Source organism: Hyphomicrobium sp. (assembly GCF_041659645.1).
Lineage (GTDB): Bacteria > Pseudomonadota > Alphaproteobacteria > Rhizobiales > Hyphomicrobiaceae > Hyphomicrobium_B.
On record NZ_JBAZXX010000003.1, the window covers coordinates 626,868 to 681,716 of the forward strand.

Below are 54,849 nucleotides of genomic sequence, written 5' to 3' on the forward strand. Positions count from 1 at the left end.
AAGTCCGAAAGCGAATAGGCCAGACTGCGATTAGATCAGCCGCAATGCCTTCAGGCTGGCGTGGCCGTTGCGGCCGACGATGACGTGATCGTGGACGGTGACGCCGAGCGGACGCGCCGCATCGATAATTTGCTTGGTCATGTCGATGTCTGCGCGCGACGGTGTCGGATCGCCGGAGGGATGATTGTGCACGAGGATGATGGCGGTTGCTGAGAGTTCGAGCGCGCGCTTCACGACTTCGCGCACGTAGACCGGTGTGTGATCGACAGTGCCCCTGCCCTGCACTTCGTCTGCGATGAGCTGGTTCTTCTTGTCGAGAAACAAGATGCGGAACTGCTCGCGCGTTTCGAAGCCTTGCGCTAAGCGGAGATAATCAAGAACGCCGCTCCAGGAGGTAAGAGCCGAGCGAGCCTTGATCTCGCCTTTCGTCAGGCGCTCGGCAGCGGCCTTGATCAATTTCAATTCTTCGACGGCGCGATCGCCGATGCCTTCGACTTCTTTCAAGCGTTCGGCGGGGGCGGAGACGACGTCTGCGAATGAGCCGAACTTTGCGAGCAGGCGCTTCGCGATCGGCTTCGTATCGATCCGCGGGAAGGCACGGAACAGGATCATCTCAAGGAGTTCGTAATCGGGCACCGCGTCGGCGCCGCCGTTTTGGAAGCGTTCACGCAGGCGGCCGCGGTGGCCGGCCTTATCGTCGGGCGCGCTTTTCGGTTTCTCGGGCGCAGCGGTAAAAAGCGTCGACTGCTCTTCGGCGCTTGTCTTGTCGCGAGACCCCCCGGAACGCGACATCGACTTCACTCCATCACGCCGCGGCGCGAACGTCATACGGTGGGAAATGATAGCCTGCGGGCGATTCCGTGAAGATCTCGTACCCGGTTTCGGTAACGCCGATCGTGTGCTCGAACTGCGCGGAAAGCTCACGGTCGCGGGTGACCGCCGTCCAGCCGTCGGCCAGGATCTTCACATGCGGCTTGCCGAGATTGATCATCGGCTCGATCGTGAAGAGCATGCCCGGTTCCAGCACCGTGCCGTCGCCCGGATCGCCGTAATGGAGAATGTTGGGGCGGTCGTGGAACACGCGGCCGAGGCCGTGACCGCAGAAATCGCGGACGACGCTGCAGCGTTCGCCTTCGGCGTAGGTCTGGATGGCCGCGCCGATGTCGCCGGTCGTGTTGCCGGGCTTGACGACGGCGATGCCGCGCATCAGCGATTCATACGTCACTTGCATCAGCCGGTCGGCGCGGCGCGAAACCTCGCCTACAGGGTACATGCGGCTGGTGTCGCCATGCCAGCCGTCGACGATCAACGTGACGTCGATGTTGACGATATCGCCTGGGCGCAGCGGCTTGTCGTTCGGCATGCCGTGGCAGACGACGTGGTTGATCGAGGTGCACGTCGAATAGCGGTAGCCGCGATAGTTCAAGGTCGCGGGGATGGCACCGTGGTCGAGGGCGAACGCGAGCACGCGCTCATCGATTTCGGCCGTGGTGACGCCGGGCTGCACGATGGGCACGAGCATATCGAGCGCCTCGGCCGCCAAACGGCCTGCCTTGCGCATCGCAGCGAAAGCCTCCGGGCCGTGCAGCGGGATCTTGCCGTCGCGGCTGGCCGTTTTGATGACTTCGATGTTGGACATGGGACTCCGGGGAAGGGCGATACCTTGCCAGTATATTTAGTGTGAAACCGCCTCCAACAAAATATTCTGCGGCGTCGCGGACTTTTTAAAAGAAAAAGCGCCGGGTAATCCCGGCGCTTTGCATTTTCGGAGGCTACCTCATAGCGGAGGCGGCGATTACTTGGCTTCTTCTTCGGCCGGAACTTCCGAGGCCGTCATTTCGGCAAGAAGACGTTGGGCCTGGCCGACCCAATCCTGCTTCTCGATGGCGCCCTTGAGGTTCAGCGTCTCGTCGATGTTCGCGATATCCTCATCCGAGAGGTTCGCAATCTGCTCGATCTTGTAGCAGTTGAGCTGCTTCAGGCGGTTCTGCAGATCGATATCGATGCCCTTGATCTGCATCAGATCTTCGGCCTCACCCTTCGGCTTCTTGAAGCCCTTCCAGGCGGCGTTCAGGCGGCGGGCGCGAGCGTCCGTGCGCTCGAAGATGCGAGCGGCCTTACCGCGACGGCCGCGGAGATAGTAAAGCTTGGCGCGGCGGACCTTACCGCGACGCAGAACTTCAATCTCGGCGATGTAGGGCGAGTAGATCGGGAAAACGCGCTCGACGCCCTCACCGTAGGAAATCTTGCGAACGGTGAAGCTCTCGTTAAGGCCGGCGCCCGAACGCGCGATGACCACGCCTTCATAGGCCTGAAGGCGCGTTACCGAGGCATCGACCTTGGACTTTGCCTTCTTTTTGTCTTTCGGATCTTTGTCGGTCGCTTCGACAACGCGGACCATCACTTTGACGGTGTCGCCAGGAGCGAATTCGGGGATGCCGCGCTTCGCGAGAATGGCGTCCATCTGCTCGCGATCGAGCTGCTGAATAATGTTCATCTTGTTGATTCCATTTCGTTTTTTGATGACGCAGAGGATCGACTTGGCGTCTCAAGGACCCGAGCCGGTCGTACTTGCCCTAAGGGCCACCCGTTTGAGGGGAATTGTTGTTGGGCCGGGTGATAGCCGAACAGACGGGTTTTGTCGAGTGGGGCGGCGAACGGTGTCGCGGGGTGTACTCGCGGGAACTGCGACGCGCCCCGTGGCGCTGAGAGATGAGGCGGTTCAACCTCTGAGTGGAGATACCGCTATGCCCCCCGCAGATACTGTCATCCCCTGCATCGCTTTTACACTGGTCGCAGAACTTATCTTCCTTTCGTACAGGCGTTTCAGGGAACCCGGCAACCTAGCCTCGGCGTCCGAACGGGACGAGCGAGGACTCGCCGACGCCACCGCCTACTTCCGAGTCATGTTCGTCGTCGGGTCGGTTGTGAAGCTGTCGTCTCACTTCGCCGGGGTGCCGGTAGACGTCCAAAAGTTATTCTTCCCAATGTTGGGCATACCGCTTCTCGTTTCGGCTCTGCATTATCTCAGAGCGCTTTGGCTCGTGAAACGCGCGACGAAGGCAGAAGCCAGTTAGAATTCGACGCCGGGTTTGGCGGCCACACCCGCACAGGCGCGATCTCATGCAGGCGGAACAAGGCGATTCCATCTGCTACAATCCTCCTCGAATCATTGTGGAGGCGCGGAATGGCTGATTGCCCGCTCGTCATCATTCGCTGGCTCGACAGCCGGCAGCCTTGCGGGCAGTGGCGCTTCCTATCGGCTTTACCGGAAACGCGCGCTGTCGAAGTCGCGACTGTGGGCTGGCTTCTGAAAGACACGGCCGACATCAAGGTCGTGTGCCAAAATGTTGGCGATCTCGATCACCCCGAAAAAGCACAAGCGAGCGGGATCATGACGATACCCACTCGCTGCGTCCTGTCGGTCGAAAGACTGACAGAGGAGGATCACGGTACTAACGCTTTTGCTGACCTTGACTCTGTTGGTTCGGTTGATTTTGCTGGTTCTGCGCATTTTGCTGCGATCTCTGATGATCTGGAGATTGCGATAGGACTGACGCAGCAAGCTCTTTGATCTCATCAGAATTTACGGACTGAGGGTTCGAGAGCGCTTTAGCGGCGATCGAACTTACGCGCGCAGATGTTTTCTCATTCTGAGCCATGACGATTACTCACTTTCTCAAATTGAGGAACTAACTTACTTGCGCAAGCAACTGATCACGTTGCGGTGCGGGAGTCCCCGCTTCACGCAAAGTTATCCACCGGTTAGTTCGTATACGCCGCAACGTTCGCGGACGCCTGTCATCGCCACCGCACGTCGGTGATGTGTGCTCGATTTACTTTGCAACTTCAATACTCAAGGCCGAGCGCATTGCCGATGATGTTACCGATCGTGGCGTTTTTCTGACTCGGGTATTGGTCATCTTCGCTGTCGAGGTCGCGGGTCCGCGCACGCGCCGCCAGCGCTCCGGGATTGAAGTCAGGTTCGACGGGCGCGAGGTGATCGCGGCCCTTGTTGATCTTGTTCCACTGGCCGTCGAGCGCTTGGGTGATGCGCTTTTCGTGGCCGTAGACATCGGGGAACGTCTTGAGCTTGCCGTCGTCCGTTACCCAGGCCGTGAAGTAGACGATGTGGATCGGGATCTCTTTGGTGATCGGGACTTCGTTGTTGAGCGGACCGGTGCGATCGAGTTCCTGAACTTTGGCTGCGTCCCAGCCCTTGTCTTCGTTCAAGACCATTTCGGCCAACTGCATCGGTTTCCAGACGCGAATGCAACCATGGCTCAAGGCGCGGCGCACCGGCTTGAACATCCATTTGTCCGGGGTGTCGTGCATGAAGATCGTGTGCTGGCTCGGAAACGAAAATTTGACGTGGCCGAGCACGCTCTTACTACCCGGCGGCTGCATGACGTCGAACTTGCGGATGTCGGTCGAAGCCCAATCGATCTGGCGGTAGTCGACGTTGCGCCCATCCTTGGTTTGGATTTGCAGGCCGTACTTGGTCATCATGCCGCCGCCGCTGATCAGGTTCGGCCAGAGTTCGTTGACCATGATGCTTTCGGGCACGCGCCATGCCGGCCGCAAGACGACGTATTTCAGCGGCCGGGAAAAGATCGTCGTTTGCTTGTCGACGAGGCCGGCAACGATTTTCTCGGAGCGGACGATCTTTCCGTCCTTGTAGACGTACTGCATGAATTCGGGGACGTTATTCAGAACGTAGAAGTTGCCCATGTCGGGCCACATCCAGCGCCATTCCTCCATGTTGGCACGAACGCGCTTGGCGGCGGCGCTGAGCTGTCCCTTGCCGTCCTTCGGCAGCATCGTGAGATAGACTTGGCGCAGCTTCTCGAATTGCGCCTGCTGCGGATGGAGGCCGCGCAGGTAAGCGTCCGGTTCGTGTGAAGCGGCGAGCGCTGCGATCACGATCTTCGGGTCGATCCACTGCGGACGGCGATCGAGGTTCGTCGTCAACTGTTCCGCCGGATCGGGAATGCGGCCGCCGCGCGCGTCGCGAGCATAAAGCAGCGCGGCTTTCGAATAGTCGATCTCGGCGCTGGCGAGGGAATCCGTATCGTTCACGGTGAGGGCGCCGCCGACAAGCGCGGGGACTTTGAAGCGGGAAACGTCGAGCGCGTAATTGCCGGCATTGGCGATTTCGGCGGCGAGCGCCTTGGCTTCGGGTTTCAGACCCGATGCCGTCACCCACAGCCCGTCGCCGTGGCGGGCGGTATAGAATTCAACCAGCGCTTTTTGGTCGTTGAGATCGTGTTCGTCGGTGGCGGCGGGCTCGGACGAAAGCTTGGCGCGAACCTCCATCAGAACCGGATCGTCCTGGACTTGCGGAGAAGCGGCGGGAGGCGCACCCGTGGAGGTTTCAGTGGATGGTCCAGGCGATGTCGCGGCCAGGGCGGCATCGACGGGAGGCGTCGCGGTTTGAGCCGGTGCTGACTCCGGAGCGGGTGGTGCCGGGTCGGCCATCGCGGCCGAGGCGAGCAGCAACGCCGCCGATACGCTCAGCCGCAGGAGGTTCTTGTAGTTTCCCATCGCCGTCTCTCGATTGATCACGCGCACGTGCCGAGAGCCCTGTTCGCGGTGGCCCATGTAAGACCAGCGAATCTTGCCCCGCGGTATTTGCCCAGGAAATCCTGGCCATGCAAAGGCGAAGCGCCTGGACGCGCTACTTTGGAGGGCGGGTGGGATCAATAAGATCCGGACGCCGGGCCGCCGTCAGTTCTTCTGATTGGCGACGCCGCCATGCCGCGATTTTCTTATGATCGCCCGAGAGCAGAATATCGGGGATGGCTCGCCCCTCCCACTCTCGCGGCTTGGTGTATTGCGGATATTCGAGAAGGCCGGCCTCGAAGCTCTCGCTGGCGAGGCTATCGGCGGCGCCGAGAACGCCGGGGATCAGCCGGACGCAGGCTTCGATCAGGACCATGGCCGCCAGTTCGCCGCCCGCGAGCACGTAATCGCCGATCGAAATTTCGCGCAGGCCTTTTTCGTCGATCACGCGCTGATCGACACCTTCGAAACGGCCGGCGAGAAGTGTCACGCCTGGGCCTTCGGAGAGATCGCGGGCGAGCTTCTGGGTGAGCGGGGTTCCACGCGGCGACAGATAGATGAGCGGAGCGTCGGGAGATTTTTCGCGCGCATGATCGAGGACGGAGCCGAGCACGTCGGCGCGCAGCACCATGCCCGCGCCGCCGCCCGTCGGCGTATCATCGACCTGACGGTGACGGCCGATGCCAAAGTCGCGGATCTGAAGCGTGTCGAGCGACCAGATGCCCGCCTCGCGAGCCTGACCAAGCAGTGAGACATCGAGCGGTCCCGGAAACATTTCCGGGAAGAGCGTCAAGACGAGCGCCCGCCACGGGGGCCGTCCATCACTCGTGGGAAAGTGGGCCATGACGCTCGTTTCTTACAGCTGTCATTCTCGACTTTATGCCGAGGATGACATTGGTTGGTGTTCGATCATACGCCTTCGACGATGGTCATGTGCATCGTGCCTGCGCCTTGGCGAAGCGCTTTGGCCTCAGCATATTCGGGGGAGGCGGCGTAGCCCTTTGCATGGTCGTAGCTCGGAAACTCGAGGATGACATTGCGCGCCGTGCCTTCGCCTTCGATGATCTCGCTCTTGCCGCCGCGCGCGATGGGCTTGCCCTCGAACTTGTCGAGCGCGGCCTTCGTCTTGGCAGCGTATTGGGCCCACTTCTCAGGGTCGGTGACGACGGAGCGGGCGATGACGTATCCCTTTGGCATTGGCTACTTTCTTTCCTTGAACGCAAAGCGTCGATTTTCGGACGAGAAGCCATAGCCGGACCGATGGCGCTTCCGCAACCCGGGGAACGTCAAAGCGGCCTATGCGGCGGCGCTATTTCACGATGGACTGAAGAGCGCCGAGAGACGCGTCGCTGCTCGTCGCTAATGACTGCCGCGGCGGCGTGGATTTGTTCTCATTCCCGTTTGCGGTGGGGGACGTCCCTAAAAGGAACGTTTCCCAGCTCGAAGTGCCGACTTCGACACCCTTAAGCTTCTGGCCCCTGGCTTCGAGATCGGGATCGGTCTTCACCAGCCGCTTTGCGACGCGCGGGGATACCGGCGCTATGCGCTTCCCGATCAAAGCCGGGCAGGCGGCGGTCGGGTCGTCGCCGACGGGGGTGAGCGGATTGACGACGTAACGCTTGCCGCACATGCCAATTTCGGGTGGCTCACGCGTGCGTGTGAAATCGTCGTAGGCTTCCTTCAACGGTCCCCACGTGCCGCGTGCCGGATTGTCGGCGTGACGCTTGATGTTCGCCGCCGTCATGCGGAACGGGAAAACGTGGATGGGAACGGAGGCTTCGCCAGCCGCGAGGGAATCGCGGACGAAGGCGTAGATTTCCTCAATGAGGCTGTCGGACATGGCGAAACAGCCGACGCTGCGGCAATCGCCGTGAACCATGATGAAGCTTCCCGTGCGGCCGAGGGCACGGTCCAGGGCGTTCGGATAGCCGATGTTGAACGCCAAGTGATATTTGCTGTCCGGCTTCAGTGCGCCCGGCGTTACGCGGTAGAAGCCCTCGGGGGACATGCTGTCGCCCATCGTGCGCTTCGGGCCGAGCGTGCCGCCCCAGTTGCAGACTGGGAACGTCTTGATCAGAGCGTAGCGGCCGTTCGGGCGCGCCTTCCAAACTTCAAGCTCGGATTCTTCCTTGAAGACGCGGATGTAAACCGGCGCTTCCGGTGCGATGTCCCTCAGGAGGAGCGCGGCCTCAACGGACGAAGGAAGGGGTTTTTCGGCGGCTTTTTCGTCGGCGAGCGCGACCGGCGCCAGCACTTGGATCGCGACCGCGATCATCGCCGCCAAGAGGCGCACCTGCGTGGTCAAGTGCCAAAGCCAACGCATACTGTCCGCAAACCCCGCCTACACATACCCCATAGACCGCCCAGCTAAACCTTGAGGACGGTTAAGACTGGGTAAACGCGGAGTGTGGACGGTGCGTGGTCAGAGATGGGCGATGATGTGGCAAGCCCATGATCGGGCGTGAGAATTGTCAGGCGTTCGCGATGTGCGCCAGGAACGTCTCGGCGGCCGCTTTCGGGTCTTTGGCGGCGTTGATCGGCCGCCCGACGACGATGTGGTTGGCGCCGAAGCGTATGGCTTCCTCAGGCGTCGTGACGCGGGTCTGATCGCCTGCCGCGGCGCCGGGCAGGCGGATTCCGGGGGTGACGATGAGGAAATCGGGGCCCGTTTCGGCACGCACGGCGGCCGCTTCCTGGCCCGAGGCGACGACGCCGTCGAAGCCCGCAATCTCGGCCATGCGGGCGCGTCCGATGACGAGGCCGGCGGGCGTTGCGGAGATGCCCTGCTCTTCGAGGTCGGACTGGTCGAGGCTCGTCAGGACGGTGACGGCGAGCAGTTTCATATTGGAATTGCCGCGACCGGCGACGGCCGCTTTCAAGGTCTTGGTGTCGTGGCCATGCACGGTCGTGAAATCGATGCCGAGTTCGGCGGCGGACGCCACGGCCCGCTGGACGGTGTTGCCGATGTCGAGAAACTTGAGATCGAGGAAGACTCGCTTACCTTCGAACTTCAGCTCGCGCGCGAGCGATAAGCCCTCGGAGAAGAGAAGCTCCAGTCCGATCTTGTAGAAGCTAACCGTATTGCCGAGGAGATCGACCAGAGCCCGCGCCTCATCGTAGGACGGCAGGTCGAGGGCGACGATGAGCTTGTCTCGGGTGACGGCGTCGATCATCGGGGAAACATCCCTTTAGCCGTGCAGCACGCGGGCGGCGCGCGCGAGCTTCTGAATGACAGTCTTGAACTGCTCCGTCTGGTCTTTGTTTTTCAGATGGCCGTGCTCGTCGAAGGCGTCGGCCGCGCGAGGCAGTAGAAATTGATCAGGTAGCACGATGGCGCCGGTGCCGAGTTCCAGGACGGCGCGGATATGCATCAAGCCGCGCAATCCGCCGGTTCCACCGTTCGAGGCCGCACCAAGCGCGAAAACGCGCGTGCGGTAGACTTCCAACGGCGCTTCGCCTTCATCGCGGATGTGGCTGATCCAGTCGATGGTGTTCTTCAGCAGAGGCGTGAAGGAGGCGTTGTATTCGGGGCTGGCGATGAAAATGCCGGTGTGGGCCGTCATCAGGTTCTTAAGCTTGTGCGCGTTCTCGGGTTGGCCGGACGATGCTTCGAGGTCGCCGTTATACATCGGCATCGGATAATCGGCGAGATCGACGAACGTCGACGGAATGCTGTTCGCTTCCGCGATCATGGCGCCGAGTTTCGCCACGCGCTTGTTGAACGATTTCTCGCGGGCGCTACCGGCGAAGAAAAGAAGGCGCGGGTCGGTGGTCGGTCCGTCTGCCATCAGCGTGAATGTCCGGGGCTCGAATGTAGGAGTGAGAAAAGTCAGAGAATTGCGCGCCGGAGCCTAACGGCTTTCAGGTCGTTGGCAAGGTTCGGCACGGCTTCGCGCGGAGTGCGCTTCAGCCGCTTTTGCCCTCGAAGAATTCTTTGACGCGCGAGAAGAAGCCGGCGCTTTCCGGGCTCGTCTCCTTGTGGCTTGCGCGCTCGAATTCTTCGAGCAGCTCACGTTGTTTACGCGTGAGGTTTTTCGGCGTCTCGACATCGACCTCGATGTACATGTCGCCCGCGACCTTGGCGCGCAAAACGGGCATGCCCTTGCCGCGCAGGCGGAACTGCTTGCGGCTTTCCGTGCCCTCGGGGATCTTCACCCGGGTCGTCGTGCCCTCAAGCGTCGGAACGTCGATCTGACCGCCGAGCGCGGCCGTCGTCATAGAGATCGGAACTTTGCAGAAGATATCTGCGCCGTCGCGCTGGAAGAACTCGTGCGCTTTGATCGAGAGGAAGATGTAAAGGTCGCCGGGCGTGCCGCCGCGAAGGCCGGCTTCGCCCTCGCCCGCGAGGCGGATGCGGGTGCCGTCCTCGACACCGGCTGGAATGTTGACGGACAGCGTGCGTTCTTTCTGGACGCGGCCGGAACCGGAGCAGTCAACGCAGGGGTCGTCGATCATCTCGCCGCGGCCCTGACAATGCGGGCAGGTGCGCTCGATCGTGAAGAAGCCCTGGCTGGCGCGGACTTTGCCGACGCCGCCGCAGGTGGTGCAGATTTTCGCCTTGGTGCCGGGCTTGGCACCGGTCCCCGAGCAGGTTTCGCATTTGACGCTGGCGGGCACCCGGATCTGTGCGGTCTTGCCGGTGTAGGCTTCCGTCAGCGTGATTTCGAGATTGTAGCGGAGGTCGGCGCCGGATTCGCGGCCGGTGCGTGAGCGACCGGCCTGGCCGCGCTTGCCGCCCATGAACTCGCCGAATAGGTCGTCGAAGATGTCCGACATCGAAGATGCGAAGTCGGGGCCGAAGCCGGGACCGCCGCGCCCCATGCCACCCTCGAAGGCGGCGTGGCCGAACTGGTCGTAGGCGGCGCGCTTCTGCGGATCTTTCAACGCCTCGTAAGCTTCGTTCACCTCTTTAAACCGGTGCTCGGCATCTTTATCGCCGGCATTGCGGTCGGGATGACATTCCTTGGCGAGGGTCCGGTACGCGGACTTGATCTCGATATCGGTTGCGACCCGCTTGATGCCCAAAACTTCGTAATAATCGCGCTTAGCCATGATGCGCTGTTCTATGACCCGTTAAATAAGATGTTGGTGGTCGGTGAAAGTCGCAACGGTTACAAGCGGTTGCATTCAATTTTTCGCCCTCGGGCCGGGCGTGGCATCCCGAAACCGGTGATATGCCACGACAGCCCGAGGGCGATTCTTAATTCGACTCTTAAGCCGATTTCTTCCGGTCGTCTTTGACTTCTTCGAAATCGGCATCGACGACATCGTCGCCGCTTGCGGATTTCTCAGGCGCGGCCTCAGCACCGCCATCCATGCCCTCGGCGCCGCCCTTGGCCGTGTAGACGGCTTCGCCGATCTTCATGGCGACCTGGGTCAACGCGGTCGAAGCGGAACGGATGGCCTCGGCGTTTTCGCCAGCGATTGCTTCCTTAGCGGCAGCGATCGCGGTTTCGACGTCGCCCTTGATGGCGGCGACGGCTGGGATCGAGCCGTTCTCGGCAAGCGATTTCTCGGTGCCGTGGATGAGGGCTTCCGTCTGGTTGCGGACCTCGACGAGCTCGCGGCGCTGCTTATCTTCGGCAGCGTGAGCCTCAGCATCCTTGACCATCTTGTCGATGTCGGCGTCGGACAGACCACCCGAGGCCTGGATGCGGATCGACTGTTCCTTGCCCGTCGCCTTGTCCTTCGCCGAGACGTGGACGATGCCGTTGGCGTCGATGTCGAACGTCACTTCGATCTGCGGCACGCCACGCGGAGCTGGCGGAATGCCGACGAGGTCGAACTGGCCGAGGACCTTGTTGTCGGCCGCCATTTCGCGTTCACCCTGGAACACGCGAATGGTGACGGCGTTCTGGCTGTCTTCGGCGGTCGAGAAGGTCTGGCCCTTCTTGGTCGGGATCGTCGTGTTGCGATCGATCAGGCGAGTAAAGACGCCGCCGAGTGTTTCGATGCCGAGCGACAGCGGCGTGACGTCGAGCAAGAGAACGTCCTTGACCTCGCCCTGCAAAACGCCGCCCTGGATCGCAGCGCCAATGGCCACGACTTCATCCGGGTTGACGCCCTTGTGTGGCTCCTTGCCGAAGAGCTGCTTCACGACTTCCTGGACCTTCGGCATACGCGTCATGCCGCCGACGAGAACGACTTCGTCGATCTCGGCAGCCTTCAGGCCGGCGTCCTTCAGAGCCTTTTCGCAAGGGGCTTTGGTGCGGTTGATCAGGCCATCGACGAGGCTTTCGAGCTTGGCGCGCGTCAGCTTCATCGTGAGATGCTTGGGACCGGTGGCGTCGGCCGTGATGAACGGCAGGTTGACCTCGGTCTGAGGAGCGCTCGACAGCTCGATCTTTGCCTTTTCGGCGGCTTCCTTCAGGCGCTGGAGCGCAAGCTTGTCGGAGCGGAGATCGATGCCCTGCTCTTTCTTGAACTCGTCGGCAAGATAGCTGACGAGGAGCATGTCGAAGTCTTCGCCGCCGAGATGGGTATCGCCGTTCGTCGACTTCACCTCGAAGACGCCGTCGCCGATTTCTAGAATCGAGACGTCGAAGGTGCCGCCGCCGAGGTCGTAGACAGCGATGGTCTTGGCTTCTTTTTTCTTATCGAGGCCGTAGGCGAGGGCTGCGGCTGTCGGCTCGTTGATGATGCGCAGAACCTCGAGCCCCGCGATCTTGCCCGCGTCCTTGGTCGCCTGGCGCTGCGCATCGTTGAAGTAAGCCGGAACGGTGATGACGGCCTGCGTCACCTTCTCGCCGAGCTTGGCTTCGGCGGTTTCTTTCATCTTCTGGAGAATGAAAGCGGAAATCTGCTGCGGAGAATATTGCTTGCCGTGGCTTTCGACCCAGGCGTCGCCGTTCGTGCCTTTCACGATCTTGAAGGGAACGAGCTTCAAGTCCTTCTGCACATCGGCGTCGTCGAAGCGGCGGCCGATCAGGCGCTTGATCGCGAAAAAGGTGTTGGTGGGGTTGGTAACAGCCTGGCGCTTGGCCGGCAGGCCGACGAGGCGTTCGTCGTCAGCCGTAAATGCAACGATAGAGGGGGTGGTGTTGGCGCCCTCGGAGTTTTCCAGAACTTTCGGCTTCCCGCCGTCCATGACGGAGACGCACGAGTTGGTCGTGCCGAGGTCGATACCGATTACTTTAGCCATTCGCGTCAATCCTTCATAAGTTGCGGCAGACCGGGTGGACCCTGTTTGGCATCCAACGTGCTCCCCAACGAGAGGTCAGAGGCACCGGTCCCCAGGATTTCAATTGTGTGACCGACGGTTATATAGGGGCCTGATTTGGGCGTGCAACGCTTCTTATCCCCTCCATAGATCAACTTTATCACCCTTCGATTGCGTGAAAGCCGGTCCACCCGCGTTGACTCAGCGCATCGATTTGCAAGTTTTTTTCAGCAGTTGAAGCGCTTCACTCTCGCGGGATCACGCTTTCAAGCCTTTCCTGTCCGCAAAGTCCTAACGCCCGGTAACGACGTCGCAGGGTCGCCTCGTTCTCCCCAATCAGGCTGAGGGAGGCGGCAACTCCTCGCCAATATCTTCGGGGCCCGTGTCATCGGCTGCTGCGGTTTTCGGACCGCCGCCGCGCGAAACGACGACCATCGCCGGGCGCAGATTGCGGTCGTCGATCATATAGCCGACCTGATAGACCTGAAGCACCGTCCCGGCAGGGACGCTGGGATTCTCCTGCTCCATGACCGCCTGATGATGGTGGGGATTGAATGGCTGGCCCGAGGGATCGATCGCATGGACGCCGTGGCGTTCGAGGGCGGTCTTGAAGTCGCGTTCGGCGAGGGTGACGCCTTCGAGCAGGGTTTTGAGCGCCGGATCGGTCTCGACGGCGTCCTTCGGAACGGCGGCTATGGCGCGCTGGAAATTGTCGCCGACCGATAGAATGTCCTTGGCGAACCGGGTGATCGCGTACTTCGCGGTCTCTTCCTTTTCCTTTTCGAGGCGGCGGCGGACATTTTCCGTCTCCGCGACGGCGCGCAGGAATTGGTCCTGCTTGGCGGCGACTTCGGCCGTTTTCTTCTCCAGGTCGCCTTGAAGCGCGGCGATCATGGCTTTTAGCTGGTCAGGGCTGACGTCGCCCGTTTCAGGGGGCGTTGCCGCGGACGGCTGAACGGTTTCGTCGATGGGCTTCTTGTCGTCGCTCATTTTTCTCTTCGCTGGAATAGCTATGCAAAAAATCCGGGTCCCGGGGTATCGGCTGCGAAGCCGTAAAAATCAAGGCGGTTCGGCTGCGGGGCGTCAGACGGTCCGTTGAGTATCCTGCGGCAAACTTTAGCCGATCAACCGGCTTATGAGCTTGGCGGTGTAATCCACCATCGGGATGATGCGGGCATAATTGAGCCGGGTCGGACCGATAACGCCAAGAACGCCGACGACATGGCGGGTCTGGTCCCGGAATGGGGCAACGATCAACGATGATCCCGACAGCGAGAACAGCTTGTTTTCCGAGCCGATGAAGATGCGGACACCTTCAGCGGAGTCGGACGCACCCAGCAATTCGACGATATCCTGCTTCGACTCAAAAGCTTCGAAGAGCTGACGGATGCGTTCAAGGTCGTCGGCAGCGGTTACGTCTTTCAGCAGATTGCTCTGGCCGCGCACGATCAGGCTCTTGCGATCGTCGGTGACGCCGGACCATTCGGCGAGACCCGCTGTGATCACCTTCTGCGTCAGTTGGTCAAGCTCGGCCTTGGCGGCGCCGAGCGACTTTTCGAGTTCGGCCTTGGCCTCGGCGAGCGTCATGCCGCGCAGATGGGTATTGAGATAGTTGGACGCCTCTTGCAGGGCAGACGGCGGCAGCCCATCCGGCAAGTTGATAATGCGGTTTTCGACGTTCTGGTCTTCGTCGACGAGGATCACGAGGCCGCGTCCGGGCTCCAGCGGCACGAACTCGATGTGCCGCAAGCGCGCGACCTGCTTCTCGGCCAGCACGACACCGGCGCAATGGGAAAGGCCCGACATCATCTCGCCGGCTTCGGTCAGGAGCTGATCGACCGACCTCTCGCGCCGGAAGGCGACCTGGGCTTCGATCTGGCGGCGTTCTTCGGGCGTAATGTCGCCGACTTCCAGAAGGCCGTCGACGAATAGCCTCAGTCCGAGCTGGGTCGGCAGGCGGCCCGCAGACGTGTGTGGTGCAACGATGAGGCCGAGTTGCTCCAGATCCGACATGACGTTGCGGATCGACGCGGGCGAAAGGGCAATCGGCAGGGCGCGCGACAGATTGCGCGATCCGACCGGTTCGCCCGTTGCCAGATAGCTCTCGACGATACGCCGGAGGATGGTCCGCGACCGCTCGTTAAGCTTTTGCAGCTGGGTTTTGCCGTCCAGGAGGGGCGCCACCACCATTTGCTCTTCTATGTTCACGGGGGGAATCTATGAATGACGGGACCCTACGTCAAACATTGTAGCGCCGCTCGGCCGGTCGCACCCCCCTTATTTCCGATAAAAAGGTTTCCGGTTGAAGGCCGGGGGGCCCTTCATTAGGGTCGCGGCCGCAATACCAACAATTCAGGGAACCCATGCGACCTTCCAAACGCAAGCCAGACGAGTTGCGCCGTGTCTCGATCGAGCGCGCCGTTTCCAAATATGCCGAGGGCTCTTGCCTCATCAAATTCGGCGATACCCATGTTCTTTGCACGGCGAGCTTGGAAGAGCGTCTCCCGCAGTGGCTCAAGGGACAGGGTCGGGGCTGGGTCACGGCCGAATATTCAATGCTGCCGCGGTCGACGCACGACCGCACCCGCCGTGAGGTGACGAGTGGTCATCCGTCGGGCCGGACGCAGGAAATTCAGCGCTTGGTGGGCCGAGCGCTTCGTGCCGTCGTCGATCTGACGAAGCTCGGCGAACGCCAGATTACCGTCGACTGCGACGTCATTCAGGCTGACGGCGGCACGCGCACGGCGTCCATCACCGGCGCGTGGGTGGCTCTGCACGATTGCATCCAATGGATGAAAATGCGCGATATGGTGAAGGACAATGTCCTCCGCGATCACGTGGCGGCCGTTTCGTGCGGGCTCTACAAAGGCGAAGCCGTGCTTGACCTCGATTATGCCGAGGACAGCAACGCGGACACGGATTCCAATTTCGTGATGACCGGGTCCGGCGGCATCGTCGAGATTCAGGGAACGGCAGAGACCACGCCGTTCACGGAAGAGAAGTTCGCCGAGCTGATGGGGCTTGCCAAGAAGGGGATCGGCGAACTCGTTCAGCTCCAGAAGCTGACGGTCGCCTAAGCCGGTTCAAAGGCCGCTTGAAGGATTCTGGCCATGTTCGGACCTTTCGCCCTTGCCGTCGCCGCGCTCTTCACGGGCGCGGCGATCTATATCAATTGGGCGGAACAACCGGCGCGGCTTTCTCTCGATGATCGTGCGATGCTCGCGGAATGGAAGCCAAGCTATTCGCGCGGGTTCACGATGCAGGCGTCGCTCGCGGTGATTGGTTTCATTCTCGGCACGCTCGAATGGCTGGTGACCGGCAAGGTGATCTGGCTCGCGGGCGGGGCCGCGCTGCTCGCGAATTGGCCGTTCACGATTTTTGCAATTCTGCCGGTGAACCGGATACTGGAAGAAACGCCTATCGAGCGCGCAAACGAAGAGACGCGGGCGCTCATCGAACGATGGGGTATGCTGCACGGCGTCCGGAGCGCGCTCGGAGCTTTCAGCCTGGGACTGTTCCTATGGGCGTCGATCTGAATTCGCCGCCAGCGCCGCTCGGTGTCCTTGAAACGGTTCTCTATGCCGACGACCTTGTGGCCATCGAAGATTTCTATGGCCGCGTGCTTGGGCTTAAACCTTTTGCCGCCGTCGCCGGACGGCACATCTTCTATCGCTATGGACCGCAGATGCTTTTGATTTTCAATCCGGCCGTTACTCGCCTTCCGCCCGTTGCTGGTGCGCTGCCGGTGCCGCCACACGGCGCGGACGGCGAAGGGCATATCTGCTTTCGCGCGACGGCCGACGATATCGCGGCTTGGCGGGTGCGGCTCTCAGCACTTGGTGTTCCGATAGAAGCCGATTTCGAATGGCCGGGCGGCGGCCGATCGATCTATTTCCGTGATCCGGCGGGCAATTGTCTCGAATTCGCGGAGCCGCGCATCTGGGGGATGGCGCGATGAAACTCGCGAAAGGCATGAAGCTCGTCGTCGCGAGCCACAACCCCGGCAAGGTGTGGGAGATCAATCAGCTCATCCAGCCTTACGGGCTCGACGCGGTTTCGGCGGGCGAGGTGGCGCTTGCCGAGCCTGAAGAGACCGAGACGACGTTTGCGGGGAACGCGCGGTTGAAGGCCGTCGCGGCGGCGGAGGGTTCAGGCTTGCAGGCGCTTGCGGATGATTCCGGTCTCGAAGTCGAATGCCTCGACGGGGCGCCTGGAATCTATTCGGCGCGCTGGGCGGGGCCGGGCAAGGATTTCGGTCTGGCGATGCACACGGTCGCCGGCGAGATCACCGCGCGCAACGGTTGGATCGCGGGCGGCCCGCGAGCGAATTTCATCTCGGTATTGTGCCTCGCATCGCCCGGCGGCGACGTGGAGATTTTCGAAGGCAAGGTGTTCGGCCATCTCGTCTGGCCGCCGCGCGGCGGTAACGGCTTTGGCTACGATCCGATGTTCGTGCCGGACGGCGAAACTCGAACCTACGGGGAAATGGAGCCAGCCGAGAAGTACGCGAACTCACATCGGACGCGCGCCTTCGCGGCGTTTAAGGTTGCGATGCTTGATGGCATCGCGCCAACGGCGGCACCGGCGAATGTTGGGAGAGATGTTGCGGCGCTTTCCGCTGCGGCGGCGAGTCTTTCGACGCGGGCGGAGGCTGCTGCGTTCGTCGATCGTCTCAAAGCGGATCTCGTCGCGCATCGCGAAGACTGGAAAGCCGAGACGCTCGATACTTTTCTTGAAGCGCTGGGTTGGCAGCTTGCCAATTTGCCAGCGAACGACGAGCCTGCGTGGCGGCTATTGGCCAAGGCGCTGCTGGCCGCGAGCGATCATGATTGACGGCAACACCACGTTCGGCGTTTACGTCCATTGGCCGTTCTGCGCGCAGAAGTGCCCTTATTGCGACTTCAACAGTCACGTGCGCCACAAGGGTTGGGACGAAGAGCGCTTCCTGTCTGCTTACAAGCGCGAGATCGATTGGGTGACGGACCGCATCGGATCGCGCGTCGCGACAAGCGTGTTTTTCGGCGGCGGTACACCGTCGTTGATGCAGCCTTCAACGGTCGGCGCGATTATCGAACATATCGCGAAGCGTTGGGGCATCGCACACGACGCCGAGATCACGCTCGAAGCCAATCCAGGAAGTGTCGAAGCTGCGCGCTTTCGTGGATTTCGCGATGCGGGCATCAATCGCGTTTCGATCGGTGTGCAGTCGTTGCGCGATGAGGAACTTCGCAAGCTCGGGCGCATCCATACCGTTCAAGAAGCGAAGGCGGCGCTTGGCGTTGCACGCGCGACATTCGATCGATTTTCGTTTGACCTCATCTATGCGCGGCCGGGGCAGACGGCGGACGGATGGCGGCGCGAGCTTGCCGAGGCGCTTGACCTCGCGGGCGATCATCTTTCGCTTTACCAGCTCACCATCGAGCCCGACACGCCCTACGCGGCGCTTCACGCCGCTGGGAAGCTCGTAATTCCGGACGATTACGATGCGAGCACGCTTTACGAGCTCACCGAAGAGATGACGGCGGCGCGCGGTCTCGCGGCGTACGAGGTTTCGAACTACGCGCGGCCCGGCTCCGAAAGCCGGCACAATCTGCTCTACTGGCGTTATGGCGAATATGCTGGGATCGGGCCGGGCGCGCATGGGCGCATCGTTGCCGATGGTTCGCGTGAAGCGACGGTCGCGGAGCGCAATCCGGAAGCCTGGGTGGGGCGGGTCGAAGCTGACGGCAACGGCTTCGTCGAATTGACCGGGCTTGCGCAAGCCGAGCAGGCGGACGAACTGCTGCTGATGGGACTGCGGCTCGCGGAAGGCGTGGACCTTGCCCGCCTAGCCGAGCTTGGTGGTGTTTGCCCAAGTGCCGCGGCGATTGAGGAGCTTACCGGTCTCGGGCTGCTGCAGGCCGCCGTTCCGGCTCCCCTGGCCTCAGGCGGAAACTGGCGGCAGAATGAACTCGATGAGATCGTGGCCTGCGCCGGACCGGGGTTGCCCCCGGACGCCCGGTCGCCGCCTCCATCTGGTTCCGCTCCTGGCCGCATCCGGGTTACGCCGCATGGTCGCCTGGTGCTGAACGCTGTTGTTGCAGAACTTTCAAACAGCTTTCAACCCGTGGGCCGCATAGACAAGCTCCGAGCCGCCGTTTAATCAGCGCGGATGCTGAGGGGACTTTACGATTGGACAATGCGAACGGCGGCCAGCAAGGAGGCGCCGTGGGCGCTTGCCGTGGTCTCGTTCGTCGAAAGCTCGTTCTTTCCGATCCCGCCCGACATCATGCTCATCCCGATGGTGCTCAGCAACCGGCAGAAAGCCTGGTGGTACGCAACCATCGCAACGGTGGCGTCGGTCCTTGGCGGCATCCTTGGTTACGCCATCGGCTACTTTCTTTATGACGCAGTCGGTCTGCCGATCCTGAAATTCTATGGGCGTGAGCACGCGCTCGACAGCTTCATTACGTTCGTACAGGAATACGGGGTGCCTGCCGTCATCATCAAAGGCATGACGCCGATCCCGTACAAGGTCGTGACGATTGCTGCTGGCGTCGGGAAGATGAACCTTCTGGCCTTCATCGGCGCCAGTATCATTGCCCGCGCGATGCGCTTCTATCTGGTGGCAGGTCTCCTATATTTCTTCGGCGAGCCGATCCGCGCTTTCATCGAGAAGCGGCTGGGGCTGGTGATGGCAATATTCCTCGTGCTGCTGATCGGCGGTTTTGTCCTTATCAAATACATCTTCTAGCGTGGGTCGTGGTCATGGCGTTTGCGGAACGGTCGGGGCGGGGATCGGATTACCAGTTCGGTGCGCTCGCGCTTTTTTTCGCGATGTTCACGATACTGACGGCGCTCGGCTTTCAATACATTGGCGGCTATGTGCCGTGCATGCTCTGCCTGCTTGAGCGGTACGCGTATTACGCGGGAATTCCGCTTCTTTTCATTGCGTTAGTCCTTACCGCGGGCGGCCATCGACGGTTCGCGTCGGTATTGTTTTTCATCGTTGCTCTGGCGTTCCTGGCAAACACTGGGCTCGGCGTCTATCACGCCGGGGCCGAGTGGAAATTCTGGCCCGGTCCGACAACGTGCGGAGGCGGAGAATCCCTGACGTCGTCGGCGGGGAACCTCCTGAATGACATTCAGCACATCAAGGTCATCAAGTGCGACGAGGCGTCGTTACGTTTCCTTGGCATCTCGTTCGCCGGCTGGAATGTCGTCGCGTCGGCGATGCTGATGGCGATGTCCTTCGCTGCGGCGTTCGCCGCCTGGGCCCGAAGCCGGACGGCTTAACGGCGAGTTTGCGGCTCCGCACCGCTTCGGCGCTTGTCCACAATTCTCTATGCGCGCGAAAACGTTGAATTTGTTGCGTCCTTGATACTGTCAAGGCGCGAGGTCGGCGAATATCACCGGTAAGCCAGAATCGCGCCTTCGCGTTGCCCGAATGTGACGGCTATTCTTGCTTCGTTCGCGGAACACACAAGCTAGTCGATGTGGATTGCGTGGATATCGCTCAAGCGTTGGGAGCCTTCTCGTGGTGTGTGCGTTGGGTTTTTCGAGTGCGATGCTTGGGACGAGTGACAGCAGTTCATTGTCGACGGGCCAGTCCGCCCCGTCTTTGAGTACGCGTGGCGTTGTTGCGTTTGGGTTGCGTAGCGTTGAGTCTGAGTGCGGACAGAGTCCGAAAGACGTTCTGTCCGGGGCGTTTGAAAAGCTTAGGCGAACTGCGTCGACAAACTCGTCAATGCGTATGTCTTTGCGGTTCGCCCGCACCTCTCAAGAGGATCGCAGTCGCGGTTCAACGGAGAATGCGGTTGCGGAGGATTCGGACTGGCGAACGGTTGGAGACGTGGCGAGCGATGTGGTGCGGAATGTCATCATCGCGGCGGCCCTCGCGAAGGCGCGGTAGGTCTCCGAGGTTTGCGTAACGGTCGTGTTCACGTGCGTGTCGGTTTTGTAGGGCGTTGGATAAAAAGGATTTCGGAGAGCATCGGCTTTCCAACGAGCTGGCAGACGCACGGAGCGTGATTCGAGTTAGCCCTCAATCGAGACATCATGTGACAAAGTCTCGCGTAGTGATGTCACAGCGCTCTGTGTGTCTGCCGCCAGCGTTGGAAACGCGGAAGCGTCGGAAATCGTTCCAGGATTATCGGTTTAGCGGAGTGCGATAAATGACCCCCTCGGTTCCAGATCACTTGAGCCCCGTTCAGTGGCATCAGGCCGTTGCGGTAAGCCGCGAACAGTGCGCGAGGATCTTTCGTGACGGCGGTTCGCCGGGCGATGCTCTCATCGCGTTCGGTTTGCAATCCGAATCGGAGGCGCATTGGGAACGCGTTGTCGATCTCGTTGCAGCCGAGCTTTGCGCGCACCCGATCAAACGGGCCGCCTGAGCCGTTGCCGACCTGCTACGGTTCGAGTTCGGTATCCCAATAGAGATAGTCGAGCCAGCTTTCGTGCAGGTAGTTCGGCGGGAAGAGCCGTCCGTTGCGATGCAGTTCGAAGACGGTCGGCCGATAGGGCTCGTGCGCCGGGAACATTCCGGCCGCACGCGGCATCAGTCCGCCCTTCTTCAGATTGCACGGGGCACAGGCCGTGACGACGTTATCCCATCGCGTCTGGCCGCCACGCGACCTCGGAATGAGATGATCGAATGTCAGGTCGCTCTTGTCCCCGCAGTACTGACAGGAGAAACGGTCGCGCAGGAAGACGTTGAACCGTGTGAAAGCCGGATAAAGCGCCGGCTTCACATATGTCTTCAGCGAAACGACGCTCGGCAGCTTCAGCTCGAACGACGGGCTTCGAACATATCGTTCGTATTCGGAAACGATATTCACGCGGTCGAGAAAGACCGCCTTCACCGTGTCCTGCCAGCTCCATAGAGACAGCGGATAGTAGCTGAGCGGCCGGAAGTCGGCGTTCAGTACGAGAGCCGGACAATTGTCCGGTATTGTCACGTGAGCATTCACAGTCGCGCAAACCTCGCGGGTTTTCGATCCGTCGAATCGCGTGTTGGCCCCACTTGGACGCCGGGATACTAGCCGCGCGTATCAGTTCTGTGAAGCATCCGGCCCGATCTGTCGCAGAACTGAGTTTGCCTATTTATTTCAGTGTCTTGCTGGATTTTGCGATAATCGGCTTTTTGGCTTTCCCCAGAAGAGCGCGGCGTGCGACGGCGTAATCGGCCCATAAGAGCTGTGCGGCGACGGCGCGAGCAGGCCGCCAGCGTTCGGCGATACGCACGAGTTCGTCGGCCGTCGGGCGGCGTTCGAGCCTGAAATGGTGTTGAGCCGCGAGTTGCAGCGCGAGGTCGCCCGGAGCGAACGCGTCGCGGCGGGCCAACGCGAACAAAAGATAGATGTCCGCCGTCCAGGGGCCGATGCCGTAGATCGCCGTCAACCGCTCGACGATAATGTGATCGTCGGCGGTGTTGAGCTGTTCAAAGTCGAGGCCGTCTTCAATGACGGCGCGGGACAGAGCGCGGAGCGTTCGGATCTTGCCGTTCGAAAGTCCGAGAAGCTTGAGATCGTTGTCGCTCGCATCTCGCATCGCTTCCGGTGTAAATGGAAAAAGTGCGCCTGCGACGCGCGCCCATATCGCGTTGGCGCTTTGAGTGGAGAGTTGTTGACCGACAACGATTTTTGCCAGCCCGGAGAAATCGGCGGGAAAATCTCTCAGTGACGGAAGGGCCGTGCGCTTCAATATGCGCGACATAATCTTGCATTGCCCGGCAAGCATTAAAGCTGCCGCCTTGAGTTGGCGTTCGGTCGTCACTGTCGCATGTTGCCGACGAGCCAAACTCGTTGCCCTCCGAGTGCCTTGTCTTGTTTATTTCGCGACGGATCTTATCGTTCAACCTCGCTCCTTCTAAAGGAGGGCATAGAAAATGACACGGATTGCTGGAATTTTATTGGTGGCGCTTTTGATCGCTCTCATGATTTCGGATGTTGCTGCTCTGCAATTTTGATAGCGCGTAGGTTCGTCGCGGCATTGTCGGTTGTCACGCTTTCGCCATCGCTTGATCTGACAAATTCGGGATCGGGGATTGTCGAAACCTTTTGATCTGCCGCCCGTCTCTTGGCGCGGCAAAAATATGCGCCGGTGAGCGCGTCGTAATGTCGTGCGGTCCTGCGATCGCCGCCGTGGATTTCGTCAACAGTTGGGTCATAGTCAAAGCCATGAGTTATCGGACCAGAGAGTGCGTTGCCTGTAATCGCGTCGTTGACGCAAGCCGCATGAGCCATAGCGAGTGATGTCGTCCGTCACTCGTTTCGCGCCTTCGCCCAATGGTCTTTTGCACGTTGGTCATGCGCTTTCCGCCATCATCGCCCACGATACGGCGCGCCGCAACGGCGGCCGCTTTCTGTTGCGCATCGAAGACATCGATCTCGAGCGCCGCCGTCCTGAATTCGTGACAGCCATCTTTGAAGATCTCAATTGGCTTGGACTGAATTGGGAAGAACCGGTGCTCGTGCAATCGGAGCATTTCTCGGATTATCTCGCGGCGGCCGATCGGCTCATCGCGATGGGCTTGCTTTATCCGTGCTTCGCGACACGAAAAGAAATCGCGGAGGCCGCCGATCCGGCGAAGATGGACCCCGACGGTGTCCCGCTCTATTCCGGTATTTGGCGCGGCGCTTCGGCGGAAGCTGTCGGCCAACGCATGGCGGCGGGAGAAAATCCGGCGCTCCGCCTCAATATGGACGGCGCGCTGCAAGCCTTGAAAACGAAGCGCGGCAGCAAGCCATTGACGTTCATCGAGGTCGATGATGACGGCGGACAAAAGACCGTCACGGCCGATCCGCAGCTTTGGGGCGATGCGGTGATCGTGCGCAAAGAGGTTCCGGCGAGCTATCATCTTTCCGTTGTCGTTGACGATGCGCGGCAAGGCGTGACGCATGTGACGCGCGGCCAGGACCTGTTGGCGGCGACCGATCTGCAACGGCTCCTGCAAGAGCTTTTGGATTTGCCCGAGCCCGTCTATTCGCACCATCGCGTCATCCGCTGGTCGAACGGGCGGAAGCTTTCGAAATCGAACCAGGACATGGGACTTCGCGCGCTTCGGGACGAAGGGGCGACGGCGGACGATATCCGGCGGGTGATATTCGATTAGAGATATTTGTCGGATTCGGCTCATGCCGCGTGAGCGATTTAAGACGGTGCCGTTTCATATTGATTCGGCGCCGTTACCTTTTTTGGCCAGCTCATTTTCTGATTTATTGATTCGCTCCGGTATTTTGCGGCGATATCTCGCCGATTTTATTCGAATTCAAAAAATAAATGAAAAGCGATTGGGGCTTTACTTGTAACTTTGGCCAAATCACTGCAATTTTAATCAATCTCTAATCTATCCACCGGATTCTTGCGTTTATGGCAGATACACCGAACATGCTCGTTGTCGGAGTTTCCGTCGCAATTGCGCGGGGGCTGGCAATTGCACGCCAATTCGTTCTGTGGGCTTTCGCGGACGAGCCGGCGCAAAGGGAATTGCCGAAGCGGAGCGAGCCCCGCCGTCTGTCGATCGCAGAGCAGTGGACGTATCTTTCCGATATCGTCATGGGGGCGGCTTCGCGCGCCGAAGAGGCGACTCGCTGCCATGCCTCTGCAACCCAGCAGCTTGATCTGGCGCAATATGCCCTGACGTCGTTGGTCGACGAATTGTCGGCCGTGATGGATATGGGTGGTCGCCGCCGTCGCGCGACCGTCCATACGCTCGGCGTCACCCCTTCGCCGTCGCTGATGCCGATCGGCGCCGCGATCGCGGCTTAGGCCGTCTCAACGCAGATCTCGTCGCGAAAGCTTTCGGCGGCCGTCCCGGGTTGATAAGGGTAGTGCTGCCTGCACCCCCGGGAATGAGACGATCCGCGTGTCCGACGACCACACATCCTTTTCAGCAGAAACGCCCCCATCGCAAGCGCCGGCTCTCGGTCCGGCATCGCGAGCGGAAGCCGCGATCGCGGCGCTGTTGTCCGCGCCGTTGGCTCCGGGGCTCTATCTGGTTGCAACGCCGATCGGCAATCTCGGTGATATTACGCTTCGGGCGCTTTCGGTGCTGGCGCGCGCCGACATCATATATTGCGAAGATACGCGGCATTCCGCACGGCTTCTCCAGCATTACGCCATCGCGACCAGGACGCGGCCGTTCCACGACCACAACGAGGACCGCGAAAGCGAGCGCGTCATTGTCGAACTCAAATCGGACAAGCGCATCGCAATCATATCGGATGCTGGAACGCCGCTTCTGTCCGACCCGGGATTCAAGCTCGTAAGGGCGGCGGCGGCCGAGGGAATTCCGGTTTTTGCCATTCCGGGCGCGTCGGCGCTTTTGTCGGCGCTGACGACCAGCGGTCTGCCGACCGACGCTTTCTTTTTCGCCGGCTTTTTGCCGCCCAAGCAAGCGGCGCGGCGTGCAAAGCTCGCGGAATTGTCGGCAATTCCGGGAAGTCTCGTATTCTACGAAGCGCCGCATCGTGTCGCGGAGACGATTTCGGACATGGCGAGTTTGCTTGGCAGCCGGCAGGCGGTCGTGGCGCGGGAATTGACGAAGCTCCACGAGGAGATCGTGCGTGGCAGCCTGGGAGAACTCGTCGAGGCAATACCGGAGGACGGCCTTAAAGGCGAGGTCGTCATTGTGGTCGGGCCGGAGCAGGCGCAAGCGGTTAGCGACGAGATGCTGACGGCGCGTCTGGCGGCTGCTCTGGAGGTTATGAGCCTCAAGGATGCCGCGAAGGCCCTTGCGGACGAATTCGGAGTTCCGAAGGCACGGGTTTACGGGCTTGGCCTGAAGGCGAAAGACGGGCAGCGATGAATTCAAACGTCAACGATGAATTGCGACAGCGCGTCGAGCGGCGGCGGCGGCAACGTAGCGGGCACACGGCCGAAACGATCGTCGCGGCCGTCTATATGGCGACGGGGCACCGAATTCTCGGGCGGCGCTTCAAGACGCCCGTCGGCGAAATCGATCTGATCGCGATCCGGAGGAACCGCGTGGCCTTCATCGAAGTGAAGAAGCGCCAGCGCACCGAAGACGCGGAAGACGCCATCACGCTGACGATGCGTCGGCGGGTGCGGCGTGCGGCCGATCTCTGGCTTGCGCGCAATCCGCAATATCAGGAGCATGAGATCGGGTTCGATCTGGTGTTCGTCCTGCCCTGGCGTTTCCCGATCATCATGCGGGACGCGCTCTGAATTAAGTGGGTCGAAAAAAAAATAGGCCCGCCGAAGCGGGCCTGGAGTTCTGGGACGTGAAGTGCAGGGACGGTAAACTTGCAAGTGGGCCTGGCGGCGCTCCGCATCTTGATTGCTGTTTAGCAAGTCGAGGCTGAACGCAATTTGAACGACGCCTGAGACCTTCGTTCATGGTTTGTGGACCGTGCCCGAGCGAAAAGAGCCGTAAAGGCCTGAAATTTGGGCTCGGTGCGACATTGTAATGCGGCAACGCGCCCTCTTGGCGCACGGTTGAAGCCTTCGGGAGTGCATGTTAAGGACAGCCCGGCTTTGGAAGGGGGCGGCTGGTGGGTTTCGGCCCCGTTCGCTCTTTTTTTGTCAAAGGCCTTTCCTTGGAGCGGGCGCATTTTAGGGCCTCTTTCGTGCCCCGCCCTCTATGCGCCCTGATGCGCGAGGTGAGAGCGACGTGGCGACGGACAATACAAGCGTTGATGGGGTCGCCGGACGTTATGCGTCGGCTCTGTTCGATCTCGCAAACGAGAATTCAGCAGTCGAAACCACAGAGAGCGATCTCGTGAATTTTCAGGCGCTTCTGGATGAAAGTCCGGATCTCGTGCGTTTGGTGCGCAGCCCGGTGATCGCGGCAGACGATCAGGCGAGGGCTATTGCCGTCCTTCTCGAAAAGGCGGGTATCGGCGGTCTCACCGCCAACTTCCTGAAGCTCGTGGCGGCCAATCGACGTCTGTTCGTCATTCAGGACATGATCAAGGTCTATCGTTCGCTTGCAGCCAAGGCGCGCGGCGAGATCACGGCGGAAGTGACGAGCGCGTTCGCGCTCAACGACGAGCAAGTCGCGTCGCTGAAAGAGACGCTCAAGGCGTCGGTCGGCAAGGATGTGACGCTTCAGTCGCGCATCGATCCAAGCATTCTCGGCGGCCTGATCGTGAAAGTCGGCAGCCGCATGATAGACTCCTCGCTCAAGACCAAGCTTCAAAACATGAAGACGGCGCTGAGCGGAGCCGGGGCCTAAGGCCTAGCGGTTTCGCTGACGGTCATCGGACCGGGCGGCGCTACGGCGAGGTTCGCGCTTAACACATTAAAATACGGGGCCGGATCAGGCTCCGATAAATGGAAACGACCAGGGAAGAGGTCTCAATGGAAATCCGGGCCGCAGAAATTTCTTCGATCCTCAAGGATCAGATCAAAAACTTCGGCAAGGAAGCCGAGGTTTCCGAAATCGGTCAGGTGCTGTCGGTTGGCGACGGCATCGCGCGCGTTTACGGTCTCGACAACGTCCAGGCTGGCGAGATGGTCGAGTTTCCGGGCGGCATTCGCGGGATGGCGCTGAACCTCGAAGCCGATAACGTCGGCGTCGTTATTTTCGGCGACGACCGCACGATTAAAGAAGGCGACACCGTCAAGCGTACGGGCGCCATCGTCGAAGTTCCGGTCGGCAAGGGTCTGCTCGGACGCGTTGTCGACGGTCTCGGCAACCCGATCGACGGTAAGGGTCCGATCAAGTCGGACAAGAAAATGCGCGTCGACGTCAAGGCGCCGGGCATCCTGCCGCGCAAGTCGGTGCATGAGCCGATGGCAACGGGTCTCAAGGCCATCGACTCGCTCATTCCGATCGGCCGCGGTCAGCGCGAACTCGTGATCGGCGACCGCCAGACGGGTAAGACGGCGGTCATTCTCGACACCTTCCTCAATCAGAAGCCGCTCAATGCCGGCACCGACGAGAACGCGAAGCTTTATTGCGTCTACGTCGCCGTCGGTCAGAAGCGTTCGACAGTCGCGCAGTTCGTAAAGGTTCTGGAAGAACGCGGCGCTCTTGAGTATTCCATCGTCGTCGCGGCTACCGCGTCCGATCCGGCTCCGATGCAGTACCTCGCGCCGTTCACGGGCTGCACAATGGGCGAATACTTCCGCGACAACGGCATGCACGCCGTGATCGCCTATGACGATCTCTCGAAGCAGGCCGTCGCTTATCGTCAGATGTCGCTTCTGTTGCGCCGCCCGCCGGGCCGCGAAGCCTATCCGGGCGACGTCTTCTATCTTCATTCTCGTCTGCTTGAGCGCGCCGCGAAACTCGGCGACGCTGCGGGCAATGGCTCGCTGACAGCGCTTCCGGTCATCGAAACGCAGGGCAACGACGTGTCGGCGTTCATTCCCACGAACGTTATTTCGATCACCGACGGCCAGATCTTCCTTGAATCGGACCTGTTCTATCAGGGCATTCGTCCGGCCGTGAACGTCGGCCTTTCGGTGTCGCGCGTCGGATCGTCGGCGCAGACGAAGGCGATGAAGCAGGTTGCCGGTAAGATCAAAGGCGAGCTGGCTCAGTATCGCGAAATGGCGGCCTTCGCGCAGTTCGGCTCGGACCTCGACGCCGCGACGCAGAAGCTGCTCGCACGTGGCGCGCGCCTGACCGAGCTTTTGAAGCAGCCGCAGTTCTCGCCGCTCAAGATGGAAGAGCAGGTTGCGGTGATCTTCGCGGGTACGCGCGGTTATCTCGATAGCATTCCGGTCTCGGCGGTCGGCAAGTTCGAGCAAGGTATTCTCGCCGGACTTCGCGCGGAGAAGACGCTGCTCGACACGATCGCCAAGGAGAAAGCCTTGTCGGGCGACTCTGAGAAGAAACTGGTCGAGTTCCTCGACAAGTTTGCCAAGGGTTTTGCAGCTTAATCGGGTTCCTTGAGGAGAACGCCCGATGGCGAGCTTAAAAGATATGCGCAACCGCATCGCCTCAGTGAAGGCGACGCGGAAGATTACGAAGGCCATGCAGATGGTTGCGGCGGCAAAGCTGCGCCGGGCGCAAGAAGCAGCCACAGCCGCCCGGCCGTACGCCGAGCGGATGGCAGCGGTGCTCGGAAGCCTTGCTTCGAAGGTTGCCGACAAGAATGGGGCTTCGCCGCTTCTGGTCGGGACCGGTAAGGATCAAGTTCACCTCATGATCGTCATGACGGCTGAGCGCGGTCTCTGTGGCGGCTTCAATTCGAATATCGCGAAGCTGGCGCGTGCGGATGCCAACCGTCTGATCGCCGCCGGCAAGACGGTGAAGATCCTGACGGTCGGCCGCAAAGGCGCAGATAACCTTCGTCGCGACCTGGGCCGGAATATCGTGGAGCGCCGCGACTTCCAGGGCGTGCGTCAGCTGACGTTCGTGCATGCGGAAGGTGTCGCGAAGCGTATCCTCGAAATGTTTGAGGCAGGTGAGTTCGACATCGCGACGCTCTACTTCTCCGAGTTCAAATCGGTGATCGCTCAGAAGCCGACGGCGCTGCAGCTCATTCCGGCGACGGTCAATGAGACGACGCCGGAAGCCGCCAAGGGTGCCGGGGCCGTTCACGAATACGAGCCGAGCGAAGAGGAGGTCTTGAGCTTCCTGCTGTCGCGGAATATCTCGACGCAGGTTTTCCGCGGGCTGCTTGAAAACTCGGCTTCGTTCTACGGCGCGCAGATGACGGCGATGGACAACGCCACGCGCAACGCCGGTGACATGATCAATAAGCTGACGATCAAGTACAACCGCCAGCGCCAAGCGAACATCACGAAGGAACTGATCGAAATCATTTCAGGCGCGGAAGCGGTCTGATCCGGAGGTAGTCCATGGCTTATGTGACGCGTGCAACGACGAAGGGTGGCCGGGACGGCCGTGCGGTTCTCGAGGACGGCAAGCTCGCCCTGGCGATGGCGCTGCCCAAGGATCTCGGCGGATCGGGCGAGGGCCACAATCCCGAGCAGCTTTTCGCACTCGGCTGGTCTTCATGCTTCGGCCAGGCGGTTCTCGCGCTCGCAAAGAAGCACGGGCTGGATGGTCAGGCCGCGAAGGTTACCTGTGAAGTCGAACTCGATAAGAGTGAATCGGGCTTCGGTCTTAAAGCGCATCTCACGCTGGCAATCCCCGGCGCCGACAAAGACAAACTGCAGGCGCTGATCGAGGACGCTCATCAGATGTGCCCCTATTCCAAGGCGACGCGCAACAATATCCCGGTGACGCTCTCAGTCGCCTGATCAATTCCGTTGGAGATAAAAATGACTAAAAACGTAGGGAAGATTCACCAGGTGACGGGTGCCGTCGTTGACGTGCATTTCCCCGGCAATCTGCCGGAAATTCTGAACGCGCTCGAAACGAGCAACAACGGCAATCGTCTTGTTTTGGAAGTTGCGCAGCATCTCGGCGAGAACACCGTGCGCACAATCGCGATGGACTCGACGGAAGGTCTGGTTCGCGGTCAGGCCGTCACGGATTTGGGGGCGCCGATTTCGGTTCCCGTCGGCGACGAGACGCTGGGGCGCATCATGAACGTCATTGGCGAGCCGGTCGATGAAGCCGGTCCGATCGGCGCGAAGACTGTGCGCGCCATCCACCAGCCGTCGCCGACGTTTGAAGATCAGGCGACGGAAGCGCAGATTCTCGTGACGGGCATCAAGGTCGTCGATCTGCTCGCGCCTTATGCCAAGGGCGGCAAGATTGGTCTGTTCGGCGGCGCGGGCGTCGGCAAGACGGTTTTGATCATGGAATTGATCAACAACGTCGCCAAGGCGCACGGCGGCTACTCGGTGTTCGCGGGCGTTGGCGAACGTACGCGCGAAGGCAACGACCTCTATTACGAAATGATCGAGTCCAACGTGAACAAGGACCCGAAGAAGAACAACGGTTCGGCCGCGGGTTCCAAGTGCGCGCTCGTTTACGGTCAGATGAACGAGCCGCCGGGCGCACGCGCGCGCGTCGCTCTTTCCGGTCTGACGGTCGCCGAGCACTTCCGCGACCAGGGCCAGGACGTGCTGTTCTTCGTCGACAACATTTTCCGCTTTACGCAGGCGGGCTCGGAAGTGTCGGCGCTTCTCGGTCGTATTCCTTCGGCCGTCGGCTATCAGCCAACTCTCGCGACCGACATGGGCGCGCTCCAGGAGCGCATTACGACGACGCAGAAGGGCTCGATCACCTCGGTGCAGGCCATTTACGTGCCAGCCGACGATTTGACCGACCCGGCACCTGCCACGTCGTTTGCGCATCTTGATGCGACGACGGTTCTGTCGCGCTCGATCGCGGAAAAGGGCATCTATCCGGCCGTCGATCCGCTCGACTCGACGTCGCGTATGCTTGATCCGCGCGTCGTCGGCGAAGAGCACTATGGCGTCGCGCGTAAGGTTCAGGCGATTTTGCAGAAGTACAAGTCGCTGCAGGACATCATCGCGATTCTCGGCATGGACGAGCTATCAGAAGAAGATAAGCTGACGGTCGCACGTGCCCGTAAGATCGAGCGCTTCATGTCTCAGCCGTTCCACGTCGCGGAAGTGTTCACCGGCTCGCCCGGCAAACTTGTTCCGCTCGCGGACACGATCAAAGCGTTTAAGGGCCTCTGCGACGGTGCGTACGATCACCTTCCGGAGCCGGCATTCTATATGGTCGGCACGATCGAAGAAGCGATCGCAAAGGCAGAGAAGCTCGCGGAAGCGGCATAACGAGGCGAAGCGGATTCGGGCGGAGGATGCGCCCGAAAGTGCCGCCAGGAGATGATATTCATGGCGGAAGCCGGGAAGACGTTTGGTAGCTGCTGCGAGGAGCTTAAAGAGGCCCTCGAAGGCGGCGATTTCGAGCCCCTGATCACCGTCGGGCCGGACGAGGTCATCTACATGACCGTCGGGCTCGTCGATCTCGAGGAAGACGAGCCGGGGCTCGTCGATCATCCGCTCTTCTTCTGCCCGTTCTGCGGCACAAAGCTTCAGACACCGGAAGAAGTGAGAGCCAAGGCCGGCGCCGAAGATGACGGCGAAGAAGAACCGAAGCAGGCATAAGAGCGCCAGCATAAAATAAGTCTCATGCCTTCGAAGGGTCGGAAATTACCATGGCAGGCACATTCAGGTTTGAACTCGTCTCACCCGAGCGGGTGTTGATGTCCGTCGATGCCGAGCAGGTCGTGGTGCCGGGCTATGACGGTGATTTCGCTGTGCTCTCCGGCCATGCGCCGGTGATCTCGACGCTTCGCCCCGGCGTGCTCGACGTGACGGCAGGCAGCGTCCGCAAGCGCCTGTTCGTCAAGTCTGGGTTCGCCGAAGTCGATCCGACTCGTCTGACGGTTCTTGCTGAGAAGGCTTACGACATCGAAGATCTTACGGCGGCAACGATCGCGGCTGAGCTCAAGACGGCGGAGGCGGAACTTGCCGCCGCCAAGGACGATGCCGCGAAGATGACGGCAGATGCGCTCATCAGCGAATTGAAGCGGCTGTCGGCGCGGGCGGCGTAAGCTTTCTCCCGCTTGATATCAGGCGGCTCGCTTAATCACGGATTTCTGGCGGAAACTCAAAGCGCTGTTCGCGGGTTGGATTGATCTCTGACCGCGAGCAGCGCTTTGTCACGTCCGAGATCGATCGGAAGCTCGCCGATTCCGGGCGGAGCCTACAGCTCTTCCCGTCGTGCGACTTGCATCAGGGTTCGTCCGGCTCAAAGCGTTTGTCGATCCGGAAAGATCCGATGTAGCGGGCAATGTTGCGATCGATGCCGTTGGGAAGCGGGGTGGCGTTGGTCTGAATTTCTTCCCCATCGCCAAGGGCCACGTTCTCCAACGCAATGGACCGCTTGGTGAAAGATTTCCACGCGACCGTGATTGCCAGAACGTCGCGGCCGTCGCGCCAAGCGAACACATCGTATTTTCCCGGCGCCCGCCGCTCGCTCATGGCCGCCTTGATCAATGAATTCCCGGTCTGCTGATCCAGCTTCATTCTCGGTCCTTGCGGCGACGCTCACCTGAACGTCGGTCTAGGAGCCCCCGATGCATCCTCGAAGGCACCACTCCCCTCAATGTTGGGGCGGTCTAAAGTTTGGGGCGCGGTTCCTGACGCGGGAGATTCGCCGAAAGACGAAATAAGGTGGCGCAATTCGCTCAAATCAGGTGTAAATTTGCGCACTTCCCAACACCCGTTCAGACGTCAATAAAAGCTATATCTTGGTATGCTAGGTGGCTCAGAGACATCCTGCGGCCAACTGGCGTTGGGCAAATTGTCCAATTTTGCTTCATCCTGAGCGCGTTTAGCGGAAGACTAGGGGAAGCTCTGTCGATGGGACGCGAACAAGCTTTGAAACATTTTCGCCTATTCGCACTGCTGCCGCTTCTCGCCTTGCTGGGCGGCTGCAACGCTATCGTCTTAAACCCCGCCGGTGACGTTGCCATTCAGCAGCGAGACCTCGTGATCATTTCGACCGTGCTGATGTTGTTGATCATCATCCCGGTGATGGCGCTGACGGTTTGGTTCGGCTGGCATTTCCGTGAATCGAATGCAGAAGCGCGTTACGAGCCCAACTGGGCTCACTCGACCCATCTCGAGTTGATCATTTGGTCTGCTCCGCTTTTGATTATCATTTGCCTCGGCGCCGTCACGTGGATGGCGACACACATGCTCGACCCTTACCGGCCGATCAGCCGTACCGCTCCGGGCCAGCCCGTGACAGCAGCGACGAAGCCATTGAAAGTTGAAGTCGTTGCGCTCGATTGGAAGTGGCTGTTCATCTATCCGGAACAGGGCATCGCGACGGTCAACGAGATGGCGGCCCCGGTCGGCCGCCCGATCGATTTCAAGATTTCGTCGTCGTCGGTCATGAACGCCTTCTATGTTCCGGCACTTGCCGGCATGATCTATGCCATGCCCGGAATGCAGACGCAGCTGCACGCTGTCATCAACAAGCCAGGGACCTTCAAGGGCTTTTCAGCCAACTACAGCGGCGATGGCTTCTCCAAGATGTACTTCGATTTCGTGGCGGTGGATGACGCCGGCTTCGATAAGTGGGTGGCTGACGCAAAGGCTTCCAACGGCGGCGCTCTCGGGCGGACGGAATATCTCGACCTCGAACGTCCGAGCGAGGCCGTTCCGGTCAAGAAATTCGCGACGGTTGATCCGCAACTGTTCCACCTCATCCTCAACATGTGCGTCCAGCCGGGCAAAATGTGCATCCATGAGATGGCGGCGATCGATGCCAAAGGCGGTCTAGGTCTTGCCGGTATCGATAATGTTCAATCGATCGCCTACGACAAGTTCGCGCGGCGCGGATCAAGCCCATTGGCGACGAAGCTTTACGTCGCGAGCGTTTGCACCAAGGCCGCGCCGATGGGAATGGACCAGGAAGCCGCGCAGGTGACTCCCGTCAGTTCGACGCCTCTCGTTGGCGCAGGGCTTCCGTTGCCGGGGATGTTCAACAAAACTTTCGCGCCGAAACCGTCAAACTCCTGAGCCGTCGAGCTTCTGACCGGGACACATTGCAGAGATGTTCGAAAACTTTGATCTTCAGAAAGCGATATTCGGCCGGCTGACGCTCGAATCGCTGCCCTTCCACGAGCCGATACTGATAGTCACGTTTATCGGCGTCATGATTGGGGCGGTGGCGGTTCTCGGCGCGATTACCTACTTCAAACTGTGGGGCTATCTCTGGCACGAGTGGTTCACGAGTGTCGATCACAAGCGCATCGGCGCCATGTATATCATTCTCGGCGTCATCATGCTTCTGCGCGGCTTTGCCGACGCGATCATGATGCGCGCGCAGCAGGCCATCGCCTTCAACGGTAACGAGGGGTATCTGCCCGCTAATCACTTCGATCAGATCTTCACGGCGCATGGCGTGATCATGATCTTCTTCGTCGCGATGCCGCTGGTCACGGGCTTGATGAACTTCGTTGTTCCGCTCCAGATCGGCGCGCGCGACGTCGCCTTCCCGTTTCTCAATAACTTCAGCTTCTGGATGACGGTCGCTGGCGCGATGCTGGTCATGGCATCATTGTTCGTCGGCGAGTTCGCGCGGACGGGCTGGCTCGCTTATCCGCCGCTCTCGAATTACGCATACAGTCCAGATGCCGGGGTCGATTACTATATATGGTCGCTACAGGTCGCGGGCGTCGGGACGCTGTTATCCGGCGTGAACCTCATCGCGACGATCGTGAAGATGCGTTGCCCCGGCATGACGCTGATGCGGATGCCGGTTTTCACCTGGACGGCGCTGTGCACGAACATCCTGATCGTTGCAGCATTTCCGGTTCTGACGGGTGTCCTGGCGCTGCTCTCGCTTGATCGCTACGTCGGCACGAACTTCTTCACGAATGACTTCGGTGGCAATCCGATGATGTACGTGAACCTCATCTGGATCTGGGGCCATCCCGAGGTTTACATCCTCGTTCTGCCGGTGTTCGGCGTCTTTTCCGAAGTCACGGCGACGTTCTCGGGCAAGAAGCTTTTCGGCTATACATCGATGGTCTACGCGACGGTCGTCATCACGATCCTGTCGTATCTCGTCTGGCTGCATCACTTCTTCACGATGGGCTCAGGCGCCAGCGTCAACTCGTTCTTCGGCATTACGACAATGATCATCTCGATCCCGACGGGCGCGAAGATGTTCAACTGGCTGTTCACGATGTATCGCGGCCGAATTCGCTTCGAGCTGCCAATGATGTGGACGATGGCGTTCATGCTGACGTTCGTGATCGGGGGCATGACGGGCGTGCTGCTTGCAGTTCCGCCCGCGGATTTCGTGCTCCACAACAGCCTCTTTCTGATCGCGCATTTTCATAACGTGATCATCGGCGGCGTGGTGTTCGGCTGCTTCGCAGGCATCGCTTACTGGTTCCCGAAGGTCACCGGCTTCAAGCTCGATCCGTTCTGGGGCAAGATGTCGTTCTGGTTCTGGGTCTCGGGCTTCTACGTCGCCTTCATGCCGCTTTACGTCCTCGGCTTGATGGGTGTTACCCGCCGCCTGCGCGTGTTCGATGATCCGTCGCTGCAGATCTACTTCGTCGTCGCTGCGTTCGGCGCGGTCCTGATCGCAATCGGCATCGGCTCGTTCCTGATGCAGATCTACGTCAGCATCAAGAATCGCGAGCAGCTTCGCGACGTGACCGGCGACCCGTGGAACGGCCGTACGCTCGAGTGGTCGACGTCGTCGCCGCCGCCGGTTTACAATTTCGCCTTCACGCCCGTCGTCCACGGCCTCGATGCCTGGTGGGAGATGAAGGAGCACGGCTACAAGCGTCCGCTGGAAGGTTTCAAGCCAATCCATATGCCGCGTAATACCGGCGCGGGGATCATCCTTGCGGGCATCAGCGCCGTCACTGCGTTCGCATTGATCTGGTACATCTGGTGGCTGGCTGTGGTGGGCTTCATCGCCCTTGTGGCGACAGCGATCGGGCATACCTTCAACTACAATCGGAGCTTCAACATTCCGCGCGAGCAGATCGTTGATGCCGAGCGCGAGCGCACGCAGTTCCTTCAATCGGCCGGGGCATAATCGATGACGACAATGGCGGGGAACGCGTCAACGGCTGATGCCGGAGCGACGAAAGAGCAGCCGGTCTTCTACGTGGCCGACGAGCACGAACACGCGGACGGCGGTAGCACACAGCTCGGCTTCTGGCTTTACCTGATGAGCGACTGTCTCATCTTCGCCGTCCTTTTCGCGACGTACGGCGTGTTGGGCGGCAACTATGCGGCGGGGCCTTCGCCGAAGGACTTGTTCGATCTGCCACTCGTCGCAGTCAATACGTCGATGCTGCTTCTGTCTTCGATCACCTACGGTTTCGCGGTGCTCGAAATGCAGAAAAACCGAACACGACCCATGCTGATGTGGCTCATCATTACCATGCTGTTCGGCGCGGCGTTTATCGGTATCGAGCTTTCCGAGTTCGCGCACATGATCCACGAGGGGGCCACGCCGCAGCGGAGCGCCTTCCTCTCGTCGTTCTTTACGCTCGTCGGCACCCACGGCCTTCACGTGACGTTCGGCATCATCTGGATGATCACGCTGATGGTGCAGGTCTGGAAATTCGGACTGATAGAAGCGAACAAGCGGCGGCTGCTTTGCCTCAGCATGTTCTGGCACTTCCTCGACGTCGTCTGGATCGGCGTTTTCACCTTCGTCTATCTTATGGGAGTGCTGCGATGAGCACCGACGCGCACACCGGCCACGCCAAGAGCGGTCATGGGCATATCGAACCCCAGACCGGTGATCACAATGATCACGGCCATCCCGAATCGACCCTCAAGGGCTATCTGACGGGTTTCGTTCTTTCCGTCATTTTGACCGCTATTCCGTTCTGGCTCGTCATGACGGGCCAGCTCGGGAGCAACCAAGCGACGGCGATCGCTGTCCTGGCGCTTGCCGCCATTCAGATCGTCGTCCACATGGTGTACTTCCTGCACATGTCGCCGAGTTCCGAAGGGGGCTGGACGCTGATGGCGCTGATCTTCACCGTCGTGATGGTGGCGATCACGCTGACCGGGTCGCTGTGGGTCATGTACCACCTCAACTCCAACATGATGCCGATGGATCCGAGCCAGCTGCCGTGATTTCCGACGCCGGTGGGCGCGGGGGGCAAGCAGCAGGAAAGACATCAGCTGGGGCGTCCGGAAACGATGCTCCGGCCACGCCTCGGTCGCTGTTTTCGCTGACCCTGATTAGCCTCGTCGCGCTTGTTGGCATTGCCGGTTTGGCGTCACTTGGCGTCTGGCAGATCGAGCGGCGCAGCTGGAAGCTCGATCTCATCGACCGGGTCGACGCTCGCATCCACGCCGTTCCCGTCGCGGCGCCCGGCCCCGCCGACTGGCCCGCGATCGATATCCAGGACGATGAATACAAACGCGTCACTGTTTCGGGGCATTTCCTTCATGAGCGCGAGACGCTCGTTACGGCCGTGACCGACGCCGGCGCGGGCTATTGGGTTTTGACGCCGGTGAAGACCCCGACTGGGTTCGAAGTTCTCGTCAATCGCGGTTTCGTGCCGACGGATCGGAAAGCGCCGGATACGCGTGCCGCAGGCGAGGCCGGCGGCGAGGTGACCGTGACGGGCGTGCTCCGCATGACGGAGCCCAAGGGCGCTTTTCTGCGCGGGAACGATATTTCGGCGGACCGATGGTTTTCCCGGGATGTCGATGCGATTGCGATCAAGCGCGGCCTCGATAACTATGCCCCCTATTTCATCGACGCCGACGCGGCGGCGAACCCGGGCGGATATCCCATTGGCGGATTGACCGTGGTCAACTTTCCGAACAACCACCTTGTCTACGCGTTGACGTGGTTTGCGCTGGCGCTGATGCTTGCCGGAGCTTTGATCCGTTTCGCGATCGAGGAGGTTCGCATTCGGCGGACGGCAAGGGCCACGGGCCGAACAGCGTAGGACACAGCAATCTTCTCATGTTGAACCGAGGCGAACGCTCTCCCGGCCCGGAGGTCGATATCGATCCCGCGCTGGCGCGAGTGTCGCGGTCGGGCGATTCCGCAGGCGTAAAAAACATGCTGCTGCTGATCCAGCTTCGCTGGATCGCGGTTGCCGGGCAGATAGCGACCATCGTCTTCGTCGCGGCCGTTCTTCACGTCAACCTGCCGCTGGTGCCGATGGCGAGCGTTGCTGCGGGCCTTGTGGTGCTCAATCTCGCGAGCCTTCTGTGGCTGCGCGATGGGCGAGACGTCGGGGATGCGGGATTGCTCATCGCATTGCTGCTCGATGTCGCCGGCCTGACGGCGCAGCTCTATCTCAGCGGCGGGGCGATGAATCCGTTCGCGTTCCTTTATCTGCTGCAGGTGACGCTTGCGGCCGTGCTGCTCGACGTGCGCTTGACCGCCGCTGTCCTGGCCGCGACCTGCGTGAGCTTCGCGCTGCTCACGCAGATCTATCGCCCTCTCGAAATTCCGCCGGGCGAAGTCGATCTGTTCAGGCTCCACGTCGTCGGGATGGTCATCTGTTTTGCCGTCGACGCGGCTTTGCTTTTCGCGTTCGTGACGCGCATTACGCGAAACCTGCGCGAGCGCGATGCGCGGCTTGCGGCGCTGAAGCAGCACGCAGCAGAGGAGGACCACATCGTCAGAATGGGACTGCTGGCCTCGGGCGCCGCACATGAACTCGGGACGCCGTTGTCGTCGTTGTCCGTCATTCTCGGCGATTGGCGGCGGGTGCCCGTGATCGCGAACAATGCCGAGTTGCTGCAAGAGGTCGAAGAGATGCAGGCCGCCGTGAAGCGCTGCAAGTCGATCTTAACGGGTGTTTTGCTCTCGGCAGGGGAAGCGCGTGGAGAAGCGCCGCGCATAACGACGGTCGCGACATTCTTCGACGAACTGATCAGCGAATGGCGCGCTGCGCGCACGCCGGAGACGTTCGATTACGCCAATGATTTCGGCACGGATTTATCGATCGTTTCGGATTCGACGCTGAAGCAGATCATCTTCAATGTGCTCGATAACGCTTATGACTCCTCGCCAGCCTGGGTTGGTGTCGAGGTTGCGCGCGACGGCGACATGCTCGTTCTTCGGATTTCGGATCGAGGACGCGGCTTTGCACCGCAAATGCTCGCGCAATTCGGAAAGCCCTATCAATCAAGCAAGGGCAAGCCCGGTGGCGGGCTAGGGTTATTCCTCGTTGTGAATGTGGTACGCAAACTTGGTGGCGGCGTCTCGGCGGTCAACCTTCCGGAAGGCGGAGCATCGGTGACACTCAAGCTGCCGCTCTCAGCCCTAGCACTTGGAACCCGATCTGGGAGCTCGCTCTGATGGAGGACGGCATCCGGACGCTGGTCATCATCGAAGACGACGCTGCTTTCGCCGCGACGCTCAAGCGCTCATTCGAACGCAGGGGCTATCATGTCGATCATGCTGCGGGGCCGGAAGGATTAAGCGATATCTTGCAGGCGCGGACGCCCGGATTCGCGGTCGTCGATTTGAAGCTCGCCGGGGCGTCAGGGCTGACGTGCGTCGAGGCTCTCCATGCCCATGACCCGTCGATCGTGATCGTGGTGTTGACGGGGTTTGCAAGCATCGCGACGGCGGTTGAGGCCGTCAAGCTCGGGGCGCGGCATTACCTCGTCAAGCCGTCGAGTTCGGATGATATCGAAGATGCGTTCGGTAGAACCGAGGGCGACGCCGGCGTGGCGCTGACGGAGCGGCCGACGTCGATCAAGACCGTCGAGTGGGAGCACATCCATCAAACGCTGGTCGAGACGAATTTCAATATCTCGGAAGCGGCGCGGCGGCTTGGCATGCACCGGCGGACGCTCGCCCGGAAGCTGGAGAAGCGCCGGGGGAAATGAAGTGGACTGTCTAATTCGAGGCGTTCTGCTAAGTTCGTGTCCTCATCGAACAGAGGTGCGGAATGCGTAGCGATATTTTGCCGGGACATCAGACGACGATCTTTGCTGTCCTCACAGGCTTCGCACTTCTGATGACCGTCGGTTTCGCCGAAACCAAAGAAGCGCGCCGGCCTCCGCCATGCGACGTCGATTGCGTAAGCCGTGACGCCGGTTACGCCTGGGGCAAGGAAGTGGGCATCGAAGATCCGACCGAGTGCGGGGGAAAATCGAAAGACTTCATCGAGGGCTGTCAGGCCTACGCGAATAAGCACGAAGACCCCATGGCGCTGCCGACGGACGCGCAAAGCGACCAAGCGTCTGACGACGAGCAGGATCAGTTCGATGGATTCACGGTGGACGATAAGGTCAACGTGCTCACGGGTCCGAGCGCCGATCCAGACAGCAATCCGCCGCCTAATCCAGATAGCGCCGACTAGGCGTCTCTCACGCTTAGTTCTGAGGGACCTGGGAGCCCGTTACGGATGCCGGGGCTGGCGCCGGATGCGGCTTTTCTGGAAAGGGCCAGCCCGGCCAATAGAGTTTGACGAGAACGACCAGCGCAAAAATGTAGGCCGCGAGCAGGAACGCGCGGCGTGACGTCAGATCGTGTTTGGGTTTCTGGTCGGGCGATTTCTCAGAGGCCATGCCGGGCTTTTTCTCGTCTACAAAGTTTCATCGGGTAGAAATGGTGGGCTACCTTATTCCTTCAAGCGATTAATCACTGACTGTATCCCACTATTGGTAGAGCACTTCACTGCCTCCTGCTTTTTCAAATTATCGTATTATTTTTTCAGATGGTCAGCCCCTTTTTTCCTGGGGCTGGAAGCGTTCGGCGTCCGGTGAATCATTGTACCATTAGGCTGGCTTCTTATTTCGTCGTCGGTCATTTTTTCAATTTCCGCCATCAGCAGCTTTTCTAGCTTTTGTCTCCATGCCTCAACCAGATTGATAAACTCTCCCGTTAGAGACCTCATATCATCTAAATCTTTTAGTGCTATTCCCATTGTCCTCATGCCGTGAGTGCCCGGAGAGCTTCTTTCTATTGGAACTGCCTCCAAATCAGCCCACAGCACCGCATAGTTTTCTTCGAAGTTATTGATCGAGTGCGCGATATTCAGATTGGCGATTTCCATAAGTTTCTTGTGTAGGATGCCACCACCCTCTGAGAGCTTTTTCGCTAAGTGTTCGATGTTCTGCCTACCGCCACTGTTGAAACACCTTCTGTAGCGAACTAGCGCCGAGTCCATCAGCGCAACGTGCAGGGGATCAGAGAGGTTGGGAGGCTGTCCGGCCTGAAGCATAAAGTTACAGCAAGTGATGACGTGCTCTAGGTCACGCTTAAGCAAATCGATGTCTGCGTACTGCTGCGCAGCTTTTGAAGTCAGCAAAACCTGACTCATCATTCGGCAACCTCGCTAACTGAGGAATTTCTGTCAGTAAAAGTCGTGGGGTGATTCCTGAGCCCCAAGGCCCCCGGCCTCCTCCTATAGGGTGTATCCACACCCCCCCCCCGCCACGAAAGCCACATGCGCAAGCTTCAGGGATGGCGGTGTGGGTTCCGGTCCGGTCGCGCCGTGTTCACTTGGTTGCGAGGTGACGAGCGCAGTGAGTGAAACGGAGCCACGAAGCGGCGAGCGCCCGTCTTGACCTAGAGGCGATCCGGTTGCCTTCAGCCGGTAGCAAGCTGGTCACAAATCGTAGCTGTTTGGGGTATGGATTCCGAAGAAAACCAGTAAGATATTGCTTGTAATGGTACCGCCTCCCGGGGTTGAACCGGGGACCTCTAGATCCACAATCTAGCGCTCTAACCAACTGAGCTAAGGCGGCACGGGCCGTATGTGGCTCGGGATGAATTTAGAGTGGCCGGTCAGCGCGTTGCAGGTGCAAACACCGCGTCCGCCGCACCTTCATGAATCCCGTCGCCGAGCGATCCGAAGGACCGCCCGAGAACGCTGGTTCCATCACAGCCAGGGCCAAGGGTCAAGGGTGACTTATCGCTCGTTCGCTGCTTACGGCCGGATTTATGGCCGTCTGAGCCGGGCGACGCATTTCCTGCTGAATTCATGGAACCGGAGCACCGAATAGGAGTATACAGCGCTAGTGGGGAAACGTAGGAACTGTTTTCGGGGGAAAACGGACAATCATGACCCTTTGTCATTATAGCTCGGAAGAGCTCGATGAGCTGCAGCAACTGCTGAAAAGCATCATCGATGAAGCACATCAGATGTCGCTCAATATTCCGGACGAGGACATCATCGAAAAGCTGTTCGATCTGGCGGACCAGGGTGAGCGCGACCCGGGGAAATTGCGACAGGCCATTCTCATCAGGGCGGCCTAGCCTGCGGCCGGACCTAACTCCCGCGCAGATTGTGTTTTCGTACTCGCTTTCAATCATTTAAGCCCGCGCAGCGCGTGGTGTCGGCAATCATCCGTGCAGTTGGCGCCGATGGCAGTGGAAAATCGTGCGTTTCCGCGTTCTTGGGGCTCGCAAATCACGTACCTCTCTACGATGAGGCGTTGCGAATAAGCCTTTGGAACGGGCGAGCTTTAACAATGGCGGTCGCCGCTAGACCCGCAATGCCGGCCGGCCGCGAGGAACCTCCGCAGCTCGATCTTACGCGCGAGGTGGGTGCCGCGGTTTTGCTCGACCCCGAGGCGGCTGAAATTCTGGCCGCAAACGCGGCGGGTGGCGCAGCGCTCGGCCTCTTTCGGTATGCTTCTTTTCCAATCGCGCTGGACCCGGCGATGCCGGCAATCGCGCGGCTGCGCCAGATTGCGGCCACGGGAAGCGTCGCAAAAGGCGATCCAGAAACTTTGTTGTTTTGGAATAGCGGGCGGTTGAAGCGCGTTAGGTGCAAGGTCACGAGGCGCGGAGGCAAAGGCTCGAAAGTCCTGTTGCTTCAGATCGATACCATCGGTTCGCCTGAGTCCGCGCAGGCGCAGCCGTCGCCGGATGTGCCGGCGGCACCACCACCGTCCGGGCGGCCCGCGGCGATATCATCTAAAAAAACGGCCGGGGTGGCCGCGACGACGCAAAAGCCAGTCGCGATGCTGGACGCCGACTATCTTGCGAAGCTCGCTCACGAGTTGAAGACGCCGCTGACCGCCATTGCCGCTGCCGCCGAAATCATGCGCGACGAACAACTCGGCGAGATGAAGAACGCGCGCTATCGGAGCTATGCGGCCGATATTCACGAAAGCGCAACGCATGCCATCGACGTCATCGCGTCGTTGCTTGCCGATCGCACGAAACCGGCCGTGACCGTATCGCGTCTCATCGCGCTCGATCTCAACGCCATCGTCGAGCGCACCGTTTCAAGCGTGCAGGCGCTTGCCGAATCCTGCGGATTGAAACTGTCCTTCGACACCGACGGAAGCAAGCCGCACGTCGTCGCTAACCCGACGGCGCTACGCCAGATCTTGCTCAATCTGCTGACCAACGCGATCAAGTTCACGCCGCGCGGTGGCGAGGTCAGCGTCGCGACCGGACATATCGACGACGGCCGGGTTTTTCTGGCGGTGCGCGATACGGGTTGCGGAATGACCGGTTCGGGTACGGCCACGGGATCGATCTCAGCCGCCGATCAGCAACCTGCCTGGGTCCGCAGCAACGGCATCGGGTTGCCACTTGTCGAGACGCTCGTGCGCGATATGGGCGCGGAAATCGAAATCGACAGCGCGCCTCAGGTCGGCACCGTCGCGACGATCCTTTTTGCGGATTTCACGCGCCGTTTCAAATGACGCCGGTCGACGCCTGTAGGTAGTTGAAAATTATAAAAATTCTAATGTGAGCGATCGCACTTACTAAGTGTTGACCGAGCCGCTTTCGTTGCGTTAGCTCACGCAATGGCGTCATCGCGACGTCACGCGCCATACGATGGCGCCAACCGATACCGGGGCCTTGAACCTCGATTATTGGAGCGGTTAATGATCATTTCTTTCGGCGCTTTCGATAGCGCATCGCATCAATCAACAGCTTCGGGCTTCAGCATATGTGCCGCACTCGCGCGCCTCTCGGCGGAGGGTTCGCACAATGGCTAATTCGGCATCGAATACATCTTCGGGACAACTGGTGCGCTCGGCCAAGATCGTGCCCTTGCCGGCACGCGCGCCGGAGCGGCTCGTCGCCGTCGGTTTCCGCTGTTGGCTCGCCGGATTGTCGACCGGCGATATCAAGTGCTGGGAAGATGCCTGGAACACGTTTTCCGGCATGCTCGGGCCTGAGAACGCCAAGACGCTTCTTCTCGATCTGTCGAAGTTCGTTCGCGCGGTGAAAGCCAATGCGCAACGCGACATCGAAATTTCGCCTGCGGGCAGCCGCAGCTTCTGTCGCGACGAGTGCCTCGCGATCTCGATCATCGCGGCTTGCCAGCATGACGAACGCCAAGCGCTGACGGCATCGGCGGCAGCACTGATCGGATCGGAAGATATCGGCGATACGCTCAACGGAGCGCAGGCGCTGGCTGCTACCCTGCGCAAGACGAACCAATTGCTTTGTCTGGATTCGATCTGCCCGGCGACGTGCGCGCTTCGCGCTCAGCGCCGGCGATTGATGTAAGCCGACGCAGTCCTAGGATTTATCGAGACAGGCTTGGATGCGCTCGGCGGCGGAGGTTTGATCGTCGCGCTCGAGATGCAAGCCGGTTTTTGTTCGCCGCCAGAGAATATCATCGGCGGTTCGCGCCCATTCTTCCAATTTGAGATAGGAAATTTCGCGGGCCGTGAGGCCGGCACCGAAGTCTTCTCCCATATCTTGCTCTGAGCGAGCGTCACCGATGAGCTTGTGGGCGCGCGTGCCGTAGCGTCTCGTGAGACGGTGAAGAAAAGCCGGTGAAAATGCCGGGTATTCGCGCGTAAAATCCGCGAACCATTGCTCGAACGACTTTCCGCCGAGATCGCCGCCGGGAAGCGGAGTGGTCGCCGTCGATCCCGGCCGCATACGTGGAAGATGCGGTTGCAGCAAGGCCAATGCCGCTTCCGCAAGCCTGCGATAGGTCGTGATCTTGCCGCCGATGACGTGAAGGATCGGCGGCGTGCGATCGGCGTGAAGCTCAAGCCGATAATCGCGGCTCGCCGCCGCCGCGTTTCGTTGACCGTCGTCGTCGAGGGGGCGAACGCCGGCGAAGCTCCAGACGATATCGCGGCGCTTGGGCGGCACGCGAAAGAAGCGACTTGCGATGTCGAGCAGGTAATTCTCTTCGGCGAGGGTCGGCGCTGCTTGTCGTGGATCGCCGGAGACGTTTTCCTCCGTCGTTCCGAGCATCGTGAAATCGTCTTCGAACGGCAACGCGAAGACGATGCGGCCATCGTCGTTCTGGAAAGTGTAAGCGTCGTCGGCGCCGGGAATGCGCGGGACAACGATGTGACTGCCTTTGACGAGGCGGATCGCAATCGGCGCTTTAGATTGAGGTGCGGATGCGAGCCTTGCGATGTCTCCGACCCATGGGCCGGCGGCATTGACGACGACGCGGGCGGCATAACGACTTGTGTCAGAGCCAAGCGTCGCGATCCATCGGCCGTCTTCGACTGTCAGCGCGGCGACGGGGCTTCGTGTTGCGATGTCCGCTCCAGATTCCCGCGCGGCGATGGCATTGAGGACGACAAGACGGGCGTCGTCGACGGCGCAATCCCAATAGGTGAAGCCGTGCGAAAGTTGCGGGACAAGAGGCAGGCCTGCGGGATTGCGGTGAAGGTCAATCGCGTGCGAGCCGCCGAGCGATTTGCGGGCGGCCAAATGATCGTAAAGGAATAGACCGGCGCGCATTATCCATGCGGACCTCATGCCGGAGATTTGGGGAAGAACGAAGCGCAGCGGGCGGATGATGTGCGGCGCCTTCGAGAGGAGGACCTCGCGCTCGGCGAGGGCTTCTCGGACGAGGCGGAATTCAAAATGTTCGAGGTAGCGGAGGCCGCCGTGAATGAGCTTGGAACTTGCTGAAGACGTCGCGCCTGCCAAGTCGCCGGCCTCGGCAAGCAGGACGGAAAGGCCACGGGCGGAAGCGTCCGCCGCGATGCCGGCGCCGTTGATACCGCCGCCGATCACGAGCAGATCGTAGACTTCGTCTGCCATGTTGGGCTGCTCCGCGACGTTGGCACGTCGCGGAACTGTAAGCGACTCGCTGGCGGGCGCGAAGGCTCAGGCTTGCGGGCTTAGGCCGCCAGCGGCCCCGGCCGTGTTCCGAGTGCGGAAAAGGAGGCTGAACAGCAGTCCGGCGATGAAGCCCGCAGGCACCGAAACAAGCGTGATCGCAGCCGGTTTCAGACCGCCCCAGTTGGCGATCGACGTGACGTCGTTGACCAGCGCAACGCGGGCGGCGGTTTGAGCTTCGGGTGTCGTCGCCGCCGCGAGTGCAGCCTGCAGGTCGGCAAAATGCTTCGCGGCTTGCGGCAGCGCATCCGAGAATTTGCCCGTCAGGCTGAACAGTTCGACCGGCCAGAAATGCACGCCGAGAAGATACGCGCCGGTGACCACAGTGCCGATGCTCATCGCGGCGATCGCTCCGGCCTTATTCATGTGCCGCCAATGTAGGCCTAGGACGAGCGCTGGAAAGAGGCCAGCGGCCAGCACTGCAAATCCCTCGGCTGCGAGCAGGCCGGTTCCGATGGCCGCGTAGAGAGCGACGAGTGCTGCCGCGACGATCAGGATGCCGCCGGTCGTCACCGAGCGGAAGTCGATATTCGATGATTGCTCGACCCGGTTCTTGCGCACTTCGCTGTCGGCGACGATGATGCCCGAGACGAGGGCGTTGCCCGCCAAGATCGAGGCCAGCACGGCGCCGAGCAGCAGCGGATATTCAAGCCACGGATCTAGCCCTGAGATCTTCGGGGCGGCGACGACAAAGCCGTCGGTCGTAAACGCGAGATCCTGCATTCGCACGAAACCGCGTTGCCCCGATATTTTCCGACAGTCGGTAGCCAGGTCGGTTGTGGCATCGAAATTCCGGTCACAGATTTTGACCCAACCGAGCGCGCTTGCCTCCGTAAGGGACTGTGGGATAGCTGCGATTTCTATGCCTTTCGTCATCGCCTGTTCGAAGCCGATGCGGCTATAAACAGCGAGCGGGGGCAAGCTGGCAATGATAATGGCGACCGCGACGAGGGCGGCGGCCGTGCGTTTGACGGCGCCACCCGGAGCGACGGCGGATTGCGAGATGTGGCGGCCGAGAAGGTGCGGCGCGGCGACGATGCCGAGCGCCACTGCAAGAAGCAAACCGGCAAAGTTTTTCATCGAGAGCTGAAGGAAGGGCGAGGCCATCGGCGTCAGGGATTTGACGTCCGAGAGGCGATCGATGATCAGTTTCTGGTTGAGGTCGGCGTGGCTTTGCAGGGCGCTACCAAGCGTCAGATGCGGCATCGCCGAGCCGCCGGCGTAAAGGGCGAAGCCGATCAAGGTCGCGAGCAACCCGGCGCAAACGGCGAGGAAGCCGAGGCCCCGAGATTTTTTTAACGGCATCAGTGCGCCGACAAGCCAAATCGCGATGATCGCCACGGTGAGAGCGAGGATCGCTTGCGGCAATGCGATGTCGGACAGGCTTTGCAAGGCAAGTGATCCGGCGCGGATATCGGCCGCAAGGAGAAGCCCCGTTCCAACGAATGCGATAAGAAACGCGAGCCTTCGCGTCAGGCTGCCGCCGTAGCGAAGCGCGAAAAAGCCGCTGATCGATTGCACGGGATAGAGGACGAAGCGCGGGGCGACGAGAATGGCGAGGAGCGCGATGCCGGCGACCATGCCGAGCGGTAGCGCCAGGCCGTCATAGCCCATTGCCGCAATGTAGCCGGTGAAGCCCAGCAGTGCGACGGCGCCGACGCACTCGCCGGCGAAGACAAGCGCCGGGCCGATGCCTTCGCGTGCCGAGGTGCCACCCGCACGCCAAGCATAGAACGCCACCAGTGCGACAAGGCCGATGATCGCGCCTTGGGCCGCAATCCAGAAGCCCAAGGGGAAGCCCGCGAAACGGACGACGTTGAGTGTCAATGCGGACAGCGGCAGCGCGACCGCCAGGATCAGCCAAAGCAGCAGACTTGCCAGCAAAAGGCGGCCCGATGGCCGGCTTGCGCCCGCGATGTCTCCCAGACTCATTCTCAAAGTTCTCCCCAGTCCGCCGCTTAGCATCAAACGCGCGCTATTGGCGTTAGAAAGGCGTTCCGATCAAGGCAGCGAAGATTACGGATTTGCGCTCCGCTGAACAGCCGTCAGCACGAAAATGGGGGAGCAGCAGGCGGGGGGAGAAGCATCGCGGAAGCCAGAATCTAAATGGGGTGGTTCGTCCGGCGAACCACCCCAATAGTTTCGTCCCTAGACTTGGACCTTTATTCGTTTTTTTACCCCTGCGACCGGTCCCGGCCATCGCAAGTCGCGGCACCATGTACCATTGTGTCTTCTGCGTCAAGTCACCGCGCGACATAAATAATTTCGATTTTGTGACTGCCTAATCGATGATCAATTCGGCTGCCTGGAGGGGGTGCAATTCGCCGTCTTATTGGTCGAGTGACAGCGAATTGGGCGGAGCTCTTTTCACTGATACCGGCCGCCACTGCGAATAAGCCGAAGCCTGTGCAACTTGTCTCCGTCAGTGGCTGTACAGGCCCAAAGACCGGCTGATGAGAATTCGGCTCGGGTTCCAGCGAGCGTTTCACGTGCGTGGAAGTCTGTTTAACTCCCCGCCGTCGCGAACGTGCTAAATTAAAGCCTATATCGGCCAGGAAGTGGACTGAACGTCGTGTCATCGCCCAAGCGCATCCTTCTGATCATCGGCGGCGGTATCGCAGCCTACAAATGCCTCGAACTGATCCGTCGCCTTAAAGAGCGCGGCCACAGCGTCCGCGCCGTCATGACAAAGGCCGCGCATCAATTCGTGACGCCGCTGTCCGTCGGCGCGCTTACCAACGAGCGCGTGCTGACCGATCTCTTCGATCTCGATGAGGAGCGCGAGATCGGACACATCCGGCTGGCGCGCGATAGCGATCTCATCGTCGTTGCTCCGGCGACGGCCGATCTTCTGGCGCGGATGGCGGGCGGTCATGCCGACGATCTTGCGACCGCCGTTCTGCTCGCGACCGACAAGCCCGTGTTGGTCGCGCCGGCAATGAATCCGGCGATGTGGCTTCATCCCGCGACCCGACGGAACGTGGCACAGTTGAAAGCGGATGGCATTGGTTTCGCCGGTCCGGCGATCGGCGAAATGGCGGAGCGTGGGGAAGCTGGTCCCGGTCGCCTTGTTGAAGTCCCGCAACTCATCGAAGCGATCGAGAGCGCGCTCGAACCCGAAACGGCCAACAGCGGTCTTCTAGCCGGACGGCATGTCATCGTGACGAGCGGTCCGACGCACGAACCCATCGATCCGATCCGATATCTTGCCAACCGGTCGTCTGGAAAGCAGGGCTTCGAGTTTGCCGCCGCTGCGCGTGAACTGGGCGCGCGCGTGACGCTCATCACCGGGCCGGTTTCGCTGCCGGAGCCGGACGGCGTCCGCATCATTCATATCAAGACGGCGGCGGAGATGCTTGATGCCGTGCGTGCAGAACTTCCTGCGGATATCGCAGTGTTCGCGGCAGCGGTCGCGGATTGGCGCGTGGTCGCGCCGCAAACTGAAAAAATCAAAAAGGCCGAAGGCAGAAACGCGCCGACGCTGACGCTGACTGAAAATCCCGACATTCTGAAAACGATTGCACAGCCCGGCCCGGATAGGCCGCGCTTCGTCATCGGTTTTGCGGCCGAAACGCAAGATGTTCTCGCGCACGCGAAGAAGAAGCTCAAATCAAAGCGCGCGGATTGGATCATCGCGAACGACGTATCGCCATCGTCGGGTGTCATGGGCGGGGAAAACAACACCGTGCATGTGGTTACGGCGGACGGCGTCGAAAGCTGGCCCGAAATGAGTAAGGCGAAGGTCGCGCGGAAGATCATGGAACGCGCGGCCGAGCAATTGCAAGCCAAGCGGACGGCAGCGGAATGAAAGTCAAGATCAAGCGATTGCCGCACGCAGATGGACTTCCGCTTCCCGATTATCAGACGCCCGACGCTGCTGGGTTCGATCTCGTGGCGGCGGTCGCGCCGAAGACGACGGTGACGATTTTGCCAGGTGCTCGCGTACTGATCCCGACGGGCTTCGGCTTCGAACTGCCGAAGAACATGGAAGCGCAAGTGCGGCCGCGCTCCGGGCTTGCGATCAAGCACGGCGTTACGGTTCTCAATAGTCCCGGCACGATCGACGCCGACTATCGTGGCGAGGTCGCCGTCATTCTGATCAATCTCGGCAAGGAGCCGTTCGTGGTGGCGCGGGGTGAGCGCATCGCGCAAATGATCATCGCCCCCGTCGCACGCGTAAAACTGCGCGAGGTCAAAAAACTCGCGGCGACAAAAAGGGGAGCGGGCGGTTTCGGATCGACAGGCGTTGGCGAGACGCCATCCCAAGGAAAGACTGCGAAGGAGAAAGCCGTTGCCAGCCAGCGGGGCAAGGCGCAAACGAAATCTCCTGCGAGTAAGCGCGCGCGTCCGCGTTAAGCAGAAAAGATGCAATGCTTATGGGCCCCTGTGCGGGCGCATCGCCTCTTGAGGGTGGTACTCGAACCTGCCAGAAACGAGCTTATATTTAGTCGGTGCATACAAAAGCCCCAGGGAAACCCGAGACAGGTCATGACAGAGACTCTTGAGATCAAGACACTCGAAGCCACGAAGAGCTGGGGGCGCGGCCGCGTCTATGACAGCATCACCGAAACGATCGGGCATACGCCGCTGGTGCGCCTGTCGAACATCAAGGCAGCCGCGAAGCTCAAGGCCGACATTCTTCTGAAGCTTGAGTTTTTCAACCCGCTGTCGTCGGTGAAAGATCGTATCGGTGTCGCGATGATCGATGTGCTGGAAGCGGAAGGCCGCATCAAGCCCGGCAAGACGGTTCTCATCGAGCCGACCTCGGGCAACACAGGCATTGGTCTTGCGTTCGTCGCGGCGGCACGCGGTTATCGCCTCATCCTCGTCATGCCGGAGACGATGTCGATCGAGCGCCGTAAAATTCTTGCGCATCTTGGCGCCGAACTTGAACTCACGCCCGGACCGGGCGGTATGCCGGCAGCCGTTGCGCGAGCCGAAGAGCTTGCGAAGACGTTGCCGGATGCGGTGATCCCTGGGCAGTTCGACAATCCGGCAAATCCGCTCGTGCATGAAAAGACGACGGCGGAAGAAATTTATAATGATACGAAGGGCAAGGTCGATGCGATCGTCGTTGGCGTCGGTACGGGTGGAACGTTGACGGGTGTCGGCCGGGCGCTGAAGAAGCGCATTCCGGGCCTGAAGATTTTCGCAGTCGAGCCGACGACCAGCGCCATTCTTTCCGGTCAACCGCGTGGCCCGCATAAGATTCAGGGCATCGGCGCAGGCTTCATTCCGGGCAATCTCGACAGGGACTTGATCGATGAAGTCGTGACGGTTTCGAGCGACACCGCATTTGAAGTTTCGCGTACCGTTGCGAAGGTCGAAGGTATTCCTGGCGGCATTTCGACAGGCGCCAACGTCGCGGCCGCGATCACGGTTGCCGAGAGGCCAGAATTCGCCGGCAAGATGATCGTCACGTTCGCGCCGTCGTCGGCGGAACGGTATTATTCCAGCGAGCTCTTCGTCGATCCGCAGCCGCGGAGCTGAACGTCCGAGAGGTTCGAAATGGCGACACTCACGTCCGAAGAGGTGCAGCGTTACAAGCGCCACCTCGTGCTGCGTGATGTTGGCGCGCCTGGACAGCAAAAGCTCAAGGGCGCGCGCGTTCTCGTGATCGGTGCCGGCGGACTTGGTTCGCCGGTCGTCACTTATCTCGCGGCGGCGGGCGTTGGCGGAATCGGAATCGTCGACGACGATCGCGTCTCAATCGACAATCTTCAGCGTCAGATCGCGCATCGGACCGAAGACGCCGACCGGCTGAAGGTCGAGAGCGCACGCGATACGATTTTGCGCATCAATCCGCTCGTCACCGTGGAAACGCACGCTGAGCGGATCGACGCTTCAAATGCGATCGCGCTGATTTCGCGCTACGATATCGTCGCGGACGGCTCGGATAATTTCGCGACGCGTTATCTCGTTTCCGACGCGTGCTATCTCGCGAAGCGGCCGCTCGTCTATGCGACGCTCGGATCGTTCGATGGCTATGTTTCGACGTTCAAACCGCATGAGAAAGATTCCTCCGGCAATCCTTATCCGACGTTGCGCTGCGTGTTTCCGGAAGCGCCGCCAGCCGGGCTCGTCGCCAACTGCGAGGAAGTCGGTGTGCTTGGACCCGTGGCTGGCGTTGTCGGGACGCTGCAGGCGACGGAAGTGATCAAGGAAATTCTCGGGCTCGGCGAAAGCTTGGCCGGACGGCTTTTGATCTACGACGCGCTGGCGACGAGATTCGAGATCGTCTCGATCGAATGGGATCCGGATAATCCACTGTCCGGGCGGCATCCGACGATCGTCGATCTTTCGTCCCACCGACCTTCGCAAAATCCGGCGTGCGCGGCGGAATGATCCTATCGCGATAGAGACACGGGCTGCCGACTTCATTGCGCATCGATCCCGGCTCGCGATAATAGGACGTGCTTCAATGGCGAGGTCATCGGGGTGCTGCCGCTCCTGCAAAATCTCTTCTTTCTAATCAAAGAGCTGTTGCGGGTGCCGGTCGATATTCTCGCGGGCACGACGCGGCGGATCTATGAGATTTCACGGCCCGTCGATGCGCCGAAGGCCATCGCGTGGGCTGTCGCCTCGGCCAACAAGATCAAGCTCGAAAGCTCGCCGCCGATGGAGCTTGATACCGATCCCGATCCGGCGCGGCCGGGCGTTTTCACGGGGTTTTGCCTTTATGGCGACAGGCGGCTGAAGTTCGCCTACGAGATTCTGGCGGAAACGCCCGGAGAGGCTTTGACGCTGCGCATGTTGATGGATGAATGCGATCCGATCTACCGGTTCGGCGAAGACTATATCGGCGCCGTTGTGGTATCGGGCGATGATCGCCAATCGGTCATCAGCGAATGCTGCGAGCTGACGCATACCAAGCTTTCGACGCGGTTCTTGATGCCGCTGACCGTGCTGCGCAGTCTCTACAGCCTGAAGCGCACGGCGGAGGTTCGTGCCGGCCGTCGCCGTCGCGATTGGACCGATCAGGTGAAAAGCGCGGTGCTAACGGGCGCGCTGACGTACGCGAGCTTCTCTGCCATTTTCGATCTGTCGATTGCCGCGATGCTCATCGTCGTCGTGTTCCTGCACGAACTCGGACATGTCATTGCCATGCGATGGGTCGGCATTCCCGTGCGCGGCATGTACTTCATTCCGTTTTTCGGCGGCGTTGCCGTCGGCGACGGCTTTGGCAAAACCGAGGCGGTGCGAGGTTTCGTGGCGCTGATGGGGCCCGGGGCAAGCATGCTGACGACGGGGCTCTTCTTGTGGCTTTCGTTGCAGAACGGCGATCCCTTCCTTTCGGATCTCGCTTTGATCAGCGCGGCGGTCAACGGTCTGAACTTGCTTCCGATCCTGCCGCTCGACGGCGGACGTGTGCTTCAGGCTTTGACGTCGCGGCTGCCACCTCGAGGAGCGCGGGCCGTTCATGGCGCGACGTTGCTGCTCGGATTGGGTCTCGCAGGCGTTATCCGGGACTATCTCTTGATGGCTCTCATCTTGCTGATCGCGCCGAGCGTTCTGTCGATGAGGACGAGCACGCTGCACAAGCCGACGTTGTTGACGCGCGGAGAGTCCGCGTGGCTGACGAGCGGTTACGTCGCGATGCTAACGTTCTATGTCGCGGTGACGGTGCGGATTTGGAACGATGCGATAGCCGCGGGCGGATCATAAGCCGCCCGCGCGTTCGCGTTCAGAGCATCGCCGGGTGGACGCGGTCGGGCGGGGCGTGACCGTCGGCGTAGGCTTTGATGTTGATGATGACCTTTTCGCCCATGTCGATGCGGCCCTCGATCGTCGCCGAACTCATGTGCGGCAACGCGACAACGCGGTCGGACGCCAGCAGGCGCGGGTTGACCGCCGGTTCGTGCTCGAACACGTCGAGGCCGGCGCCGGCGATGGCCCCCGATTCGAGAAGCCGCACGAGTTCGTTTTCATCGACGACTTCGCCGCGTGCGGTGTTGACGATATAGGCGGACGGCTTCAGGAGCTTCAGGCGACGGGCCGAAAGCAGATGGTAGGTCGCGGGCGTGTGCGGGCAGTTCACCGAGACGATGTCCATCCGCGCCAGCATCTGGTCGAGGCTTTCCCAATAGGTCGCCTCCAGCTCTTCCTCTACCTCTTCGAGCACCCGGCGGCGGTTGTGGTAGTGAATCTGCAAACCGAACGCTTTTGCGCGCCGGGCGACGGCCTGGCCGATGCGGCCCATGCCGATAATGCCAAGACGCTTGCCGAAAATGCGATGGCCGAGCATCCACGTCGGCGACCAACCGGTCCACTTCGTCTGCGGGTCGCGCATGTAGGCGGCGCCTTCCGCAAGGCGGCGCGGAACGGCGAGGATAAGCGCCATCGTCATGTCGGCGGTGTCTTCGGTCAGAACGCCGGGCGTGTTCGTCACGAGGATGCCGCGGTTACGGGCGGTGTCGAGATCGACGTTGTCGACGCCGGTGCCGAAGTTCGCGATCAAGCGCAGGCGCGGCCCAGCCTGGGTCAGCACGGCACGGTCGATGCGGTCGGTGACGGTCGGAACAAGAACGTCGGCAGTTTTCACGGCCTCGACGAGCTGCGCTTGGCTCATCGGCAAGTCGTCCATGTTCAGGCGTGTGTCGAAGAGTTCACACATCCGCGTCTCGACGACGTCGGGAAGTTTGCGTGTGACTACGACAATGGGTTTCTTGGGGGACGTCGGCATTCGTTTCCCGTTGCTTGAAAAACGCGGCACTCTAGACGAGATGATTGAGCCGCT

At 60.5% G+C, this 54,849-nt stretch carries 58 protein-coding genes, 1 tRNA gene and 1 pseudogene (1 of these 60 cut by a window edge); 38 read left to right on the forward strand and 22 right to left on the reverse strand.

Annotation, left to right across the window (positions count from 1 at the left end; translation table 11 throughout):
- A protein-coding gene (locus WC811_RS12945; protein WP_372645163.1) for an MFS transporter crosses the window boundary here: on the forward strand, window positions 1-18 show its 3' end. 1,284 nt of this gene lie to the left of the window's left edge; 18 of the gene's 1,302 nt are visible here — the last part of the coding sequence; the start codon falls outside the window, past its left edge; it ends in the stop codon at window positions 16-18.
- Between the two features lie 12 nt (window positions 19-30).
- Here the strand turns inward: WC811_RS12945 and radC are convergent, their stop codons facing one another.
- From radC to rplS, 3 genes are all read right to left on the reverse strand, one after another.
- The gene (gene radC / locus WC811_RS12950) at window positions 31-792 is read right to left on the reverse strand and encodes a DNA repair protein RadC (RefSeq protein ID WP_372645165.1); all 762 of its coding nucleotides are present in this window, start codon (window positions 790-792) and stop codon (window positions 31-33) included.
- Between the two features lie 13 nt (window positions 793-805).
- Window positions 806-1,639, reverse strand: a complete 834-nt coding sequence (gene map / locus WC811_RS12955) for a type I methionyl aminopeptidase (protein ID WP_372645167.1) — start codon at window positions 1,637-1,639, stop codon at window positions 806-808.
- Window positions 1,640-1,795: 156 nt separating this feature from the next.
- Window positions 1,796-2,497: a 50S ribosomal protein L19 gene (gene rplS / locus WC811_RS12960; protein WP_372645169.1), complete on the reverse strand. Its 702-nt coding sequence runs from the start codon at window positions 2,495-2,497 to the stop codon at window positions 1,796-1,798.
- Between the two features lie 250 nt (window positions 2,498-2,747).
- Here rplS and WC811_RS12965 point away from each other — a divergent pair, with 250 nt between their 5' ends.
- Together WC811_RS12965 and WC811_RS12970 are read left to right on the forward strand one after the other, a co-directional pair.
- Window positions 2,748-3,077, forward strand: a complete 330-nt coding sequence (locus WC811_RS12965) for a hypothetical protein (protein WP_372645171.1) — start codon at window positions 2,748-2,750, stop codon at window positions 3,075-3,077.
- A 110-nt stretch (window positions 3,078-3,187) separates the two neighbouring features.
- On the forward strand, window positions 3,188-3,574 hold the full coding sequence (locus tag WC811_RS12970; RefSeq protein WP_372645173.1) for a hypothetical protein: 387 nt from the start codon (window positions 3,188-3,190) through the stop codon (window positions 3,572-3,574).
- Window positions 3,575-3,849: 275 nt separating this feature from the next.
- Here the strand turns inward: WC811_RS12970 and WC811_RS12975 are convergent, their stop codons facing one another.
- The 10 genes from WC811_RS12975 to hrcA form a co-directional block, all read right to left on the reverse strand.
- Window positions 3,850-5,544 (reverse strand): L,D-transpeptidase family protein, encoded by a 1,695-nt coding sequence (locus tag WC811_RS12975; RefSeq protein WP_372645175.1) that lies wholly within the window; start codon window positions 5,542-5,544, stop codon window positions 3,850-3,852.
- Between the two features lie 133 nt (window positions 5,545-5,677).
- Complete coding sequence (trmD, locus tag WC811_RS12980; protein ID WP_372645177.1) at window positions 5,678-6,406, reverse strand: tRNA (guanosine(37)-N1)-methyltransferase TrmD; 729 nt, start codon at window positions 6,404-6,406, stop codon at window positions 5,678-5,680.
- Window positions 6,407-6,471: 65 nt separating this feature from the next.
- Window positions 6,472-6,759, reverse strand: coding sequence for a DUF1330 domain-containing protein (locus tag WC811_RS12985; RefSeq protein WP_372645179.1), 288 nt, complete (start codon window positions 6,757-6,759; stop codon window positions 6,472-6,474).
- A 112-nt stretch (window positions 6,760-6,871) separates the two neighbouring features.
- Window positions 6,872-7,885: a murein L,D-transpeptidase family protein gene (locus WC811_RS12990; protein WP_372645181.1), complete on the reverse strand. Its 1,014-nt coding sequence runs from the start codon at window positions 7,883-7,885 to the stop codon at window positions 6,872-6,874.
- Window positions 7,886-8,033: 148 nt separating this feature from the next.
- Window positions 8,034-8,735 (reverse strand): orotidine-5'-phosphate decarboxylase, encoded by a 702-nt coding sequence (gene pyrF / locus WC811_RS12995; RefSeq protein WP_372645183.1) that lies wholly within the window; start codon window positions 8,733-8,735, stop codon window positions 8,034-8,036.
- Between the two features lie 15 nt (window positions 8,736-8,750).
- Window positions 8,751-9,350, reverse strand: a complete 600-nt coding sequence (locus WC811_RS13000) for an NADPH-dependent FMN reductase (protein WP_372645185.1) — start codon at window positions 9,348-9,350, stop codon at window positions 8,751-8,753.
- Window positions 9,351-9,468: 118 nt separating this feature from the next.
- On the reverse strand, window positions 9,469-10,614 hold the full coding sequence (dnaJ, locus tag WC811_RS13005) for a molecular chaperone DnaJ (RefSeq protein WP_372645187.1): 1,146 nt from the start codon (window positions 10,612-10,614) through the stop codon (window positions 9,469-9,471).
- A gap of 160 nt (window positions 10,615-10,774) precedes the next feature.
- Window positions 10,775-12,703 (reverse strand): molecular chaperone DnaK, encoded by a 1,929-nt coding sequence (gene dnaK / locus WC811_RS13010; protein WP_372645189.1) that lies wholly within the window; start codon window positions 12,701-12,703, stop codon window positions 10,775-10,777.
- A 354-nt stretch (window positions 12,704-13,057) separates the two neighbouring features.
- A complete protein-coding gene (grpE, locus tag WC811_RS13015; protein WP_372645191.1) occupies window positions 13,058-13,711 on the reverse strand; it encodes a nucleotide exchange factor GrpE in 654 nt (217 codons plus the stop codon).
- A gap of 126 nt (window positions 13,712-13,837) precedes the next feature.
- The gene (gene hrcA / locus WC811_RS13020) at window positions 13,838-14,911 is read right to left on the reverse strand and encodes a heat-inducible transcriptional repressor HrcA (RefSeq protein ID WP_372645778.1); all 1,074 of its coding nucleotides are present in this window, start codon (window positions 14,909-14,911) and stop codon (window positions 13,838-13,840) included.
- 173 nt (window positions 14,912-15,084) lie between these two features.
- Between hrcA and rph the strand changes: the two genes are divergently transcribed.
- From rph to WC811_RS13060, 8 genes are all read left to right on the forward strand, one after another.
- A complete protein-coding gene (rph, locus tag WC811_RS13025) occupies window positions 15,085-15,798 on the forward strand; it encodes a ribonuclease PH (RefSeq protein ID WP_372645193.1) in 714 nt (237 codons plus the stop codon).
- 33 nt (window positions 15,799-15,831) lie between these two features.
- Entirely contained in the window at window positions 15,832-16,257 is a 426-nt protein-coding gene (locus tag WC811_RS13030) for a DUF1772 domain-containing protein (RefSeq protein WP_372645195.1), read from the forward strand.
- The gene (locus tag WC811_RS13035; RefSeq protein WP_372645197.1) at window positions 16,242-16,679 is read left to right on the forward strand and encodes a VOC family protein; all 438 of its coding nucleotides are present in this window, start codon (window positions 16,242-16,244) and stop codon (window positions 16,677-16,679) included. The genes WC811_RS13030 and WC811_RS13035 overlap by 16 nt, the downstream gene beginning before the upstream one ends.
- Window positions 16,676-17,554 carry a non-canonical purine NTP pyrophosphatase gene (locus WC811_RS13040; RefSeq protein ID WP_372645199.1) on the forward strand — a complete coding sequence of 293 codons (879 nt, stop codon included), beginning with the start codon at window positions 16,676-16,678 and terminating at the stop codon, window positions 17,552-17,554. The genes WC811_RS13035 and WC811_RS13040 overlap by 4 nt, the downstream gene beginning before the upstream one ends.
- Window positions 17,547-18,863, forward strand: a complete 1,317-nt coding sequence (gene hemW / locus WC811_RS13045; RefSeq protein ID WP_372645201.1) for a radical SAM family heme chaperone HemW — start codon at window positions 17,547-17,549, stop codon at window positions 18,861-18,863. The genes WC811_RS13040 and hemW overlap by 8 nt, the downstream gene beginning before the upstream one ends.
- Window positions 18,864-18,872: 9 nt before the next feature.
- Window positions 18,873-19,454 carry a YqaA family protein gene (locus WC811_RS13050; protein WP_372645203.1) on the forward strand — a complete coding sequence of 194 codons (582 nt, stop codon included), beginning with the start codon at window positions 18,873-18,875 and terminating at the stop codon, window positions 19,452-19,454.
- 14 nt (window positions 19,455-19,468) lie between these two features.
- Window positions 19,469-19,996, forward strand: coding sequence for a disulfide bond formation protein B (locus tag WC811_RS13055; protein WP_372645205.1), 528 nt, complete (start codon window positions 19,469-19,471; stop codon window positions 19,994-19,996).
- An 878-nt stretch (window positions 19,997-20,874) separates the two neighbouring features.
- Complete coding sequence (locus tag WC811_RS13060) at window positions 20,875-21,093, forward strand: hypothetical protein (protein WP_372645210.1); 219 nt, start codon at window positions 20,875-20,877, stop codon at window positions 21,091-21,093.
- A 15-nt stretch (window positions 21,094-21,108) separates the two neighbouring features.
- Here the strand turns inward: WC811_RS13060 and WC811_RS13065 are convergent, their stop codons facing one another.
- Window positions 21,109-21,669: an HNH endonuclease gene (locus WC811_RS13065; protein ID WP_372645212.1), complete on the reverse strand. Its 561-nt coding sequence runs from the start codon at window positions 21,667-21,669 to the stop codon at window positions 21,109-21,111.
- 133 nt (window positions 21,670-21,802) lie between these two features.
- Complete coding sequence (locus WC811_RS13070) at window positions 21,803-22,498, reverse strand: DNA-3-methyladenine glycosylase (protein ID WP_372645214.1); 696 nt, start codon at window positions 22,496-22,498, stop codon at window positions 21,803-21,805.
- 454 nt (window positions 22,499-22,952) lie between these two features.
- On the opposite strand from WC811_RS13070, the gene gluQRS reads away from it, so the two are divergent.
- The 11 genes from gluQRS (at window position 22,953) to WC811_RS13125 (ending at window position 32,118) form a co-directional block, all read left to right on the forward strand.
- Complete coding sequence (gene gluQRS, locus WC811_RS13075; protein WP_372645216.1) at window positions 22,953-23,813, forward strand: tRNA glutamyl-Q(34) synthetase GluQRS; 861 nt, start codon at window positions 22,953-22,955, stop codon at window positions 23,811-23,813.
- Window positions 23,814-24,070: 257 nt separating this feature from the next.
- Window positions 24,071-24,469, forward strand: a complete 399-nt coding sequence (locus WC811_RS13080; protein WP_372645218.1) for a hypothetical protein — start codon at window positions 24,071-24,073, stop codon at window positions 24,467-24,469.
- Between the two features lie 97 nt (window positions 24,470-24,566).
- Window positions 24,567-25,508, forward strand: a complete 942-nt coding sequence (rsmI, locus tag WC811_RS13085) for a 16S rRNA (cytidine(1402)-2'-O)-methyltransferase (protein ID WP_372645220.1) — start codon at window positions 24,567-24,569, stop codon at window positions 25,506-25,508.
- Window positions 25,505-25,888, forward strand: a complete 384-nt coding sequence (locus tag WC811_RS13090; protein ID WP_372645222.1) for a YraN family protein — start codon at window positions 25,505-25,507, stop codon at window positions 25,886-25,888. Before rsmI ends, WC811_RS13090 begins: the two co-directional genes overlap by 4 nt.
- Before the next feature lie 445 nt (window positions 25,889-26,333).
- Entirely contained in the window at window positions 26,334-26,897 is a 564-nt protein-coding gene (locus WC811_RS13095; protein WP_372645224.1) for a F0F1 ATP synthase subunit delta, read from the forward strand.
- Window positions 26,898-27,022: 125 nt separating this feature from the next.
- Window positions 27,023-28,552 (forward strand): F0F1 ATP synthase subunit alpha, encoded by a 1,530-nt coding sequence (gene atpA / locus WC811_RS13100; RefSeq protein WP_372645226.1) that lies wholly within the window; start codon window positions 27,023-27,025, stop codon window positions 28,550-28,552.
- Between the two features lie 25 nt (window positions 28,553-28,577).
- The gene (locus tag WC811_RS13105) at window positions 28,578-29,462 is read left to right on the forward strand and encodes a F0F1 ATP synthase subunit gamma (RefSeq protein WP_372645228.1); all 885 of its coding nucleotides are present in this window, start codon (window positions 28,578-28,580) and stop codon (window positions 29,460-29,462) included.
- A gap of 14 nt (window positions 29,463-29,476) precedes the next feature.
- The gene (locus WC811_RS13110) at window positions 29,477-29,881 is read left to right on the forward strand and encodes an organic hydroperoxide resistance protein (protein ID WP_372645231.1); all 405 of its coding nucleotides are present in this window, start codon (window positions 29,477-29,479) and stop codon (window positions 29,879-29,881) included.
- Between the two features lie 21 nt (window positions 29,882-29,902).
- A complete protein-coding gene (gene atpD / locus WC811_RS13115; RefSeq protein ID WP_372645233.1) occupies window positions 29,903-31,336 on the forward strand; it encodes a F0F1 ATP synthase subunit beta in 1,434 nt (477 codons plus the stop codon).
- Window positions 31,337-31,396: 60 nt separating this feature from the next.
- Window positions 31,397-31,669: a hypothetical protein gene (locus tag WC811_RS13120; protein WP_372645235.1), complete on the forward strand. Its 273-nt coding sequence runs from the start codon at window positions 31,397-31,399 to the stop codon at window positions 31,667-31,669.
- A gap of 50 nt (window positions 31,670-31,719) precedes the next feature.
- Window positions 31,720-32,118: a F0F1 ATP synthase subunit epsilon gene (locus tag WC811_RS13125; protein ID WP_372645237.1), complete on the forward strand. Its 399-nt coding sequence runs from the start codon at window positions 31,720-31,722 to the stop codon at window positions 32,116-32,118.
- Window positions 32,119-32,299: 181 nt separating this feature from the next.
- On the opposite strand, the gene WC811_RS13130 is transcribed toward WC811_RS13125, so the two are convergent.
- Window positions 32,300-32,593 carry a hypothetical protein gene (locus WC811_RS13130; RefSeq protein WP_372645239.1) on the reverse strand — a complete coding sequence of 98 codons (294 nt, stop codon included), beginning with the start codon at window positions 32,591-32,593 and terminating at the stop codon, window positions 32,300-32,302.
- 354 nt (window positions 32,594-32,947) lie between these two features.
- Here WC811_RS13130 and cyoA point away from each other — a divergent pair, with 354 nt between their 5' ends.
- The 8 genes from cyoA (at window position 32,948) to WC811_RS13170 (ending at window position 40,401) form a co-directional block, all read left to right on the forward strand.
- Window positions 32,948-34,096, forward strand: coding sequence for a ubiquinol oxidase subunit II (cyoA, locus tag WC811_RS13135; RefSeq protein WP_372645780.1), 1,149 nt, complete (start codon window positions 32,948-32,950; stop codon window positions 34,094-34,096).
- 34 nt (window positions 34,097-34,130) lie between these two features.
- A complete protein-coding gene (gene cyoB / locus WC811_RS13140) occupies window positions 34,131-36,137 on the forward strand; it encodes a cytochrome o ubiquinol oxidase subunit I (RefSeq protein ID WP_372645241.1) in 2,007 nt (668 codons plus the stop codon).
- 3 nt (window positions 36,138-36,140) lie between these two features.
- Entirely contained in the window at window positions 36,141-36,791 is a 651-nt protein-coding gene (cyoC, locus tag WC811_RS13145) for a cytochrome o ubiquinol oxidase subunit III (protein ID WP_372645243.1), read from the forward strand.
- A complete protein-coding gene (gene cyoD, locus WC811_RS13150) occupies window positions 36,788-37,195 on the forward strand; it encodes a cytochrome o ubiquinol oxidase subunit IV (protein WP_372645246.1) in 408 nt (135 codons plus the stop codon). The genes cyoC and cyoD overlap by 4 nt, the downstream gene beginning before the upstream one ends.
- On the forward strand, window positions 37,192-38,022 hold the full coding sequence (locus tag WC811_RS13155; RefSeq protein WP_372645248.1) for an SURF1 family protein: 831 nt from the start codon (window positions 37,192-37,194) through the stop codon (window positions 38,020-38,022). The genes cyoD and WC811_RS13155 overlap by 4 nt, the downstream gene beginning before the upstream one ends.
- Before the next feature lie 17 nt (window positions 38,023-38,039).
- Window positions 38,040-39,389, forward strand: coding sequence for an ATP-binding protein (locus WC811_RS13160; RefSeq protein WP_372645250.1), 1,350 nt, complete (start codon window positions 38,040-38,042; stop codon window positions 39,387-39,389).
- Window positions 39,389-39,925: a response regulator transcription factor gene (locus tag WC811_RS13165; RefSeq protein WP_372645252.1), complete on the forward strand. Its 537-nt coding sequence runs from the start codon at window positions 39,389-39,391 to the stop codon at window positions 39,923-39,925. Before WC811_RS13160 ends, WC811_RS13165 begins: the two co-directional genes overlap by 1 nt.
- 62 nt (window positions 39,926-39,987) lie before the next feature.
- A complete protein-coding gene (locus tag WC811_RS13170; protein WP_372645254.1) occupies window positions 39,988-40,401 on the forward strand; it encodes a hypothetical protein in 414 nt (137 codons plus the stop codon).
- 13 nt (window positions 40,402-40,414) lie between these two features.
- Here WC811_RS13170 and WC811_RS13175 read toward each other — a convergent pair whose 3' ends face one another.
- The 3 genes from WC811_RS13175 to WC811_RS13185 form a co-directional block, all read right to left on the reverse strand.
- Window positions 40,415-40,609 (reverse strand): hypothetical protein, encoded by a 195-nt coding sequence (locus WC811_RS13175; RefSeq protein WP_372645256.1) that lies wholly within the window; start codon window positions 40,607-40,609, stop codon window positions 40,415-40,417.
- A 137-nt stretch (window positions 40,610-40,746) separates the two neighbouring features.
- Window positions 40,747-41,367 (reverse strand): hypothetical protein, encoded by a 621-nt coding sequence (locus tag WC811_RS13180; protein WP_372645258.1) that lies wholly within the window; start codon window positions 41,365-41,367, stop codon window positions 40,747-40,749.
- Window positions 41,368-41,714: 347 nt separating this feature from the next.
- Window positions 41,715-41,791 (reverse strand) — tRNA-His (locus WC811_RS13185).
- Window positions 41,792-42,107: 316 nt separating this feature from the next.
- On the opposite strand from WC811_RS13185, the gene WC811_RS13190 reads away from it, so the two are divergent.
- From WC811_RS13190 to WC811_RS13200, 3 genes are all read left to right on the forward strand, one after another.
- Window positions 42,108-42,302: a hypothetical protein gene (locus WC811_RS13190; RefSeq protein ID WP_372645260.1), complete on the forward strand. Its 195-nt coding sequence runs from the start codon at window positions 42,108-42,110 to the stop codon at window positions 42,300-42,302.
- A 215-nt stretch (window positions 42,303-42,517) separates the two neighbouring features.
- Window positions 42,518-43,705, forward strand: a complete 1,188-nt coding sequence (locus tag WC811_RS13195) for a sensor histidine kinase (RefSeq protein ID WP_372645262.1) — start codon at window positions 42,518-42,520, stop codon at window positions 43,703-43,705.
- Between the two features lie 292 nt (window positions 43,706-43,997).
- Window positions 43,998-44,522 (forward strand): hypothetical protein, encoded by a 525-nt coding sequence (locus WC811_RS13200; RefSeq protein ID WP_372645265.1) that lies wholly within the window; start codon window positions 43,998-44,000, stop codon window positions 44,520-44,522.
- A 12-nt stretch (window positions 44,523-44,534) separates the two neighbouring features.
- Here the strand turns inward: WC811_RS13200 and glpD are convergent, their stop codons facing one another.
- Complete coding sequence (gene glpD, locus WC811_RS13205) at window positions 44,535-46,034, reverse strand: glycerol-3-phosphate dehydrogenase (RefSeq protein WP_372645267.1); 1,500 nt, start codon at window positions 46,032-46,034, stop codon at window positions 44,535-44,537.
- 66 nt (window positions 46,035-46,100) lie between these two features.
- Window positions 46,101-48,044 (reverse strand): sodium/substrate symporter small subunit, encoded by a 1,944-nt coding sequence (locus WC811_RS13210; RefSeq protein WP_372645270.1) that lies wholly within the window; start codon window positions 48,042-48,044, stop codon window positions 46,101-46,103.
- 640 nt (window positions 48,045-48,684) lie between these two features.
- Here WC811_RS13210 and coaBC point away from each other — a divergent pair.
- The 5 genes and pseudogenes from coaBC to WC811_RS13235 all read left to right on the forward strand — a co-directional run bounded on the left by coaBC (window position 48,685) and on the right by WC811_RS13235 (window position 53,777).
- Entirely contained in the window at window positions 48,685-49,920 is a 1,236-nt protein-coding gene (gene coaBC / locus WC811_RS13215) for a bifunctional phosphopantothenoylcysteine decarboxylase/phosphopantothenate--cysteine ligase CoaBC (protein ID WP_372645273.1), read from the forward strand.
- A pseudogene (gene dut, locus WC811_RS13220) lies at window positions 49,917-50,357 on the forward strand (dUTP diphosphatase); the annotation flags it as partial. The gene coaBC and the pseudogene dut, both read left to right, overlap by 4 nt.
- A gap of 243 nt (window positions 50,358-50,600) precedes the next feature.
- Entirely contained in the window at window positions 50,601-51,602 is a 1,002-nt protein-coding gene (gene cysK, locus WC811_RS13225; RefSeq protein ID WP_372645275.1) for a cysteine synthase A, read from the forward strand.
- 18 nt (window positions 51,603-51,620) lie between these two features.
- The gene (locus WC811_RS13230; protein ID WP_372645277.1) at window positions 51,621-52,457 is read left to right on the forward strand and encodes a ThiF family adenylyltransferase; all 837 of its coding nucleotides are present in this window, start codon (window positions 51,621-51,623) and stop codon (window positions 52,455-52,457) included.
- 93 nt (window positions 52,458-52,550) lie between these two features.
- Window positions 52,551-53,777: a metalloprotease gene (locus WC811_RS13235; RefSeq protein WP_372645279.1), complete on the forward strand. Its 1,227-nt coding sequence runs from the start codon at window positions 52,551-52,553 to the stop codon at window positions 53,775-53,777.
- Between the two features lie 19 nt (window positions 53,778-53,796).
- On the opposite strand, the gene WC811_RS13240 is transcribed toward WC811_RS13235, so the two are convergent.
- Window positions 53,797-54,795, reverse strand: a complete 999-nt coding sequence (locus tag WC811_RS13240) for a 2-hydroxyacid dehydrogenase (RefSeq protein ID WP_372645281.1) — start codon at window positions 54,793-54,795, stop codon at window positions 53,797-53,799.
- Window positions 54,796-54,849 lie beyond the last annotated feature (54 nt).

What these genes read in the sequence shown, in the direction of transcription:
- radC (WP_372645165.1), bottom strand. Translation starts at nt 792, where the DNA reads ATGTCGCGTTCCGGGGGGTCTCGCGACAAGACAAGCGCCGAAGAGCAG.
- map (WP_372645167.1), bottom strand. Translation starts at nt 1,639, where the DNA reads ATGTCCAACATCGAAGTCATCAAAACGGCCAGCCGCGACGGCAAGATC.
- rplS (WP_372645169.1), bottom strand. Translation starts at nt 2,497, where the DNA reads ATGAACATTATTCAGCAGCTCGATCGCGAGCAGATGGACGCCATTCTC.
- WC811_RS12965 (WP_372645171.1), top strand. Translation starts at nt 2,748, where the DNA reads ATGCCCCCCGCAGATACTGTCATCCCCTGCATCGCTTTTACACTGGTC.
- WC811_RS12970 (WP_372645173.1), top strand. Translation starts at nt 3,188, where the DNA reads ATGGCTGATTGCCCGCTCGTCATCATTCGCTGGCTCGACAGCCGGCAG.
- WC811_RS12975 (WP_372645175.1), bottom strand. Translation starts at nt 5,544, where the DNA reads ATGGGAAACTACAAGAACCTCCTGCGGCTGAGCGTATCGGCGGCGTTG.
- trmD (WP_372645177.1), bottom strand. Translation starts at nt 6,406, where the DNA reads ATGGCCCACTTTCCCACGAGTGATGGACGGCCCCCGTGGCGGGCGCTC.
- WC811_RS12985 (WP_372645179.1), bottom strand. Translation starts at nt 6,759, where the DNA reads ATGCCAAAGGGATACGTCATCGCCCGCTCCGTCGTCACCGACCCTGAG.
- WC811_RS12990 (WP_372645181.1), bottom strand. Translation starts at nt 7,885, where the DNA reads ATGCGTTGGCTTTGGCACTTGACCACGCAGGTGCGCCTCTTGGCGGCG.
- pyrF (WP_372645183.1), bottom strand. Translation starts at nt 8,735, where the DNA reads ATGATCGACGCCGTCACCCGAGACAAGCTCATCGTCGCCCTCGACCTG.
- WC811_RS13000 (WP_372645185.1), bottom strand. Translation starts at nt 9,350, where the DNA reads ATGGCAGACGGACCGACCACCGACCCGCGCCTTCTTTTCTTCGCCGGT.
- dnaJ (WP_372645187.1), bottom strand. Translation starts at nt 10,614, where the DNA reads ATGGCTAAGCGCGATTATTACGAAGTTTTGGGCATCAAGCGGGTCGCA.
- dnaK (WP_372645189.1), bottom strand. Translation starts at nt 12,703, where the DNA reads ATGGCTAAAGTAATCGGTATCGACCTCGGCACGACCAACTCGTGCGTC.
- grpE (WP_372645191.1), bottom strand. Translation starts at nt 13,711, where the DNA reads ATGAGCGACGACAAGAAGCCCATCGACGAAACCGTTCAGCCGTCCGCG.
- hrcA (WP_372645778.1), bottom strand. Translation starts at nt 14,911, where the DNA reads ATGGTGGTGGCGCCCCTCCTGGACGGCAAAACCCAGCTGCAAAAGCTT.
- rph (WP_372645193.1), top strand. Translation starts at nt 15,085, where the DNA reads ATGCGACCTTCCAAACGCAAGCCAGACGAGTTGCGCCGTGTCTCGATC.
- WC811_RS13030 (WP_372645195.1), top strand. Translation starts at nt 15,832, where the DNA reads ATGTTCGGACCTTTCGCCCTTGCCGTCGCCGCGCTCTTCACGGGCGCG.
- WC811_RS13035 (WP_372645197.1), top strand. Translation starts at nt 16,242, where the DNA reads ATGGGCGTCGATCTGAATTCGCCGCCAGCGCCGCTCGGTGTCCTTGAA.
- WC811_RS13040 (WP_372645199.1), top strand. Translation starts at nt 16,676, where the DNA reads ATGAAACTCGCGAAAGGCATGAAGCTCGTCGTCGCGAGCCACAACCCC.
- hemW (WP_372645201.1), top strand. Translation starts at nt 17,547, where the DNA reads ATGATTGACGGCAACACCACGTTCGGCGTTTACGTCCATTGGCCGTTC.
- WC811_RS13050 (WP_372645203.1), top strand. Translation starts at nt 18,873, where the DNA reads ATGCTGAGGGGACTTTACGATTGGACAATGCGAACGGCGGCCAGCAAG.
- WC811_RS13055 (WP_372645205.1), top strand. Translation starts at nt 19,469, where the DNA reads ATGGCGTTTGCGGAACGGTCGGGGCGGGGATCGGATTACCAGTTCGGT.
- WC811_RS13060 (WP_372645210.1), top strand. Translation starts at nt 20,875, where the DNA reads ATGACCCCCTCGGTTCCAGATCACTTGAGCCCCGTTCAGTGGCATCAG.
- gluQRS (WP_372645216.1), top strand. Translation starts at nt 22,953, where the DNA reads ATGTCGTCCGTCACTCGTTTCGCGCCTTCGCCCAATGGTCTTTTGCAC.
- WC811_RS13080 (WP_372645218.1), top strand. Translation starts at nt 24,071, where the DNA reads ATGGCAGATACACCGAACATGCTCGTTGTCGGAGTTTCCGTCGCAATT.
- WC811_RS13090 (WP_372645222.1), top strand. Translation starts at nt 25,505, where the DNA reads ATGAATTCAAACGTCAACGATGAATTGCGACAGCGCGTCGAGCGGCGG.
- atpA (WP_372645226.1), top strand. Translation starts at nt 27,023, where the DNA reads ATGGAAATCCGGGCCGCAGAAATTTCTTCGATCCTCAAGGATCAGATC.
- WC811_RS13105 (WP_372645228.1), top strand. Translation starts at nt 28,578, where the DNA reads ATGGCGAGCTTAAAAGATATGCGCAACCGCATCGCCTCAGTGAAGGCG.
- WC811_RS13110 (WP_372645231.1), top strand. Translation starts at nt 29,477, where the DNA reads ATGGCTTATGTGACGCGTGCAACGACGAAGGGTGGCCGGGACGGCCGT.
- atpD (WP_372645233.1), top strand. Translation starts at nt 29,903, where the DNA reads ATGACTAAAAACGTAGGGAAGATTCACCAGGTGACGGGTGCCGTCGTT.
- WC811_RS13120 (WP_372645235.1), top strand. Translation starts at nt 31,397, where the DNA reads ATGGCGGAAGCCGGGAAGACGTTTGGTAGCTGCTGCGAGGAGCTTAAA.
- WC811_RS13125 (WP_372645237.1), top strand. Translation starts at nt 31,720, where the DNA reads ATGGCAGGCACATTCAGGTTTGAACTCGTCTCACCCGAGCGGGTGTTG.
- WC811_RS13130 (WP_372645239.1), bottom strand. Translation starts at nt 32,593, where the DNA reads ATGAAGCTGGATCAGCAGACCGGGAATTCATTGATCAAGGCGGCCATG.
- cyoB (WP_372645241.1), top strand. Translation starts at nt 34,131, where the DNA reads ATGTTCGAAAACTTTGATCTTCAGAAAGCGATATTCGGCCGGCTGACG.
- cyoC (WP_372645243.1), top strand. Translation starts at nt 36,141, where the DNA reads ATGACGACAATGGCGGGGAACGCGTCAACGGCTGATGCCGGAGCGACG.
- cyoD (WP_372645246.1), top strand. Translation starts at nt 36,788, where the DNA reads ATGAGCACCGACGCGCACACCGGCCACGCCAAGAGCGGTCATGGGCAT.
- WC811_RS13160 (WP_372645250.1), top strand. Translation starts at nt 38,040, where the DNA reads ATGTTGAACCGAGGCGAACGCTCTCCCGGCCCGGAGGTCGATATCGAT.
- WC811_RS13165 (WP_372645252.1), top strand. Translation starts at nt 39,389, where the DNA reads ATGGAGGACGGCATCCGGACGCTGGTCATCATCGAAGACGACGCTGCT.
- WC811_RS13170 (WP_372645254.1), top strand. Translation starts at nt 39,988, where the DNA reads ATGCGTAGCGATATTTTGCCGGGACATCAGACGACGATCTTTGCTGTC.
- WC811_RS13175 (WP_372645256.1), bottom strand. Translation starts at nt 40,609, where the DNA reads ATGGCCTCTGAGAAATCGCCCGACCAGAAACCCAAACACGATCTGACG.
- WC811_RS13180 (WP_372645258.1), bottom strand. Translation starts at nt 41,367, where the DNA reads ATGATGAGTCAGGTTTTGCTGACTTCAAAAGCTGCGCAGCAGTACGCA.
- WC811_RS13190 (WP_372645260.1), top strand. Translation starts at nt 42,108, where the DNA reads ATGACCCTTTGTCATTATAGCTCGGAAGAGCTCGATGAGCTGCAGCAA.
- WC811_RS13195 (WP_372645262.1), top strand. Translation starts at nt 42,518, where the DNA reads ATGGCGGTCGCCGCTAGACCCGCAATGCCGGCCGGCCGCGAGGAACCT.
- WC811_RS13200 (WP_372645265.1), top strand. Translation starts at nt 43,998, where the DNA reads ATGGCTAATTCGGCATCGAATACATCTTCGGGACAACTGGTGCGCTCG.
- glpD (WP_372645267.1), bottom strand. Translation starts at nt 46,034, where the DNA reads ATGGCAGACGAAGTCTACGATCTGCTCGTGATCGGCGGCGGTATCAAC.
- WC811_RS13210 (WP_372645270.1), bottom strand. Translation starts at nt 48,044, where the DNA reads ATGAGTCTGGGAGACATCGCGGGCGCAAGCCGGCCATCGGGCCGCCTT.
- cysK (WP_372645275.1), top strand. Translation starts at nt 50,601, where the DNA reads ATGACAGAGACTCTTGAGATCAAGACACTCGAAGCCACGAAGAGCTGG.
- WC811_RS13230 (WP_372645277.1), top strand. Translation starts at nt 51,621, where the DNA reads ATGGCGACACTCACGTCCGAAGAGGTGCAGCGTTACAAGCGCCACCTC.
- WC811_RS13240 (WP_372645281.1), bottom strand. Translation starts at nt 54,795, where the DNA reads ATGCCGACGTCCCCCAAGAAACCCATTGTCGTAGTCACACGCAAACTT.